This window comes from Acrocarpospora phusangensis, from assembly GCF_016862995.1.
Taxonomy (GTDB): Bacteria; Actinomycetota; Actinomycetes; order Streptosporangiales; family Streptosporangiaceae; genus Acrocarpospora; species Acrocarpospora phusangensis.
The window spans coordinates 1-43,427 of the sequence record NZ_BOOA01000066.1 but is presented as its reverse complement, the minus strand read 5'-3'; the positions used below and the strand labels follow the sequence as shown (position 1 = coordinate 43,427).

Here is a 43,427-nt window from a genome sequence, read left to right as displayed (position 1 = left end):
CGGTCCCGGGCCTCTCCGCCGGAGACCGCCGGACTGCCGTTGGGCCTTTCCGCTGGAGACCGCCGGGCCGCCGGACGCTGGGCACCCGTCCCTAGACTCCGGACTCCAGTTTGGTGACGCGGTTGCGGAACATGGTGATGACCTCCGAGCGGGCGGTGGTGGCCTCCTCGTAGGCGATCAGCTGCTGGAGATCCTCGGTGGACTTGCCGCGCATGCGGGCCCGGAGGGAGGCGATGGTCAGGTCGCCGTACCCGGGGATGGGCTCCGCGGGAGCGGTCTTCCCGGCGGGCGCGACGATCTCGGGCTCGGCCATGGGCGCGGCGGTCTTCGGCTCGGCGTCCAGCTCGACCGCGGCGACCTGCGGCTCGTCCTGAACCTTGTCCTGAACCTTGGCCGCAGCCTCCGGCGCGACCTCGGCCTCGGGCTTGGTCTCCGGCTTGGTCTCCGGCTTGGCCCTCCGCTTGGGCTTCGGCTTGGTCTCCGCGACCGGCTCGGTGACGGGCTCCGGTTTGGTCTCCGCGGCTGGCTCGGTGACGGGTTCGGGGGTCGGCGTGGGTTCGGGGGAGCCGTTGGACTCCGAGGGGCGGGGGGCGAAGATGACGGGGGCGCGGCGGGTGGGCTTGTCCTCTTCGGGGGCGGCGGGCTGGGGGGCCTCCTTCTCCCGGTCGGAGCCGGCCAGGCGCTGGACGGCGGTCCGGACGCGGTCGCCGATCAGCAGGGCGTGGCCGACGCCGCTGAGGGCGCTCTGCAGCACCGCCATCGGCAGGTCCTTGGCCTTCCCCACGATCTCCTCGCGATTGTCGTACGCGTCACGGAGGGGCTTGGTCAAAGTTCGAAGGAGAGACATCGCGGCTCCTGGAAAATGTTCATATTGGATCAATTCGACGTGAGGTCAGGATGCGGCTGACACTCCACGTAGCATGAGACCATGACGTCACAGACCCCCGCGAGCATTCCTGACCGCAGACGTGTTCTGGTGGCGAAGCCACGCGGGTACTGCGCGGGCGTGGACCGCGCCGTGGAAGCTGTGGAGAAGGCGCTCGCGCAGTACGGCGCGCCGATCTACGTCCGCAAGCAGATCGTGCACAACACCCACGTCGTGCGCGTGCTCGAGGGACGCGGCGCGATTTTCGTCGACGAGACCGAGGAGGTCCCGGAAGGGGCCATCGTGGTCTTCTCGGCGCACGGGGTGGCCCCCGCCGTGCACGACGAGGCGGCCAGACGTCAGCTGCGGACCATCGACGCCACGTGCCCGCTGGTCACGAAGGTGCACAACGAGGCCAAGCGGTTCGCGGCCCAGGACTACGACATCCTGCTGATCGGCCACGAGGGCCACGAGGAGGTCGAGGGCACCGCCGGCGAGGCGCCCGACCACGTGCAGCTCGTGGACGGTCTGGACGGTGTCGGCACGGTGACCGTACGTGATCCGAAGAAGGTCGTCTGGCTCTCCCAGACCACCCTCTCGGTGGACGAGACCACCGAGACGGTGACCCGGCTCAAGGAGCGTTTCCCCGAGCTCATCGACCCGCCCAGTGACGACATCTGCTACGCGACCTCCAACCGCCAGACCGCCGTCAAGGAGATCGCCGCCCAGTCCCAGCTGGTGATCGTGGTCGGCTCGCAGAACTCCTCCAACTCCAAGCGCCTGGTCGAGGTGGCCCTCGACTACGGCGCCGACGCGGCCTACCTCGTGGACGACGAGTCCTTCGTCGAGGACGGCTGGCTGGAGGGCGTCACCACGGTCGGCCTCACCAGCGGCGCCTCGGTCCCGGAGATCCTGGTCGAGGGCGTTCTGCGCAAGCTGGAGACCCACGGGTTCTCCGACGTGGAGGAGGTCGAGTCGGTGAAGGAGCACATGCGCTTCGCCCTTCCGCACGAACTCCGCAGGGACCTGCGCGCCTAAAAGGGGTCAGTCCTCTTTGGCGGAGCCGTAGACGCGGGGCTCGAAATACCCCTCGGGCTCCGGCGCGAACGCCGGGACGGCGTCGCGGCTCTGCCGCGGCTTCGGCACCCGCTGGAGCTGGGCCTGGCGGACGACACGAAGGTTGGCGGCCAGGCCGCGCCGCCAGGCGACGCCCAGGGTGAGCGCGGAGCCGGCCAGCAGCCAGGGCGCGGCGGCGGACAGCGTGGTGAACAGGCCCAGCGCGAGCGACTGCAGGAAACTGGCGGTGCGCAGCGCGTGCACGGTCTCGATGAAGAGCGCGGCCAGGAAGAAGACCAGCGGCGGCGTGACCACCAGCGGGAGCAGGTCGCGCGGGTTGACCAGCAGGACGGCGACCGCGCACCCGACGATGAACACGGGCCCGGGGGCGATGAGCTGGCCGAGGAGTGTGATCACGAACAGCAGTGTGACGGCGCCGCGCGCGGTCAGCCTCATGGCCGCAGACCCCCCTTCCTCACGCCTCAACTTACCGTTCTACAGCGACACAGGAGGCGCGCTTACCGGCTCTTCGTCCACCAGTTCCGGCATGGCCAGCAGCCGCGGCAGCTCCTCCACCAGCTCGGGAGCGTTCATCGGCGTGTCCACCAGCCCCAGGTCGCTGAGCTTGCGCGCGCTCACCAGCACGCGGTTCTCCAGCGATCCCGCCGTCCTGTTGTACGCGGCGACGGCCTTCGACAGCGACTTGCCGAGCGCGTCCACGTTCCGCCCGAGGCCGCCGAGGCGCTCGTACAGCTCCTTGCCGAGGTCGAAGACCGCGCGGGCGTTCTCGCTCAGGGCGGCCTGCTGCCACGCGTACTGGGCGGTGCGGAGCATGGTGATCAGGGTGGTGGGGGTGGCGATGTGCACGCGCTTGCTCATCGCGTACTCCAGGAGGGCGGGGTCGCGCTCCAGGGCCGGGGCGAGGAACGCCTCGCCGGGGATGAACAGCACCATGAACTCGGGCGCGGGGCTGAACGCCTGCCAGTAGGTCTTGGCCGCGAGCCGGTCCACGTGCTCGCGCACGTGCCGGGCGTGCGCGTCCAGCCGGGGCCCGGCCAGTTCGGGATCGTGCGTCTCGGCCGCCTCCAGGTACGCGGCGAGCGACACCTTGGAGTCCACCACGATGTTCTTGCCGCCGGCCAGCCGGACGATCATGTCCGGCCGGACCACGCCCTCGGACGTGTACGCGGTGACCTGCTCGTCGAAGTCGCAGAACCGGGCCATGCCGGCGATCTCCGCCACCCGCCGGAGCTGGAGCTCCCCCCACCGGCCGCGGGCCTCCGGGCGCTGCAGGGCCCGGACCAGCGACCGCGTCTCGGCCTGGAGCTGCTCGGAGCTGTGCCGGACGAACTCCAGCTGCTGCTGCAACTCGGCGCGGGCGCCGCGGGCGCCCAGTTCGCTCTCCCGGAGCTGGTTCTGCACCCGCGACAGCGTCTCGCGCAGCGGCGCGACCATGTTCTCCATCGCCTGCCTGCGCTGGTCGAGGTCCCCGGCGGCCTCGGCCCTGCTGGTGTTCAGCCGGTTCTCGGCCAGTTCCAGGAAGCGCAGGTTGTTGAGGTCGAGGGCGCGCGCCGAGAGGGCCTGGAACCGCTCGGTGAGCTGGTTCTCGATGTAGTCGACCTTCTCCTCGGCGGCGCGCGTCCGGGCCTCCGCCTCGGCCAGGCGGGCCGCGGACTCGGCCAGCCTGGCGGCGGCCTCCTCGGCGGCGCGCCCGGATTTTCCGCGTCCGAGCGTGTATCCGACGGCCAGCCCGGCCGCCAACCCGACGGCGAGCTGGAGTGCGAGAGCCATGACGTCCACGTGGTGGATGATCCCAGTACTTTTCCTGCCGAAGGGGGAGGCGCGCTTGCGCGGCGTGCGCTGATAACTCAGAGTTTCCTTGTGATTACGTCGGGCATACGTTTCCAGGCGCTGGGTTTGACCCTCGCCGTCCTGATCGCGGCCACCACCGTGGCCGGCGTGCTGATCGTCGGCGGGCCCGGCGAGAGCCGTCCGCCGCCCCCGCCTCCGCTCCGCTGGAGCGCCGGCGCCTGCGTGCGCGAGAGCGGCTCCACCGTCGTGCTCGACGTCTGCGCCGAAGCCCCCGGCCGGGTGCTCGCCATCGCGCCGACCTGCCCGCCCGGCACCGACCTCCGCGCCGCCCTCCACCCGACCGGTACGGCATGCCTCGCCGGCCTCCCACCCGCCACGCGTCCGGGCCCCGTACCTCCGCGACGGGGGGATTGTGTGGAACGTCCGCGACGCCGTACCAGCCTGGGGGAGATCGTCAGGGTCTCCTGTGGCTCCAACCGGGCCTGGGCGAAGGTGACCGCGTTCCACACCGCGGGCGGTGGCTGCCCGAAGGGTTCCGATCACGTACTGCGCGGCGGCCCGACCAGGATCTGCCTCACCGGCCGCTAAACTCGGATTCCGTGAGTTTGAGCATCGGGATCGTCGGCCTGCCCAATGTCGGCAAGTCCACCCTTTTCAACGCGCTGACCAAGAGCGCCAACGCCCTCGCGGCGAACTACCCGTTCGCCACCATCGAGCCCAACGTCGGGATCGTGGGCGTGCCCGACGCGCGGCTCGCCCAGCTCGCCACCATCCACGACTCGGCCAGGATCCTCCCGGCCAAGGTGGAGTTCGTGGACATCGCCGGCCTGGTCAAGGGCGCCTCGGAAGGCCAGGGCCGGGGCAACCAGTTCCTCGCCAACATCCGCGAGACCGACGCCATCTGCCAGGTCATCCGGGTCTTCAACGACCCCGACGTGACTCACGTGGACGGCGACGTGGCCCCCGAGCGGGACATCGAGACGATCAACACCGAGCTCATCCTGGCCGACCTCCAGACGATCGAGAAGGCCGTGCCGCGCCTCCAGAAGGAGGCCAGGACCAACAAGGACCGCAAGGCCGCCCTGGACGCGGCCGAGACGGCCAGCAAGATCCTCGACGGCGGCACCACGCTGTACGCGTCGGGCATGGACCTGACCGACCTGCGCGAGCTTCACCTGCTCACCGCCAAGCCGTTCCTCTACGCCTTCAACCTGGACGCCGACGAACTGGTGGACGCCGACCTGCGGGCCCGGCTGTCCGCGATCGTCGCCCCCGCCGAGGCCGTCTTCCTGGACGCCAAGATCGAGTCCGAGCTGGTGGAACTCCCCGACGACGAGGCGCTGGAACTCCTCCAGTCGGTCGGCCAGGACGAGTCCGGCCTCTCCCAGCTGGCCCGCGTCGGCTTCGAGACCCTCGGCCTGCAGACCTACCTGACCGCGGGCCCGAAGGAGACCAGGGCCTGGACCATCAAGAAGGGCGCCACCGCCCCCGAAGCCGCCGGCGTCATCCACACCGACTTCCAGCGCGGCTTCATCAAGGCCGAAGTGATCTCCTTCGACGACCTCATGGAGGCGGGCTCCGTGGCCGCCGCCCGGTCCGCCGGCAAGGCCAGGATCGAGGGCAAGGACTACATCATGCGCGACGGCGACGTGGTCGAGTTCCGCTTCAACGTCTAGGAGACAGACGAACGCCTCTCGCTCCGGAACGTCACGAGCGTGTGACTTTCTGGTAAGGCGGCCTTGCTTGGGGGATGGGCCACCATGAGCGGGTGTACAAGAAGCGCCGCAGTGGCTCCCGGTCCTCGGGTAACTCCTCCGCCTCCGCTGAGGACAAGCCCGGCGCGAAAAGCCGGCCCGGCAGCCGGGAGGCGTCTCCCGAGCGGGACGGTGAGGAGCCGACCGGTCAGCGCGTCCTCGACAAGACCAAGCGAGTCCAGCGGATCACGCTCGACTCGCCGCCGGTGGACGTGCGGCCTGTCCAGACCGTCCGCATGACCACGACCGGCATGGTGACCGGCGGACGGGGCGAGGCCCGGGAACTGGGCACGGCGCGGCTACCTGCCAGTTCGAATACGAACGTCCGGGAACTGGGCGCGGCGCGATTGCCTGCCACTACGGATTCGGGCGTCCGTGAGCTGGGTTCGGGGCGTTTGCCTGTGAGTTCGGATTCGGGTGTGGCGCGCCTGCCCGTGAGGCCGGATTCGGGTGCGCGTGAGCTGGGTGCGTCGCGGTTGCCTGTGCGTTCGGATTCAGGGGTTCGTGAGCTGGGCGTCGCGCGTGTGCCCGTGAGGCCGGATTCGGAGGTGCGGGAGCTTGGCGGGGGGCGCTTGCCGGGGGCGCGAGACCAGGAGTTGGGGCGGGCGCGGTTGCGGCCGTCGCCTTTCGCGGCGCTTGATTATGTGGCTGTGCCTCGGTTTGCCGGGCCCGAACAGGAGAGCGCCTACTTCGACGGGGTCGCGACTGAGTTGCTGGGGGAGGGACAGCCGCTGTGGGTGCGGCTTGAGGGGATCAGCGGGGAGAACCGGCGGTGGCTGGCGTGCGCGCTGTACGCGTACCAGGAGAAGGCGGGGTTGACGCCGGGGGAGAGGAACCACGCGGGGGCGGTGGAGCGGCTGATAGGCCGGGCCAGTCAGCACCGAACGAATCCCGGTGAGGCGGACGCCGTTTTCGAGCGTGAGGTGCTGGAGGTGTCGGGCCTGATGAGCGCGTTGCTGTGCGCCGGGCTGTCCACGCCGTCCAGTGATCAGCAGGACACGTTGCGCGGGTACTACCGCATGCCCGAGGTGGGGCGGCAGGTCGAGCGGCCGCTCGATGAGGGGATTCTGCGGGACGTTCTGGTGCCCGCGCTCGAAGCGGCGGTGGCGGAGCAGGCCCGCTTCTGGATTCACGCGGAGGGCGAGGAGCCCGTCTATGAGCCGATCGAACGGGTCAGGGTGGTCGCCGCGTACCTGCAGACGTGGATCGGCGAGAACGTGCCATTCGCCCGGGCGAACCCAGAAGGTCCCTACTACCAGGGCTTCCGCTACGGCGAGCGAGTGCGCAGCACCCTGGAGAAGACCGACAACCGGGAGATCAGGCTCGGCTACCTCATGAACCGCGCGGAAGTCGTCGGCATGGCCAGACCGAAGCCCGCCCAACTCGTCGGCACACCGGAACCCCAGAGCCCAGAGCCCCAAGGCTTGGAATCCACGGGCTCGGAACTGAGAGGCTTGGAATCCAGAGGCCCGGAACTCAGAGGCCCGGAACCGAGAGGCTCGGAGCTCAGAGGCTTGGAATCCGAGGGCCGGGAAGCCGAAAGCCCAGAGCCCAGAGGCCGGGAACCGCGAGGCCCGGAACCCAAGGGCCGGGGACCGGAAAGCCCGGAACCCAGGGGCCCGGACCGCAGAGGCCCGGAAGCCGGCCCGGAAATAGCCGGCACGGCGGAGACAACTCTGGAGGTCGCCGCGGAGGACGTGACACTGGAGGTTGTCACTCCGGAGGTCGTGGGGACGCCGGAGTCCGCGGACGCGCCGTTCGTCCGAGCCGGCTATGTGGGCAGCAACCCGGAACACGTCGCGGCCCTGCGGCGCATTCTGGGCGAGTGGCTCGACGCCGACACCGAGCGCGCGAACCGGATCGGCGCGCTCTATCTCCGTACGGCCTCGCACGGCACCGAGGAGGGAATGATCTCCCTCCAGCCGTTCGCCCCCACCCGGGCATGGTCGGGCGAGCTGCCTGCGGACCAGGTCAGGGCGTTCTGGCGCTGGCGCACCCTGAACACGATGGTGCACGAGTTCATGCACCGCCTCACGCACCCGGCCTTCGCCGCCAAGGCGGCCACGATCGGGCACTCGCAGATCATCGCCGAGGGCATCGTCGAGCTGGTCGCCCATCGGATCTTCCTGAGCCTCGTCCGGGAGAGTTTCAAGTCGCCCGAGGTCAGGCTGAGCCTGCTGGGCGACATCCCCGCGGACAGCAGACCGGACAAGGGGACGTTGCGCGTCGGCTACGGGACGGCCGGGGTCAGGGCCGCGCAGATCAGCGAGACCGTCGGCATGGACAACGTCCACGCCGCCTTCTTCCTCGGCCGCACCGACCTGATCGGCCTCTGACGGGCAACGGGGAGCTGCCCCCGGGCGGGGCCGATATCCTGCGCGGGGAGCGAAACCCAGGTAGGAGTCTTCGTACGGTTTGGATAGCTCTCGCTGACCGGTTGGTAATAGTACGGGTCGCTGGCCTGCAAAGACGCCGTTTCGTGGTCGTACCTGCCGGTACGGCCACTCTCTGTCTCATGCAGACTCGGTTTGGCCGGTTACTTAGATGCGCACAGCATGGGCGTGGCTTTCCTGGAACAATTGGCGGGACCGCTAGGGTGAATACTTCAACGTGGATAACCGGATCGAGAGTAAGAAGACACCGCGCCAGCCGGGGGGATCGGCGCGAGCGGAGGCGTGATGGCTCGCAGGTCAACCGTCCAGCAGGATCCTCGGATCGCTGGCGACCCCGAGTCGTACCCGTTGCCTGATCTCGACTCGGCGCCGGTGCGGCGCAGGGGATGGAGCGGCGGCGGGGGCCGCTGGCTCGTCTGGGTCGGCCGGGCGGTCCTCTGGGCGCTCATCGTCGTGATCGTGGTCAACGGGGTGCGGGCGCCGTTCGAACGGTTCACCCAGGGCCAGAACGCCGCGGCCCCGACCGCGCCCGCAGACTCCGGATATCCGGTCCAGGAGGCCGCCGGATTCGCGAGCCAATTCGCCGCGGTCTATTTGAATTTCGACGCGACCAATCCCGACCAGCGCGACGAAAGGCTTACCGCATTTCTCGCCCAGGGCGTCGAGCGCCGTTTCGGCTGGAATGGCTACGGCCGGATGTCGGCCGGCGCGATTCAATTCCAGAGCATCGACGTGGCCGACGACAACGAGAATGCCATCGTCGTGGTGAGTTTCCAGTCGGGCAGCAAACGATGGCTGCTGTCGGTGCCCGTCTACCACTCCGGCGACCGTTTCGTGGTCTCCGGGCGGCCGGCGCTGCTGCCCGCCCCCGCCGTCGCCGACCTGCCCGCGATCGCCGACCCCGACCGGGACAACGGCCTGGAGGACCAGCTCCGGCCGACCCTGGAGGGCTTCTTCAAGGCGTACGCGTCGGGCAACTCGGCGGAGCTGCGGCTCTACGCCACGGACGGCGCGACCATCGACGGGCTCGGCGGCTCGTTCACGCTGGCCCAGCTCACCGATGTGATCGTTCCGGTGGGCGGGGAGTCGAGCAGGACCGTCACGGCGGTCGTGGTGTGGGCGGTCCCGGCGGGCGCCGCCGCGGTCCAGCCGACCACCGACCCGGCGGCTGATCCGGCCGCGCAACCGGCCGGCCTGGAGCAGGCCTACCAGCTCTCCATGGAGAGGCAGGGCGAGAAGTGGCTCGTCGGGCGGATCCAGGGCGCGGGCCGGTCCGTGGGGTAACACATGGCCGACCGTGATGTCGCTGATCCACACCCCCGGGAGGGCGAAAAATGATTGTGCACACGATTCTTGAGACCGCCGCGTCGAGTCAGCTCGGCGGCGCCGAACTCATTGCGTTCACGCCGACCCCGGCGCCGAACCAGGGCATCAACACCGAGGGGCTGGCCGATTTCCTGCGCCGCTTCTTCGGGCCTTTGTTCCTGGTGATCGTCTCGGTGGTCGCGCTCTTCTTCCTCTTCACCAGGGAGATCACGCGATTCGTCCAGTTCATCATTCTGGCCATCGCGATCGGTGTGATCTTCTACGTGCCGAACATCATCGAGGTGACGGCGAAGGCCATCGCGGGGGCGCTTGGCATCCAGTGATCCTGGGCACGCTGGGAGAGGAGGAATCGGGTGGACCTGCCTACATACACCAATATTTGGCGAATTGAGAAGCGGCTCTACAAGCTGTACGACCTACGGCTGCCCACGCCGCTGCCCATCGTCTGGATCGGTGTCTTCATCGGCGTGAGCGCGCCCTGGTGGGTCTTCCTGCAGCTTGTCGGCCTGGAGTTCGACGCTCCCTGGCACGTCATCTACCTCGTTCCGCCGGGCGTCGTGACCTGGCTGTCCACCCGGCCGGTGATCGAGGGCAAACGCCTCACCGAACTGCTCCAGTCGCAGAGCCGCTACCTGTCCGAGCCGCGTACCTGGTGCCGGCTGGCGCCGGTTTCTGAACCGGACGAGGTGGTCTTCCACGGCCGCGTCTGGCGGGCGTCCCGCCGTCCGGCCTCGCGCCGCGCCCGGCAGGCCCAGCCCGTGCTGGCCAGTGCCCGCGCCGCGGCCGCCGCGAAGGTGTCGGTCAAGCTCCCGCAGCCGGCGTCCAAGTCCCCCGAGCCGCCGCGCCGCCGCGTCCCCGGAACGATCCGCCCCGCCGTGGCCGCTGCCGCCGCCGCGATCCCCGCCGACCCCACCCCGGCCGCGCCGGTCGCCGAACCGACCGTCCGCCCCTCCTGGGGTACGGCTTCCGCCAAGGCCCCGGCCATCCCGGTCTTCGTCCAGCCCGAGCCCAAACGGCCCGAGCCGAAGCAGCCCGCCGAATACACCCTGCCCGAGCCCGGACGGCCCGAGCGCGGGCAGCCCGTCGAATACGCCCGGCCCGAGCCCAGGCAGCCCGTCGAATACGCCCGGCCCGAGCCCAGGCAGCCCGTCGAATACGCCCGGCCCGAGCGCGGGCTTCCCGTCGAGCGGATCCGGCCCGAACCGAAGACCGAGCCGGGCGGGCCCAAGCCCGGACCGACGCCTGAACCAGAGCCCGAACCCCGGCCTGAGCCGACGCCTGAGCCCAAGGTCGCGCAGCCGGTCGCCGAGGCGCCCGCGCCGCCGATCGGTCCCGACGCGCTGCGCCGCCTGCGCCGCCTGGCCGCCGCCTCGACCGAGACCGAGTCGAGGAGCGGAGCCGCCACCCCGCCGCAGACGCTCACCCCGCAGAAGATGCCCCCGGTGCCCCAGCGCCCGATCCCGGAACCGGCCACCCCGCCGGACCGGGCCAGGGAGCAGCACCGCCGCGGCCAGCCGCCCCGGCCACCGGCCCCCGAGCGGCGGGAACCCGCCCGCCAGCTCTCCATCCGGGCCGTGCCCGCGCTGTCCGGCCAGCCCGCCGCCCCCGTGCCCATCCCTCGCCCCGAGGCCAAGAAGTCCGTGGAGGAGCCCAAGGTCCGCCGGGTGGAGTCGGTGAGCCGGGACCCCAGCGGCGGCTGGCGGCGGATCGCCCAGGTCGTGGTGGGCAGCGGCGGAGGCCGTACCGACGGGATCGAGAACGACGAGGCGCGGGTGCGCACGCCGATCACCGGCAGTCGCCGGGTGGTCGTGCTGGGCTGCACCGGCGGCGCCGGGCAGAGCACGACCACGCTGCTGCTCGGCCACACCCTGGCCAGGCACCGCGACGACGGCGTGCTCGCGGTGGACGCCAACACCGGCGACCACACCCTGACGGCCAGGATCAGGCCCGAGTCGCCGGAGACGCTCAGCTCCTTCCTGGCCGTGCTCGACCAGGTGGGCACGCATGTCGGCGCGTACACCAGCCGGTGCGAGTCGGGTCTGGACGTGCTGGCCGCCGACACCGACGAGGGCGCGGAGCAGCGCATCTCGGACCGGGCGGCCTTCTCCGACCAGCGGATCGCGCGGGCCATGCGGCTGCTGGACCAGCAGTACCGGGTGATCCTGATGGACCCGGCGGCGGCGCTGGCCGCGCGGCTGCTGCCGTACGCCGACCAGCTGGTGCTGGTGGCGCCGGCCAGCGCGGACGCGCCGGACGCGGTGGCCATGACGTACGAGTGGCTGGACGGCCACGGCTGCGCGGACCTGCGGCGGCGGGCGGTCATGGTGGTCAACGGGGTGAGCCGGCGCAGCCTGGCGGACGTCGAGCGGGCCGAGGCGGTGGCGCGCGGCCGATGCCGGGCCATCGTCCGGGTGCCGTGGGAGGACGAGCTGGCCGAAACCGGGCCGGTGGATCTCGGCGATCTCCGCGCGGGCGGACGCCGGGCGTACGTGGCGCTTGCCGGAGTGGTCGCGAGCGGGCTGACCACAGCGAGAGGGGAGAGCATCGTTGGCTAGGGCGTCCCGGGCGCGGAGCCGTCTGGCGGTGCGGTATTTCGACGACCGCGTGCTCCTCACCGATTCGGCCGCGTGGGCCTACTTCCGGCTGCCGACGGTCAGCTACGAGTTCATCACGCCCGAGGAGCGCGAGGCGCTGGCCAACAACGTGACGATCGCGCTGGCCGCCATCCGGATGCAGGACGCCGAGGTGCACCTGCGGGTCGCGCACCGCACGTACCCGGCGGCCGAGTGGGCGATGGCCCTCAACGCCACCTCGGACGAGGGCGCGGGCTGGCGCGACTACCTGGAGGAGATGTACCGGCACGTCTGGGCGAAGGACTTCTGGTCCAAGGAGGTCTACCTGGGAGTGCGGCTGGGCCCGCGCGGGGCCCAGCTCGGCACCGGCGTGCTGGCCCAGCTGTTCGGCTTCTACCAGCGTTCGGAGAAGTCCCTCGGGCTTGAGGACGACCACGTGCCCGAGCGCGAGGTCGCGAAGTGGACCGAGTCGGCGGAACGGCTCGGCCGCGCCCTCGCCTCCAGCGCCCTGTACGCCAGGCACGCCACCTCGGTCGAGATCGCCTGGCTGTTCCAGCACGCCGCCTCCGGAGCGCTCGGCGACCCCCCGCCGTCGGCCAGCCCGCGCAGGCGCTGGGGCCGCGGCGAGATCGAGGCCCTGGTCGAGGGCCAGATCCACAACGGCAGGTCGCTGCTGCGGATCGAGCAGCCGAGCGGCGACTCCTACACCGCGCACCTGTCCTTCGCGCGTTTCCCCGACCTGATGCCCTTCCCCGACGGCGAGCCGTGGATGCACTTCGGCGACCAGCTGCCCTTCCCGGTGGAGATCTCCAGCCGGATGCGGCTGATCCCGCCGGTCCGGGCCAGCAAGGACGTGGCCCGCAAGCTGGCGCACGCCCGCGACATGGACATCCACATCCGGGAGGCGGGCGCGGAGGCTCCGCTGGCGCTGGCCGAGCAGATCGACGCCGCCCGCATGCTGGAGCACGGCATCACCAAGGAACGCCTGCCCTTCGTGTACGGCTGGCACCGGATGAGCGTCAGCGCCCCCACCGAGGAGATGTGCGTCCAGCGGGTCGAGGCGGTCATCGAGCACTACCGCGACCTGGGCATCGACGTGGTCAACTCGACCGGCGACCAGTTCTCGCTGTTCTGCGAGGCGCTGCCGGGGGAGAAGGTCAGGGTCAACGCGTACGCGCAGCGGCAGCCGCTGCGGACGATCGCGGGCGGGATGGCGCACGCCACCGTGGACCTGGGCGACCGGGTGGACGACGGCAAGGCCGGATGGCTCGGGCCGTACATCGGGGAGACGCTGGGGCGGGCGCGCAGCATCGTGCACTTCGACCCGCTGGTGGCGGCGACCAGGAACCGGCCGACGGCGATCGCGATCACCGGCGAGCCGGGCGGTGGCAAGACCACGCTGGCGCTGCTGCTGATCTACCAGATGGCGCTGCGCGGCGTCACGGTGGCCGTGATCGACCCGAAGGGCGACGCGTCGTCGCTGGTGGAGCTGCTGCACCAGCGGGGGCGGCGGGCCAGGACGATCCCGCTCATGTCGGCCGCGCCGGGCCTGCTGGACCCGTTCTCGTTCGGCGACGACCTGGCGGCCAAGAAGACGATGGCCACCGAGACGCTGCGGCTGCTGCTGCCGCGCATGTCGGAGGAGCGCGAGTCGGCCATGATCCAGGCGGTCGCGGCGGTCGCCGGCCAGCCGGACCCCTCGCTCGGCAAGGTGGTGGACCACCTGGAGCGGACCGAGGACGCGGCCTCCAAGAACCTGGGCGCGGTGCTGCGCTCGATGTCGGACATGCACCTGGCGCGGCTCTGCTTCGACCGTTCCGGCGGCGAGCAGATCGACACCGAGGGCTGGACCACGGTGTTCACGCTGGGCGGCCTGACCCTGCCGGACGTGGCGACCGGCCGCGACGACTACTCCTACGAGCAGCGGCTGTCGGTGGCGCTGCTCTACCTGGTCTCGCAGTTCGCGCGGCGGCTGATGAACGGCCTGGACCGCCGTACGCCGAAGGTGATCTTCCTGGACGAGGCGTGGGCGATCACCTCGACGCCCGAGGGCGCGAAGCTGGTGCCCGAGGTGTCCCGGATGGGCCGTTCCCGCAACACGGCCCTCGTCCTGGTCTCACAGAACGCGGGCGACCTGCTGAACGAGCAGGTCACCAACTGTCTCTCCTCCGTGTTCGCGTTCCGCTCGACCGAGCGGGTGGAGGTCGAGCACGTGCTGGAGCTGCTGGGTGTCGACGCGTCGGACGAGCACAAGGGTGTGCTGCGCTCGCTCGGCAACGGCGAGTGCATCTTCCGCGACCTGGACGGCCGGGCCGGCCGGATCGGCGTGGACCTGATCTCGCCGGAGTTGCTGCGCTGGCTTGATACGAATCCGACACACGACAAACCCAGCGAGAGCATGCATGATCTGCAAGGGGGATCCAGCCGGTCGGGGGTCGCGCAGGAGGTGCGGTCGTGAGGTTTGTCCGCCGGTTAGCGCTGGTGCTGGTGGCCGTGGTCACCGTTCTCAGTCTTCCGTTGGTCTTCGCATCCAGTACGGCCAGCGCCGACGGGATCTGTGACCTGTCCTCGTCGCTGGCCCCGGAGATGGTCGGCGGCGGCGTCGACGGCCTGGTCAAGCCGCCTCCGCCCGACACCGGGGACACCGGCGCGGCGGCGGGCGCGGGCGTCGGCGCGGGCGCCCCGGTCGAGGTCGCCCCCGACCCCGAGCTCACCAACTACGCCAGGTACGGCATGGCAGGCCAGTTCTGGCACACCTACGACCTGGGCTGCTCCGACGTGGCGGCCGTGCTCGGCAACGCCTGGGCCAGCACGATCTTCTCCTGGGCCAAGGCGGTCGACCGGCTCACCATCACCACGTACGAGGCGGCGGCCACCGAAGGCCCGCTGCTGCCCATCAAGAACGTGGTCGACGACATGGTGGTCAACCTGGCCGACGCCATGTACTGGCCGTTCCTGCGGCCCATCGTGATCATCGCCGCCATCTGGCTGGCCTGGTACGGCCTGCTCCGCAAACGCGCCACGACCACCACCGAGGGCGTCATCTGGATGGTCCTGGCGGTCACGGTGGCCACCTGGTTCTTCAGCCGCCCGCAGGACCTGACCGGCGTCGGCAAGACCATCACCGACAAGACCGGCGAGATCGTCAACTCGGCCTTCTCCGGCCTGCCCGGCGCGGGCGGCGCGTCCTGCCTGCCGCCGAAGGGCGCCGAGAACGCCCGCCCCGAGGGCGGCGGTTACGGCCAGCCCGGCACGCCCGGCGTGGCCCAGAACGCGGACGCGCTCTGGTCGACGCTGGTCTGCAAGCCGTGGCTGATGGGCGAGTTCGGCACCGCCGACGCGAACGCCCCGATCGTGGCGACCTTCGCGCCGAAGCTGCTGGACATCCAGGCCATCGACGTGGCCGAGCAGCAGGGCGCCCAGACACCCGGCAGCGACATCCACCAGAAGCGCTTCGAGGAGGAGGTCGCCAAGCCCCTGGAGGGCACCCCGGCGTTCTTCCTGTTCCAGGGCAAGGACTGGACGAGCCGCCTGGGCGTGGCCATCGGCGCGTTCATCGCCGCCATGGTGGCCGGCGTACTGATCTTCCTGGTCTCGGTCTCGCTGCTGGTCCTCAAGATCGGCTTCCTGCTGCTGCTCATCCTCGGCCCGGTGTTCCTGCTGATCGGCGTGCACCCCGGCGCCGGCCGGATCATCGCGATGCGCTGGGTGGAGATGCTCGTCGGCACTCTGCTCAGGCAGGCGGTGCTGGCCCTCGTGCTGGGCGTCCTGGTGTACGGCTACGCGCTGATCATCTCGACGCCGCTGCCGTGGGGCATGCAGATCATGTTCATGGCGCTGCTGACACTGGCCGTGTTCTTCTACCGGCGACCGTTCCAGCACCTGTTCGCCTCGATGAGCGGGCACACGTTCACCACCCGCATGCTGGGCGAGGCGGCCAGTTCGCCGATCCTGCAGCGCTCCAGCGTGGTGCTGCCGCCGGTGGCGTCGGCCAGGATCGGGCGGTGGGGGCTGCGCAAGGCGGAGCCCATCGTCGGGGCCGCGTCCATGGCGGCCGGAGCCGGGGCCGGAGCGGCCGCCGCGTCGACGGTGGCGCAGGGCCGGGTGCGCGGCGAGGAGAAGGCGGCCGGGGCCACCGGGGTCCGGGCGACCGGCCAGCCCGCGCCGCTGGAGACGGATCCGCGCAAGAAGGGCGGCGCCGTGCCGGCGCCGCGTCCGGGTAGCGCGCCGCCGCTCAACCTGCGTCCGCCCGCCGGCGGCAGACCGGGGACGACCGGTCCGCGACGGCCGGGCGGGCCCGTGCCGTCCTCGACCGGCAGCGTGCCCAGCTCGGGTGGTTCGTCCGGAGGCTCCTCCTCCGGCGGGTGGTTCGGCGGCCGGTCCGGCGGCTGGGCCTCCCGGCCGTCCGCGGCCTCCCGCGGCGGAAGCCGCTCGTCCGGCCTGTTCGGCGGCGGCGGTTCCGGCGGCGGGTCCGGCGGTGGTTCGTCGCGCGGGTCCTCCCGGGGCTCGTCGGGCGGCGGATTCTTCGGCGGCGGCAGCCTGTTCGGTGGCGGCGGAGGTGGCGGGGGCGGCCGGCGGTCGTCCCGGTCGGAGACCCCGCGTGCCGAGCGGCGGTCCGAACCCAGTAGGTCCGCGCACACTGAGACCCCCAGATCCCAGCCGCCTCGCTCCGAGGCCCCCCGGCAGTCGCGCTCCGAAGCGCCGCCGCTGTGGCTGCCGAGCCGGGCCAAGAGCGCCCGCGGCGGCGACAACGCGCCGTTCTGGTTGAGGCCCCCCGACCGCGACAAGGACTGATCATGGAGGGAACGGACGGCCGGAGGCGACTCGTCTTCGTGGCCGTGGTCGTCGTGCTCGCCGCCATCGGCGTCTATCTGACGATGCTCGGCGGCGGGGACACGCGTACCGAGCATGAGGCGGCTCCCACCGGCCGGAGCGCGCCGACGGGCGTCACCGTCCCGGCCGTGCCGAGCCAGGTGGCCAGCACGCCTTCCGGCGAGTTCGACGTGTACGCGTACCTGCCGTTGAGCCGGGACGAGCTGGCCGCCGCCGCGGACCTGGCCCGGCGGTTCGTCGGCGCGTACGGGACCTACACGCACGCCGATCCGGTGGCGCGGGTGGACCGGGTGCGGCGGTTCGCGACCGTGGAGTTCGGCGAGCAGCTCACCCGCAGCCTGACCGCGCCCGCGCTGACCCAGCACGACACCGCCGAGCAGATCGTCTCGGACGGCTCGGCCAAGGTGATCTCGATCAGGGACATGGCCCTGGGCTCGGTCGTGTTCGTGGTCGACTCCATCCAGCACATCACCAGCACGGCCGGCGCGCGCGACCAGACCGACTCGTACGCGGTGACCGTCATGAAGCTCGGCACGGACTGGCGGGTCTACGACATGCAGCCCGCCGACGCCGGGCAGGACGGGGACACGTCGCCGTGAACACGAGCCGGCTCTCGTGGAAATGGGTGGCCGCGCTCCTGGCCGTGGTCGTGCCGCTGGGCTTGTTCGGCTCGATCGTGCTGATGACGCCGTTACCCGGGGGCATGTTCGGCGGCGGCGGAGCCGAGTGCGCGGTCGACGTGGGCGACCTGTCCGCCACCGCGAAGGAGGACATTCCCCCGGAGTACCTGGCCCTCTACAAGAAGCACGGCGAGGCGATCGGCGTGCAGTGGAACGTGCTGGCGGCCGTCGGCAAGCGCGAGACCGACCACGGGCGCTCCACCCTGCCGGGCGTGCGGTCCGGCACCAACGAGGCGGGCGCGGCCGGGCCGATGCAGTTCCTGATCAGCACCTGGGGCGGCAAGGCGCGCATCGAGATCCCGTCCGAGTTCAACGGCTACGCCTCCGACGGCGACGGCGACGGCATCGCGGACGTGTACAACCCCGCGGACGCCATCCTGGGCGCGGCCAAGATGCTCAAACGCAACGGCGCCCCCGACGACCTGCGCAAGGCCATCTTCGTCTACAACCGCGCCACCTGGTACGTGGACCAGGTGCTGGAGATCGCCGAACGGTACGCGGCCTCCGGCGAGATCGGCCTGCCGCCGGAGAACAACCCGGACTGCGCCTTCGAGGTGCAGGCGCCGAGCGAGATCGTGGCGGAGATCCTGGACTACGCGCTGGCGCAGCGGGGCAAGCCGTACCGGTGGGGTGGGACCGGGCCGGACGCGTACGACTGTTCGGGGATCATCTACATGGCCTACCGGAACGCGGGGCTGTCGATCCCGCGGACGACCTTCGGGCAGTGGCCGTTCGGGGAGAAGATCGACGCGGGTGACGAGCAGGCGGGCGACCTGGTGTTCTTCAACTCGGGACCGGGGACGTCGGTCAACAATCCCGGGCATGTCGGGATGGTCGTCTCGCCCGGGAAGATGATCGAGGCGCGGTGCACGCTGTGCGGGCCGATCAAGGTCACCACGTACAAGGACCGGTCCGGGATCGTCGGATACACCCGGCCGCTGGCCAACGCGGACGTGATGGAGCAGCTCAAACGGCTGCCGCTGGCCGCCGGGCAACCCAGTCTTGGCCGTACGGTAATCGGGAGTCAATCGCGTTGGTCCGGTGTGGGAGTGCGGGCGCGCGTACCCTAGACAGGCATGGAGAAGATCGTTGTCGGCGCTGCGATCGTCGAGGGCGGGCGGCTGCTGGCCGCTCAGCGGGCCGAACCGGCGGAGCTCATGGGCGGGTGGGAGCTTCCGGGCGGGAAGGTCGATCCGGGGGAGAGCGAACATGACGCCTTGGTCCGGGAGTGCGACGAGGAACTGGGCGTCAAGATCGCTGTTGGCCGGCGGGTCGGTGGGGACTGGCCGCTGAGCGGGGGTTATGTGCTGCGGGTGTGGCTGGCCGCGCTCGCGGCGGGGACACCCGAGGCGCGGGAGCATCTGGCGTTGCGGTGGCTTGAGCCGGGGGACTTCTATTCGGTGGCGTGGCTGCCCGCGGATCTGCCGATCGTGAAGGCCGTGCAAGATCTGCTCAAGGAAGGATTGAGTCCCGACCTGGTGTGACATAACGCTTACGAAGCGTGCATCGGGGGAGCTCGGGTGATGAATCGGTGGCGGCGGGGATATGTCGTGTCCGTGGTGGGGGCCGGGGCCGTCATTCTCGGCGGTCCGGCGGTAGCCGCCCTCGCCGACCAGCCCGCACCTGACCGGAGCACCGACCAGACCTCGGGCTCGTCCGCGAACGGCCACGGAACCGGCGTGAGCGTGGCTCCAGGGATGGCTGGTTACGGTGGGGATCTGAGTGCCGTCAGTGGCCCAGGGCCGGCCGGGGGCGTGAGCGGGGTGCCCGGGGCGAGCCCGTGGGCGTCCCCGGGCGGGACGGTCGACTGCGGGCCGCTGCTCGCCGGAGGCGCGAACAGCCCGGTCCGCCCGACACCCACACCGGTGCCGATCCCGTCCGTCTCCGTGCCCGCCTCACCGGGCCCTGTCCCGATTCCCCCACGCCTCAACCCGGCCTGTACGCCTTCGCCCACCGCCGGCCCTTTCGTCGTGCCCGCCACCGAACCCTCAGGCATCCCCTCCCTCCTGTCGAGTGGCTCCAGGCAGCTGTTCCCGATACCCAGCCCCATGGCCAACCCGGCACCCAGCGGAGCATGGCTGCCGCCCCTGGCCTGCCGCGTCGTGTGCCAGCGGGGAGGGTGGGACCGGTTGGGCGCGGATCGGGAGGACTTCCCGGTGCCGCGGATGTCCGGGGACCTCCTGCCCCAAAGCCAGATGCGGGAGCCGGGGCGGCGTGAGGCGATGGACGCTGTCGGCACGCTCGCCGGGGACGGCGGGGACGGCGGGGACGGCGGGGACGGCGGGGACGGCGGGGACGGCGGGGATGGCGGGGATGGCGGGGATGGCGGGGAGGCGTCGCGGACGCCTGACGCCGCCCTTCTGACGCACGGCGATCCGGATGGGCAGGGCGGTCCAGTCGGGCACGGCGGTCCGGATGGGCAGGGCGGTCCGGATGGGCAGGGCGGTCCCGTCGGGCAGGGCGATCCGGACGCGCAGGGCGGTCCGGACGCGCGGGGCGGTCCCGTCGGTCCGGACGGTCCGGAAAGGCGTAGCGTGCTGAGCGCACCGAACAGTCTGGACGGGCGCGGGTCGCCGCAGGGGTGGGAGGGCGGGCACCGGTGGATGGTGAGGCCGGGCACGCGGGCCACGTCCGAAGGCTGGCAGGCGACTGACGTCGCAGTTGGGGGGGCCGCGCCGCAGAGTCGCCTCCTACCGGGTCTCCAGGCCGCACCGCAAAGGTGGCAGGCGCCTGCCGCCCAAGCCGCGCCGGAGGGCTCCCCGACGCCCGGGGAGCCGCCGGTCCTTCATGGAGCGCAGGAGGCGCCGGAGGCCGGGATCGCCGGTCAGGCGACGCCGGGCGTGGCGGGCGTGGCGGGCGTGGCGAGTCCACAACAGGATGCCGCCGGTGCCGCACTGAATCCGCAACAGGGTGTGGCTGGTGGGGCGGTGGGTGCGCAGCAGGGGTCGGCTGGTGGGGCGGTGGGTGCGCAGCAGGGGTCGGCTGGTGGGGCGGTGCGTGCGCGGCAGGGTGTGGCTGGTGGGGCGGTGACGCAGCAGCGGGCGGCGGTTGCGATGCCGTCGGCTGAGGTGCCCGCGCTGCCGGACGCTGCCGCGTCGCCGTCGGCCGCGCTGCCGGAGGCGGCTGCCGCGTTGCCGTCGGCCTCGGCCGCGCTGCCGGAGGCGGCTGCCGCGTTGCCGTCGGCCGCGCCCGCGGTGCCGGAGGCGGTCGCGTTGCCGTCGGTGGAGGTGCCGACGTTGCCGGAGGCGACGCCGGGGGTCACGCCTGTGCCGCTGCCGATGGATCTGGGTGGGGCGAGCATTCCGTTGCTGGCGCCGTCGCCGCCGTCGCTCAGCCCTCCCGCGCTGGTCAATCCGAGGAACATTGCGCTAACGGAGGCCCCCGACCGGATGGAGTCGATCAAGGGGCTGCCGCTCACGTTGGCCACGGTGGGCGGGCTTCTGGTCATCCTGGGACTCCAGATTCGGCTGTCCCGGAGGCGTCAGGAGCAAGACCCCGAATAAGACTCACCGTCCGAAACATGTTTTGCCAGTCCTTTGCCCTACTAGTATTTCCATGACCGGGAAAGTCAGGCAGAGACGGCGAAAACGGCGGAGGACACGGTGGTCGGACGCGCACGCAGACGGGTCGCGTCCGTAGTCGCCGCCACGCTGGCCTCGGCCGGGCTCCTGGTGATGATCGCCGCGGCGTCCGCGTCGGGCGCGGCCAACCCGGTCGACCCCTGCCGGGAGGGCGACCTCTGCGAGACCGTCACGGTCACCGTGGAGCCCACGGGCGACGTCAGCGTCACCGTCACCCAGACGGTCACCCCGACGCCCACCGGCGCGTCGCCCACGACGCAGTCCCAGTCGCAGCCGCCCGCTCAGCCCAGCACCACGCCGCCGCCGATCCCGACCGTGCAGCAGCAGCTGCCGAGCAGCGATCCGGTCATCCCGGAGGAGACGCCCGAGGTTCCCGAGCCGGCCGTCTCGCTCCCGACCGCCGGCGAGACCCCCGCCCCGCAGGTGACTCCCGGCCCGGCCTTCACCGAGCCCGACCCGGAGGTGGTGGCGATCGAGATCCGCAACGCCACCCCCGAGTTCGACCAGACCGGCCTCAGCCGCAAACTGGCCGCTCCGGCGGCGCTGCTGGTGCTGCTCGCCCTGCTCGGCTGGCTGGTCTTCGAGGGACGGCTGCGCAGGCTGGCCCACGCGGCGGCCCTGCGCCGGGGCGCGGCCATGCAGCCACCCATGCAGCCCATGTACCCGATGCAGCCCCCCATGCAGCCGATGCACCCGATGCCCGGCCAGATGATGCCGTACCCGGGATACCCGGTGCAGCCGTACCAGCCGCCGGTGGTCAGTTATGTGCCGGTGCCGTACCCGATGCCGTATCCGCAGCAGCCGTACGGGCCGGTGCCGGAGGCGCAGCAGTCGTATCCGCCGCCCGCGCAGGCGCCCGATTACCCGCAGGGGTACGTGATCGAGCGGACCATCGAGGAGCCATTGCCCGGTCAGCCGGGTGGGACGGCGGTCTTCCCCGCGCAGGAAGGGCAGGGCGGCGAGGAGGACCCGCGCCGCCGCAGGCCGTACTGAAGCGCCGTACCAGACGGAAACGAAGAGCGCCGACCGGGTGGCCCGGCCGGCGCTCTGCCGTCAGCGGCGGAAGATCTTGTTTCCGAGCCAGACCAGCGGGTCGTACTTGCGGTCGACCACGCGCTCCTTCATCGGGATCAGCGCGTTGTCGGTGATCTTGATGTGCTCGGGGCAGACCTCGGTGCAGCACTTGGTGATGTTGCAGTAGCCGAGCCCGTGCTCCTCCTGCGCGGCGTCCTTGCGGTCGGCCACGTCGTAAGGGTGCATGTCCAGCTCCGCGATCCGCATCAGGAAGCGCGGCCCGGCGAAGTTGGTCTTGTTCTCCTCGTGGTCACGGATGACGTGGCACACGTTGTTGCACATGAAGCATTCGATGCACTTGCGGAACTCCTGGGACCGCTCGACGTCGATCTGCTGCATGCGGTACTCGCCGGGACGCACGTCGGCCGGCGGCGTGAAGGACGGGATCTCCCGTGCCTTCTGGTAGTTGAACGAGACGTCGCAGACCAGGTCCTTGATGACGGGGAACGTCCGCATCGGGGTGACCGTGATCGTCTCGGACTCCTCGAAGGTGGACATCCGGGTCATACAGCCGAGCCGCGGCTTGCCGTTGATCTCCATCGAGCAGGACCCGCACTTGCCGGCCTTGCAGTTCCAGCGGACCGCCAGGTCGGGCGCCTGGGTGGCCTGCAGGCGGTGGATGACGTCGAGGACCACCTCGCCCTCGTTCACCTCGACGGTGAAGTCCTCCAGCTTGCCGTCGCCGCCCTCGCCCCGCCAGACGCGGAACTTCGCCTTGTACCCCATCACGACTCTCTCTTCTGTGCTGCCAGCGCGGCGTCGTACTCCGCCAGTTCTTCCCCGGTGAGGTATTTGGCGAGTTCGCCGCGGTCGAACAGCGTGAGCAGGTCCGCGCGCATGCCCGGCTGCTCCTGCTCCACCACGGTCACCTCGGAGCCGTCCGCCGGCGCGGAGCAGACCAGCAGCTTGCGCCGCCAGTCGGCGGACATGACCGGGTAGTCGTCGCGGGTGTGCCCGCCGCGGCTCTCCTCGCGGAGCAGCGCCGCCTTGGCCACGCACTCGCTGACCAGCAGCATGTTGCGCAGGTCGATGGCGAGGTGCCAGCCCGGGTTGTAGATCTTGCCGCCGGTGGAGGCGGTGTTCTTGGCCCGCTCCTTGAGCTTCTCCACCACGTCCAGGGCCTCGCTGATCTCGCCCGACTTGCGGATGATGCCGACCAGCTCGTTCATGGTCCGCTGGAGCTCGTGGTGCACCTCGTACGGATTCTCGCCGCTGGCCCGCTCCAGGGGCGCCAGGGCCTCCGCCATTGCCTCCTCGACTCCGCTCACCACCGGGCGCCTGGCCAGGCCGTCCACGTACGCGGCGGCGCCCGCGCCGGCCCGGCGGCCGAACACCAGCAGGTCGGAGAGGGAGTTGCCGCCCAGGCGGTTGGAGCCGTGCATGCCGCCCGACACCTCGCCCGCCGCGAACAGGCCGGGCACCGAGGCGGCCCCGGTGTCGGCGTCCACCTCGACTCCGCCCATGATGTAGTGGCAGGTCGGGCCGACCTGCATCGGCTCCTTGGTGATGTCGACGTCGGCCAGCTCCTTGAACTGGTGGTGCATCGACGGCAGCCGCTTGATGATCTCAGTGGCCGGGAGCCGGGAGGACACGTCCAGGAAGACGCCGCCCTGCGGGGAGCCGCGCCCGGCCTTCACCTCGGCGTTGATGGCGCGCGCCACCTCGTCGCGCGGCAGCAGCTCGGGGGGACGGCGGTTGTTGGCCTGGTCGGTGTACCAGCGGTCGCCCTCCTCCTCGGTCGTGGCGTACTTGTCCTTGAACACGTCCGGCACGTAGTTGAACATGAAGCGCTCGCCGAGCGAGTTGCGCAGCACGCCGCCGTCGCCGCGGACCGACTCGGTCACCAGGATGCCGCGCACCGAGGGCGGCCAGACCATGCCGGTCGGGTGGAACTGGATGAACTCCATGTTGATGAGGTTCGCCCCGGCCAGCAGGGCCAGCGCGTGCCCGTCCCCGGTGTACTCCCAGGAGTTGGACGTCACCACGTACGACTTGCCGATGCCGCCGGTGGCCAGCACCACGGTCGGGGTGTCGAAGAGGATGAACTTGCCGGTCTCCCGCCAGTATCCGAACGCGCCGGAGATGGCGTCGCCGTCCTTGAGCAGCCGGGTCACGGTGCACTCGGCGAAGACCTTGATGTAGGCCTCGTAGTCGCCGTGCAGCTCGTAGTCCTCCTGCTGGAGCGCCACCACCCGCTGCTGCAGGGTGCGGATCAGCTCCAGGCCGGTCCGGTCGCCCACGTGCGCGAGGCGCGGGTACTCGTGCCCGCCGAAGTTCCGCTGGCTGATCTTGCCGTCCCTGGTGCGGTCGAACAGCGCGCCCCAGGCCTCCAGCTCCCAGACCCGGTCCGGCGCCTCCTTGGCGTGCAGCTCGGCCATCCGCCAGTTGTTGAGGAACTTGCCGCCGCGCATGGTGTCGCGGAAGTGCACCATCCAGTTGTCGTCCGGGTTCACGTTGCCCATGGCCGCCGCCGCGCCGCCTTCGGCCATGACGGTGTGGGCCTTGCCGAACAGGGACTTGCAGACGATCGCCGTGCGCTTGCCCTGCTGTCGTGCCTCGATCGCCGCCCGGAGCCCGGCTCCGCCGGCTCCGATGACGACGACGTCGTATTCGTGACGCTCCACGTTGAGAATCCTTAAGCGAACGGGAAGGTGATTACGCCCTTGGCGACCAGCCGGACGTAGAAGTCGGCGATCATGACGGAGAACATCGACGCCCAGGCGAGCGGCTGGTGCTTGGCGTTGAGCTTGGAGATGAACGTCCAGGCCCGGTAGCGCAGCGGGTGCTTGGAGAAGTGGTTCAGCCGCCCGGCGGTGATGTGCCGGCAGGAGTGGCAGGAGAGCGTGTACGCGACGATGAGCGCCGCGTTGACCAGCAGGATCCAGGTGCCGAGCCCGGCCGGCTTGTGGACCAGCGCGAGGATGGCGTCATAGGTGAGGACCGCGCCGATCACGATCGCGCCGTAGAAGAAGTACCGGTGCACGTTCTGGATGATCAGCGGCAGCCGGGTCTCCCCGGTGTACTTCTTGTGCGGCTCGGCGACGGCGCAGGCGGGCGGGGACAGCCAGAAGGACCGGTAGTAGGACTTCCGGTAGTAGTAGCACGTCACCCGGAACCCGGCCGGCAGTCCGAGGATCAGCAGTCCGGGGGGCAGGCCGTACCAGTCGCCGAAGGGAGCAAGGCCCAGGAATCGGGCGCCCTCGGGACAGGACGTCGCCAGGCACGGCGACGAGAATGGCGCTATATAGGGTTCGACGAAGTAGCTCGCGTCGAAAATCGCCCAGAAACCGTAGATGAGAAACGCCGAGAGTCCGGCGAACGTCAATGCCGGGGCAAGCCACCATCGATCGGTGCGAAGGGTTCGCACTTTGAGCTGAGCGCGTTGTTTCCTGGCCGGGCTCTCGGCCGTTGTCTGGGTCATCGGGGACCTCTCCACCGCGTACGGACGCCGTATTGGTGGGGGCTACGTTACGACCACGCAAACATCATGTGTGAAGCGGGTCACTCAGTTGCCTTTGTGATTCCTGTCACGTGCCCCGGTACGAGTTCCCCGGAAGCTTGACGACAGTCACGAAGAAGTCATCAATCTGCCGGACCACGCGGATGAACTGGTCGAAATCCACGGGCTTGGACACGTACGCATTGGCGTGCAGCCGATAGCTGCGGAGGATGTCCTCCTCCGCCTCGGAGGTGGTGAGCACCACGACCGGGATCGACCGCAGCTCCGGGTCGTCCTTGATCTCTTCAAGCACCTCCCGGCCGTCCTTGCGCGGCAGGTTCAGGTCCAGCAGCACCAGATCGGGCCGAGGAACGTCAGTGTAGTCGCCCTCCCGGCGCAGGAACGCCAGCGCCTGCTCGCCGTCGTTGACCACGTGCAGCTTGTTGCGGACCTTGTTGTGCTCGAACGCCTCCTGGGTCAGCAGCACGTCACCCGGGTCGTCCTCGACCAGCAGCACGTCGATCCAGCGAAGATCATTCATCGGTGGCCTCCAAAGTCCAGCGGAATACGGTCCCCGGCGTGTCCGGCTCCTTCTCCAGCCAGATCCGGCCGCCGTGGTACTCGACGATCTTCCGGCAGAGCGCCAGGCCGATGCCGGTGCCGGGGTAGACGTCGCGCGGGTGCAGGCGCTGGAAGATCAGGAAGATCCGGTCGGCGTACTTCTGGTCGACGCCGATGCCGTTGTCGGCGCAGCAGAACTCCCACATGTCGCCGTCCCTGCGCACGCCGATGTGGATCATCGGCGGGGCCTCGGAGCGGAACTTGACGGCGTTGCCGATCAGGTTCTGGAAGAGCTGGGTGAGCAGCAGGCGGTTGCCGTTGACCATCGGCAGCTCGTCGTGGGTGACGGTGGCGCCGGTGTCCTCGATGGGGGCGGCCAGGTTGCCGACCGCGGTGGCGAAGATCTCCTCGGTGGAGACCGGCTCGCGTTCGTTGCTCACCCGGCCCACCCGGGAGAAGTCCAGCAGGTCGTTGATGAGCAGCTGCATGCGCTTGGCGCCGTCCACGGCGAACTTGATGTACTGCTTGGCCCGGTCGTCCAGCTGGTCGCCGTACCGCTGCTCCAGCATCTGGGTGAAGCTGGCCACCTTGCGGAGCGGCTCCTGCAGGTCGTGGCTGGCCACGTACGCGAACTGCTCCAGCTCGCCGTTGGAACGCCGCAGTTCGGCCGCCTGATCCTCCAGGGCGCGCTGGGCGCGGGAGGTGTTGCGCCATTCGGCGATGATGCGGCGGCGCATGGCGTCGGCGTGGCCGGACAGCTCGGCCATCTCGGCGGGGTGGGTGACCCGGAGTTCGTGGTCGAAGTCGCCCTGGGAGACCAGCCTGACCTGTTCGGCCAGGCGGGCCACCGGCTTGAGCACGACGTACCGGACGAGCAGGGTGAACAGGATCACGGACAGCACGAGCAGCGCGGCGAGCGCGCCGAGCGCCCGGTAGAAGGTGTCCCAGCCTTCCTCCAGGCGGTGGCTGCCGGCCCGGTGCAGCTCCTCAAGGTGCTTCTGCTGGTCGGCGAGAGCGTTGCGGACCGCCCCGAATCTGACGCTGTTGACCTCGGCCAGCTGGGCGGCCGTGTTGCGGCCCTGGGTGGGCACGTTGCGGACGATGGCGTCGGCGTAGTCCCGCCGCCAGGCCTCGATGGCGGTCCGCACCCGGGTCAGGTCGAGGCCGAGGGACGGTTCCTGCGGGATGAGCGCCTTGATCGCGTTCTCGGCCGCCGTCTCGGCGGTCCTGGCCCTGGCGTACTCGGCGCGGAAGGACTCCTCGTTGGTACGGCCGTAGCCGCGGATGGCGCTCTCCTCGGTGGTCACCGCCGTGGACAGCTCCAGGGTGTGCAGGACCAGCGGGTCGATCACGTCGATGATGTAGACGCGGGAGTCGCGGGTCTCGGTCAGCGTGGAGAGCGTCGCCAGGATGGCCGCCGTGAAGGCCAGCAGCAGCGCGGCGCCGACCAGCAGGAACCACCGGCCCGCCCGGAGCCGGCCGAATCCGCTGGGCGGTCGGGGCGGGGGCAGTGGTTCGATTCTGGTCACGTCATCTCCTGGACAGGACCACGGCGGCCAGGTCGTCGGTCAGGTCGTTCTTGTGCAGTTCCTTCACCCGGGCGATCAGCCGGTCCAGGTCGACGCCGCCCTGCTCGCGGATGAGGCCGATCAGGCCGTCGGTGCCGAGCAGGTCCCTGCCGCCGCCGACGGTGGCCTCGATCAGCCCGTCGGTGTAGATCAGCAGCGACCAGTCCGGGCCGAGCGTGAGGTCCACCGGCGTCCACCGCATCTCCGGGAAGATGCCGAGCGGCGGCCCCGAGGGCGTGTCGGTGACCACGTTCACCTCACCGGCACGGATCAGCACGGGGGGCGGGTGACCGACCACGTAGAACCGGGCGCTGGACAGGTCGGGCGCGATGGTGGCGCTGCAGAGCGTGGTGAAGATCTCCGGCGAGTTGCGCTCGTGGCGGAGCACGGTGTCCATGGTGGCGAGCAGGCGGTTGCCGTCCAGGCCCGCGATGGTCAGCGTGCGCCAGGCGATGCGCAGCGCCGCCCCCAGCGCGGCCTCGTCGGGGCCGTGCCCGCAGACGTCGCCGACCAGCACGTGCACGGCGCCGTCGGGGGTCTGCACGGTGTCCCAGAAGTCGCCGGCCAGCAGCCCGGCCTGGCGGGAGCCCGGCAGGTAGCAGGTGTCGTGGGCGAGTGCCTCGGTGCGCAGCATGGGCACCGGCAGCAGGCCGTGCTCCAGCCGGGCGGCCTCGGCGCTGAGCAGGCGTTCCTTGACGAGTTCGCGCTGGGCCTGCTCGCCGCGCTTGCGCTCGATGGCGTAGCGGATGGCGCGGGCCAGCAGCGGGCCGTCCACGTCCTGCTTGAGCAGGTAGTCCTGGGCTCCGGCGGAGACCGCGTCCACGCCGACGTGGACGTCGTTGAGGCCGGTCAGCACGATCACGGCCGTGTCCGGGGCCATCCGCAGGACGTACTCGAGCGCCTCCAGGCCGGTCGCGTCGGGCAGCGACAGATCCACGAGCACGCACGAGACCTCGGCGGTTAAGCGCTCCCGCCCCTCGGCCAGGCTGCGCGCCCAGATGATCTTCGGCGGTTTGCGCGCAGTAGCCAGCGACTCCTCGACAAGGAACTTGTCCTCGGGATCGTCTTCGATCAGGAGGAGCGTCAGGAGGTCCGGCAGACCATGCGAGAGTGTCGGCACCAACGCCTCTTTCGGGAGGGGCCTCCCAAATATAGCGAGATCAGGTCACCGCTTCGACGCCATCGGGAAGGGTGCCCTCCCGGGTGGCCTCGGTCAGGAAGGACAGCAGGGTGGCCCGGAACGCCTGCGCCGCCCGGGTCGGGGCCACGTCCTTGCGGTGCGCGAGCGCGACGGTCCGCATCAGGCCGGGCAGCAGCGGGGTGCCGGCCAGGTTGGGCCTGCCGTCCAGCACCATCGACGGCACCACGGCCACGCCGAGCCCGGCCTCCACGAAGCGCAGCACCGCGTCCATCTCGCCGCCCTCCACCGCGAACCTGGGCTCGAAGCCGGCCTGGCGGCAGGCCGCCAGGGTCGCCTCCCGCAGGTCGTAGCCGCGCCGGAACATCACCAGCGGCCGCCGCCGCAGATCCTCGATCCGCAGGTACGGCTTGCGCCCCGCCAGATGCGCCGGCGCCGCCACCACCAGGGTCTCCCGCAGGATCTCCTCGGTCACCAGGGCCGGATCGTCGCTCTGCAGCGGCAGGATGATCAGCGCCAGGTCCAGCTGCCCCCGGGCCAGCGCCCGGACCAGGTCCCGCGAGCCGCCCTCCTCGACCTGGATCTCCACGCCCGGGTAGTCCTCGTGGAACCGGGCCAGCGCGTCCGCCAGCAGCCCGGCGCAGAGTGACGGCGTCGCCCCCAGCCGGACCCGGCCGCGCCGCAGCCCGGCCAGTTCGGCCACCTCGCGTCGCGCGGTCTCGGCGTCGGCCAGCATGCGGCGCGCCAGCGGCAGCAGCGCCTCCCCGGCCGCGGTCAGCGTCACGTTCCCCCTGGCCCGGCTGAACAGCGGCGCGCCCAGCTCGGCCTCCAGCGCCTTGATCTGCTTGCTCAGCGAGGGCTGGGCCACCCGCATACGTTCGGCGGCCTGGGTGAAATGCCGGGTCTCGGCCACCGCCACGAACGACGCGAGCTGCTGAAGCTGCACGTTTCCCAAGGGTACGGGTGTGAGATTGCTCGCATTGGCACGGGTCGCCGGATCCGCCACCGGCGGCGGGCCAGACCTCATAGCCACCGGCTATCGAAACCAGATCCTTGATGACTTGGACGTCACCCAGGTGGCGTTCCTACCGTCCGGAGTGTGACCGCCATCATCGAACGGGGAGCCGCGACCTCCCCCATCGAGCCCGTCGAGCCGCCCGCCTCGACATCCGCGCCGTCGCCCCGGCGGCCGCGCAAGCCCGGGTTCTTCGCCACCTCCACCGGTCAGAAGGCCGTCATGGCGGTGACCGGGGCGATCCTGGTGACCTTCCTGATCGCGCACATGGCCGGCAACCTCAAGGCCTTCGCCGGCGCCGAGTCGTTCAACGGGTACGCGCTCTGGCTGCGCGAGGTGGGCTACCCGCTGCTGCCCAAACGCGGCCTGCTCACCCTGGCCGAGATCGGGCTGGTGGTCGCGATCGCGCTGCACATCTGGTCGGCCGTGGCGCTCTACCGCCGCGCCGCCGCGGCCCGCCCGGTCCGGTACGCGGCCCGCCGCCGCTCCCAGGCCGGCGGGTACGTCGTGCACATCATGCGCTGGGGCGGCCTCACCATCGCCCTCTTCGTCGTCTACCACCTGCTGGACCTGACCTTCGGCGTGGTCAACCCCGCCGGCGGCGCGGCCACGCCGTACGCCCGGATGATCGAGGGGTTCGCGCCGGGCCGCTGGTACGTGACGCTCTTCTACGTCGTCGCCGTGGTCATGGTGGGGCTGCACCTGCGGCACGGCCTGTGGAGCGCCTTCCAGACGCTCGGCCTGGCCCGCTGGCGTCCCCAGCTGAAGCTGTCCGCGACGCTGCTGTCGGTGGCGCTGGTGCTGGGCTTCCTCTGCGTGCCCTTCGCGATCATGATCGGAGCTGTGCAGTGAACTACCGCGAGGGCGAGCCCATTCGCGACACCAAAGCCCCAGAAGGGCCGATCGAGGAGCGCTGGGAGAAGCGCAAGTTCGCGGCCCGGCTGGTCAACCCGGCCAACAAGCGCAAGCTCAGCGTGATCGTGGTCGGCACCGGGCTGGCCGGCGGGTCGGCCGCGGCCACCCTCGGCGAGCTGGGCTACCAGGTCACCTCGTTCTGCTACCAGGACTCGCCCCGGCGGGCGCACTCCATCGCGGCGCAGGGCGGCATCAACGCGGCCAAGAACTACCGCGGCGACGGCGACTCGGTCTACCGGCTGTTCTACGACACGGTGAAGGGCGGCGACTTCCGGGCCAGGGAGTCCAACGTGTACCGCCTGGCGCAGGTCAGCGTGAACATCATCGACCAGGCGGTGGCCCAGGGCGTGCCGTTCGCCCGCGAGTACGGCGGCCTGCTGGACACCCGCTCGTTCGGCGGGGCCCAGGTGTCCCGTACCTTCTACGCGCGGGGGCAGACGGGGCAGCAGCTGCTGCTCGGCGCGTACCAGGCGCTGGAGCGGCAGATCGCGGCCGGGACGGTCACCATGCACGCCCGGCACGAGATGCTGGAGCTCATCGTGAGCGACGGCCGGGCCCGCGGCGTCGTGGTCCGCGACATGGTCACCGGCGAGATCGAGAGCCACCTGGCGGACGCGGTGGTGCTGGCCACCGGCGGCTACGGCAACGTGTTCTTCCTGTCCACCAACGCCAAGGGCTGCAACACCACCGCGATCTGGCGCGCTCACCGCAAGGGCGCCATGTTCGCCAACCCCTGCTACACGCAGATCCACCCGACCTGCATTCCGGTCTCCGGCGAGTACCAGTCCAAGCTCACTCTGATGTCGGAGTCGCTGCGCAACGACGGCCGCGTCTGGGTGCCCCAGGAGGCCGGCGACACCCGGCGCCCCGCCGACATCCCGGAGGACGAGCGCGACTACTACCTGGAGCGCATCTACCCGGCCTTCGGCAACCTGGTGCCCCGGGACATCGCCTCCCGCGCCGCCAAGAACGTCTGCGACGAGGGCCGCGGCGTGGGCCCCGGCGGCCTCGGCGTCTACCTGGACTTCGCCGACGCCATCGCCCGCCTCGGCCGCGCCGCCGTCGAGGAGAAGTACGGCAACCTCTTCGAGATGTACGAGCGCATCACCGGCGAGGACCCGTACGCCCAGCCGATGCGCATCTACCCCGCCGTGCACTACACGATGGGCGGCCTGTGGGTGGACTACGACCTGCAGTCCACCATCCCCGGCCTGTTCGTCGTCGGCGAGGCCAACTTCTCCGACCACGGCGCCAACCGGCTCGGTGCGTCCGCGCTGATGCAGGGCCTGGCCGACGGCTACTTCGTGCTGCCCGCCACCATCGGCGACTACCTCGCCGGGTCCAGGGACTTCGGCCCGGTGGACGAGGTGAGCGTGGCCGAGGCCGAGATCGCGGTACGGGACCGCATCGAGCGGCTGCTGGCCGTGGACGGCGAGCGCACCGCCGACTCCTTCCACCGCGAGCTGGGCAAGCTCATGTGGGACTACTGCGGCATGGAGCGCACCGAGGCGTCCCTGACCAAGGCGCTGGAGCGCATCCCCGAGCTGCGTGCCGAGTTCTGGCGCAACGTGAAGGTGTCGGGCGTCAACGAGGAGCTCAACCAGGCGCTGGAGCGCGCCGGGCGGGTGGCCGACTTCTTCGACCTGGCCGAGCTGATGTGCCTGGACGCGCTGCACCGCACCGAGTCCTGCGGCGGCCACTTCCGGGCCGAGTCCCAGGACGCCGACGGCGAGGCCCTGCGCGACGACGAGAACTTCGCCTACGTCGCGGCCTGGGAGCACACCCCGGAGGGCCCGGTCCTGCACCGGGAGCACCTGGACTACGAGTACGTCACCATGAGCCAGCGGAGCTACAAGTGAACCTCACCCTGAAGATCTGGCGTCAGCCCAACCCAGACGAACCAGGCAAAATGGTGAAATATCACGTCAAAGATATCTCGCCGGACATGTCGTTCCTGGAGATGCTGGACGTGCTCAACGAGGGGCTGATCCTGGCCGGGGACGACCCGGTCGCGTTCGACCACGACTGCCGCGAGGGCATCTGCGGCATGTGCGGCATGGTGATCAACGGCGTCGCGCACGGCGAGCAGAAGGCCACCACGACCTGCCAGCTGCACATGCGCCACTTCACGGACGGCGCCACGGTCACCGTCGAGCCGTGGCGGGCCGCGCCGTTCCCGGTGATCAAGGACCTGGTGGTGGACCGGTCGGCGTTCGACCGCATCATCCAGGCCGGGGGGTTCGTGTCGGTGCCGGCGGGGGCGGCGCCGGACGCGCATGCCGTACCGGTGCCGAAGGGAGACGCGGACGACGCGTTCGACGCGGCGACCTGCATCGGGTGCGGGGCCTGCGTGGCGGCCTGCCCGAACGGGTCGGCGTCGCTGTTCACCGCCGCCAAGATCACTCACCTGGGGTCGCTGCCGCAGGGCCAGCCCGAGCGCGCGTCCCGGGCCAAGGCCATGGTCGAGCAGATGGACCTGGAGGGGTTCGGCGGGTGCACCAACACCGGGGAGTGCACGGCGGTCTGCCCGAAGGGCATCTCGCTGGACACTATCGCCCGGATGAACGCCGACTTCCTCAAGGCCTCGCGTTAAGGGCCGGTCCGGGGTTAAGGGCCGGTCTGGGGGACGCGCAGGGTCCGGGCGATGGCGTCCGGATCCAGGCCGTGGTCGACGATGATGCGCATGGCCAGGCCGCTGTTCTCGCGGATCAGGCCGAGCAGCAGGTGGATGGTGTTGATCTCCTTGCTCTTCAGGGCCAGGGCCTCCCGCAGGGAGAGTTCCAGGGCCTTCTTGGCCTTGGGCGTCCAGGTCAGGTGCCGCCCGCTGACCAGCGCGCCGCCCTTGGTGCGGAACGGCGCGCGGTCGAGCGAGCCGGGGCCGAAGCTGGCCTCGATCTTCTCCCGGACCGCGTCCAGGTCGATGCCGAGCGTCCCCAGCAGGTCGGCGTCCAGTTCCTCGCCGTGGCAGGGCCTGCGGACGACGGCCTCGATGGCGGCCTCGGCGCCCGCGTGGTCGAGGCCGCGCAGGGCCAGGGCGGCCGGGTCCCGCGGGTCGGCCAGCAGGCCGAGCAGGATGTGCTCGGTGCCGGTGTGCTGGTGGGCGAGGCGACGGGCCTCGTCCCTGGCGTGTTTGACCACCTGGCGGGCCTCGTCGGTGAATCGCTCGAACATCACTTCTCCCGTCTCAACAGGCCGCGGCCCCCGGCGTACTTCTTGTGCACGGCCTGCCTGCTCACGTCCAGGAGCACCGCGATGTCCTGCCAGGACCAGCCTTGGTCCCGGGCGTTCTCCACCTGGAGCGCCTCCAGGCGGTCGACCAGGGTCCGCAGGGCGCGTACGGCCCGCAGGCCCACGGCCGGGTCCCTGCTGCTGGCGTCGGTGGCCAGCTGCGCTGTTTCATTCATGTATGTCAATGTAGGTTGACATGTCGGTGGATGTCAACCCTGGTTGACGTCGTAAGATCTTTTCTGTCGCGCCCGGCGACCGGAAAATCATTTGCCGATTGACCTGCGAACTTGCGAGTCTTTAGAGGTCATGCGCGCATTACCAGTAGCCGATCCCGGCACACCAGACACCCGCAGCCCGGTCCGGTACCTGTGGTGGATCGCCGTTTCCCAGTGGCGTCCCCTGACCGTCGGCATCGCGTACGCGATCCTGTGGTGGCTCGGGCAGGCGATGGTGCCGTACACGATCGGCGCGGCCGTCAACGCCTTCACGGCCAAGGACGCCGGCGCCCTGGTGTGGTGGTCGGGCGCGCTGTTCGGGCTGGGCTGTGTGCAGGCGCTGGCGGGTGTGATGCGCCACCGGTTCGCGGTGGTCAACTGGCTGAGCGCGGCCTACCGCACGGTGCAGCTCACCGGCCGCCAGGCCACCCGGCTGGGCGCGACCCTGCCCAAACGGCTGTCCACCGGCGAGGTGGTCAGCGTCGGCAACTCCGACATCGCCTCCATCGGCAACGCCGTGGACATCATGCTGCGCGGCAGCGGCGCGGTCGTCGCCATCGCCGCGGTGACCGTGATCCTGCTGTCCAGCTCGCTCCCGCTCGGCCTGATGGTGCTCATCGGCGTGCCCGTGATGGCCGTCGCGGTCGGCCCGCTGCTGAAACCCCTGCACCACCGCCAGCAGCGCCAGCGCGACCTGTACGGCGACATGGCCACCCGCTCCGCGGACATCGTGGTCGGCCTGCGCGTGCTGCGCGGCATCGGCGGCGAGCAGGTCTTCGCCGACCGGTACCGGGAGGAGTCCCAGCAGACCCGCAGGGCCGGCGTCCGGGTCGCCTCGATGGAGTCGCTGCTGGAGGGCCTGCAGATCCTGCTGCCCGGCGTGCTGGTGGCGGCCGTCACCTGGCTCGGCGCGCACTTCGCCCTGGACGGCCGGATCTCCGGCGGCGAACTGGTGTCCTTCTACGGGTACGCGGTCTTCCTGATCGCCCCGCTGCGCACCCTGACCGAGGCCGCAGACAAGCTGACCAAGGGCCACGTGGCCGCCCGCCGGGTCTGCCGCATCCTCAACCTGGACCCCGAGATCACCGGCGGCACGCTGCCGGTCCCGGACGGGCCGCTGGCCGACCGGGAGTCCGGCGTGGTCGTCCGGCCCGGCCTGCTGATCGCGCTGGCCGCCGACGACCCCGAGGACGCCGTCGCCATCGCCGACCGGCTGGGCCACTACCGGGAGGACGAGCCCGGCGCGGTGACGCTGGACGGCGTGCCCGTGGCCGACCTGGACTTCGCCGGGTTCCGGTCGCGGGTCCTGGTCGCCGACAACGCGGCCAAGCTGTTCTCCGGGCCGCTCCGTACCGAACTGGACGTGACCGGCGGCGCGGCGGACGAGGACATCGCCCGCGCCCTGCACGCCGCCTGCGCCGAGGACATCGTGGCGGCCCTGCCCGAAGGCCTGGACACCGAGATAGCCGAGGCGGGCCGGGAGTTCTCCGGCGGCCAGCAGCAGCGGCTCCGGCTGGTCCGGGCCCTGCTGGCCGACCCGGAGATCCTGATCCTGGTCGAGCCCACCAGCGCGGTGGACGCGCACACCGAGGCCCGCATCGCCGAACGGCTCGGCAAGGCCAGGGCGGGACGCGCCACCCTGGTCTGCACCACCAGCCCGCTCGTCCTGGACCGGGCCGACCTGGTGCTCTACGTGGCCGACGGCAGGCTCAGGTCGGAGGGAAGCCACCGCGAGCTGCTCGCGGCCGACTCCGGCTACCGATCGACCGTCACCCGGGGGGAAGACTGATGGCGCGCCAGATCCTGCCCGTCGCGGACCGGGCGCAGGTGCGCGCCTACGCGCGGCGGCTGACCCTGAAGTACCCCAGGCAGCTGGGCGGGGCGCTCGGCCTGCACGTGCTGGCCGCGATCGCCGGCCTGGCCGGCCCGATCTTCCTGGGCGACCTGGTCGAGGCGGTCGCCGAGGGCACCACGATCGACGTGGACACGCTGGTCCTGGCCTTCGCCGGCTTCGTGCTGGCCCAGGCCGTGCTGACCAGGTTCGCCGTGTACGCCTCCTCGGCCCTGGGCGAGCGGGTCCTGGCCGAGCTCCGCGAGGAGTTCGTGGACCGGGTGCTCGCGCTGCCGCTGTCCACCGTGGAGCGGGCCGGCTCCGGCGACCTCATCACCCGGACCTCCCGGGACGTGGACGCGCTCTCCCGTACGGTCAGGCAGGCCGTGCCGGAGACGCTGATCGCGGTCGTCACCGGCGTCTTCATGCTGGGCGGCCTGCTGATCGTGGCGCCGCTGCTGTCGCTGCCGTCGCTGGTGGCCGTGCCGCTGCTGTGGATCTCCACCCGCTGGTACCTGAAGCGCGCCAGGGACGGCTACCTCCGCGAGAACGCCGCCTACGCCGACATGACGGAGGGCCTGGCCGAGACCGTGGAGGGCGCCCGCACGGTGGAGGCGCTGGGCCTGCGCGAGCGCCGCCGGGTCAGGACCGACACCGACATCGCCCGCTCGTTCGCGGCCGAGCGGTACACCCTGGGCCTGCGCATGGTCTGGTTCCCCGCCGTGGAGCTGGGCTACGTGATCCCGGTGGTCTCCACCGCCCTGGTCGGCGGCCTGTTCTACATCCAGGGCTGGGCCACCATCGCCCAGGTCACCACCGCCATCCTCTACGTCCAGCAGCTCATCGACCCGCTCGACCGCCTGCTCTCCTGGATCGACGAACTCCAGGTCGGCGGCGCCTCGATGGCGCGGCTGCTCGGCGTGGCCAACGTCCGCGACGACCGGGTCGTCACCGGCGTCCGGGCCGAGGGCGAGGAACTGCGCGCCACCGACGTGCGGTACGCCTACCGCGACGGCCACGACGTGCTGCACGGCATCGACCTGACCCTGCGTCCCGGTGAGCGGCTGGCCATGGTCGGCCCGTCCGGCGCGGGCAAGTCCACGCTGGGCCGCCTGCTGGCCGGCATCCACGGTCCCCGTACCGGCGAGGTGACGGTGGGCGGCGCGCCGCTGGTGGACCTGCCGCTGGACGAGCTGCGCGGCCACGTCGCCCTGGTCACCCAGGAGCACCACGTGTTCCGGGGCACCCTGCGGGACAACGTGCTGATCGCCCGCCCGGACGCCACCGACGCCGAGGTGCGCCGTGCCCTGGAGGCGGTGGACGCCTGGGAGTGGGTGGACGCGATGGGCCTGGACACCATGGTCGGCTCCGGCGGCGCGACGGTCTCCCCGGCGCACGCCCAGCAGCTGGCGCTGGCCCGGCTGGTCCTGGCCGACCCGCACACGCTGGTGCTGGACGAGGCCACCTCGCTGATCGACCCGCGCGCGGCCCGCAACCTGGAGCGGTCACTGGCCGCCGTGCTGGACGGCCGGACCGTGGTCGCCATCGCGCACCGGCTCTACACCGCCCACGACGCCGACCGGGTGGCCGTGGTCGAGGACGGTGTGATCAGCGAGCTGGGCTCCCACCACGAGCTGGTGGCCGCGAAGGGAGCCTACGCCGCGCTCTGGGACAGCTGGCACGGGAAGTCCCGCTAGTCAGCTCTCCAGGGCCTTCTTCAGGAAGTCCAGCTGCAGGTGGAGCAGGTTCTCGGCGACGACCTCCTGCGGGGTCATGTGGGTGACCCCGGACAGCGGCAGCACGCTGTGCGGGCGTCCCGCGGCCAGCAGCGCGGAGGACAGGCGCAGCGTGTGCGCCGCCACCACGTTGTCGTCCGCCAGGCCGTGGATGATCATCAGCGGGCGTTCCAGCTTCTCCGCGTCGGCGAGCAGGGACGAACGCTCGTAGTGGCCCTCCGCCGGGTCGCCCAGGTAGCGCTCGGTGTAGCCGGTGTCGTACAGGCGCCAGTCGGTGACCGGCGCGCCCGCGACGGCGGCGTGGAAGACGTCGGGGCGGCGGATCACCGCGAGCGCGGCCAGCCAGCCGCCGAAGGACCAGCCGCGGATGGCCACCCTGGTCAGGTCCAGGTCGGGGTGGGGCATCGACTGGAGGGCGTCCACCTGATCGTCCAGGGTGACGGTGAAGTCGTGCAGGACCTCCCGCTCCCAGGCGGGACCGCGTCCCGGGGTGCCGCGCCCGTCCGTGACCAGGACGGCGAAGCCCTGCTCGGCCCACCACTGGGACTCCAGGTAGGGCCGGTGGGCGGCGATGACCCGCTGCCCGTGCGGACCGCCGTACGGGTCCATCAGGACGGGGAGCTTGGCGGAGCCCTCCACGTGCCAGGAGGGCAGCAGGACGGCCGTGGACAGGCCGCGGGAGCCCGCCCTGACCAGGGAGACGCGCAGGTCCAGGCCGGGGCGTTCGGCCACCGAGCGGATCGGCAGAGCCGTGCCGTCCTCGCGCAGCACCCGGACCGAGGTGCCCTCCGTGCTGAGGGTCTGGCCGGCCACGACGGTGACGCCCGAGGCGCGGCGGCCGGTGTAGGCGCCGGCCTCGGTGACGACCGGCGTGAGCGTGCCCCGCGCGTACGTCCAGAGCATGACCTCGGTGGGTTCGCCGCTGGCCTGGAAGAGCACGGTCTCGCCGTCCACGTCGAGGACCTCGCGGACGTGGAGCGAGGGCGGGGTGACCGGCTGGTCGCCGATCACCAGGCGTCGGCCGCCGTCGGCGTCGGCCACCCAGACCAGGGAGCCGTCGGGGAGGTGCCCGGGCACACCGCCGATGGCCTCCACCCAGGCAGGATCGGTGTCCTCGCGGACCACCGTGCTCGCGCCGGTGGCCGGGTCGACCTGGAGCAGGAGCATGCTGCGCTGGTCGCGGGAGAGCGTCACCAGGCACAGGCCGTGCGCGTCCCAGGTCACGTTGATGAGGTATTCCTGCGCGAACGGGACCTCGACCCGGGAGCCGTCCAGGTCGTACCGGAAGAGGGTCACTTCGGCGTTGGGGGTGCCGGCGGCCGGGTAGGCCACGACGTTGGGCTCGCGGTCGGGGTTGGCGGGGTCGGCGATGTGCCAGCGCCTCACGGGGGCCTCGTCCACCCGGGCCACCAGCAGCGCGTCCCCGGCGGGGGACCACCAGTAGCCGCGCATGCGCCCGAGCTCCTCGGCCGCGATGAACTCGGCCAGGCCGTAGGTGACGTCCTCCTCGGCGGCCACCTCGACGTCCTCGCCGGTGTCCACGTGCTGGACGCGGAGCGCGCCGGCGGTCACGTACGCCACCCGCGCGCCGTCGGGCGACAGCCGGGGGTCGATGATCGAACCGGGGGTGGCCAGCGCGCGCACCGCGCCCGCCTCCCACAGGAACAGCGCGCCGGACAGGGCGAACACGACGCGGCGCGCGGTGGCGTCGGCCGCGTAGGCGACCACGCCGCCGGCCGACTCGCGGGCCCGCTCACGCCGGGCGCGTTCCTCCGGCGGCAGGTTCTCCTCGGCCCCGCCGAGCGTCAGCGGGTCCACCAGCAGGCGCTCCTCACCCGAGGCCAGGTCGAGCTCCCACAGGCAGGTGACCGGGTCCACGCCCGTCTTGCCGCGCAGGAACAGCACACGGTCCGGGGCGATCGTGAAGCCGCGCGGCACGCCGAGCGTGAAGCGCCGGGTGCGGGCGTGCAGTCTGGGGAAGCTCTCACTCATAGTTCCACATAGTGCCAGTTAGGCTCGGGCCATGACTGACCGGCGGCTGCTCCTGGTGCACGCGCACCCCGACGACGAGACCATCGGCACCGGCGCGACCATGGCGAGATACGCGGCCGAGGGCGCGCACGTGGCCCTGGTCACCTGCACCCTGGGCGAGGAGGGTGAGATCATCCCGCCCGGGCTGGCCCACCTGGCCGCCGACCGTGACGACGCGCTGGGCCCGTACCGGATCGGCGAGCTGGCGGCGGCCTGCGCGGCCCTCGGCGTGACCGACCACCGGTTCCTCGGCGGGGCCGGGCGCTGGCGGGACTCCGGGATGATGGGCGTGGCGAGCAACCGCGATCCGCGCTGCTTCTGGAAGGCCGATCTCGACGAGGCCGCGTCCGCGCTGGTGGAGGTCATCCGCGAGGTACGGCCCCAGGTCATGGTCACCTACGACCGGTACGGTTTCTACGGGCACCCCGATCACATCAAGGCGAACCGGGTGGCCTGGCGGGCCTTCGAGATGGTCCGGGGCACGCCGCTGGAGGTCGCGAAGTTCTACCACACGGCCATGGCCACGTCGGTGATGAAACGGGCGTCCGAGAGCGTGCCCGAGGCGGAGATCGGCTTCCTGACCGTGAAGTCCGTCGAGGACCTGCCGTTCGGGGCGGCCGACGGGGAGATCACCACGGAGATCGACGCCCGGCCGTACCTGGAGGCCAAGCTGGCCGGGCTGCGGGCGCACGCCACCCAGGTGTCGGTGCGGGCGCCCTGGTACGCGCTGTCCAACGACATCGGGCAGGAGGCGTACGGGGTCGAGCACTTCATCCTGTGGAGTGGGGCGCCGGGGCCTGCGGGGGCGGGCGCGCCGGTCGAGGCGGGAGGCCTCGGTGAGCCGTACGGGCGGGAGGACTGTCTGTTCGCGGGGATCGGCTAATGTCAGGCGCATGATGGGCGCTGTCGCCCCGGAGGTGACCGAGAAACCGGTGATCACGGCTGGTTTCCAGGCGGCGGTCACCGGGGCCGCGTATGGGACGTTGATCGTGCTCGGGGCCGTGCTCGGGGTTCTGGGTGGATTCAGTCATTCGTGGTACGTGTTCGACGTGCCCGTGGCGGCGATCGGATGGGTGTTGCTGCTGCTGGCGGTGCCGTACGGGATGGGCCGGTTGATGGGGACGCGGCTGGCGGCGCTGGTGCCGTCCGTGGGGTGGCTGGCGGTCTCGCTGGGACTGGCCGGGCAGCGACCGGAGGGCGACCTGACCATCGCGGCAGACGTCTCGGGATATGTCTATCTATATGGCTGTACGGTCGCCTTGGTAGTGGCAGTCCTTTTGGTCCCGTCCACGGGGGTCTCCTGGTTACTGCGGCAAAATGTCCGAATAAAGTGACCCATGTGGACGTAGATAGGGATCTTTACCGGAAGGTTGTCGGCCGGTACGCCACCGGGATCGCCATCGTCACCACCGTGGACGCGGGTGTGGACCACGCGATGACGGTCAACTCGTTCGCGTCGGTCTCCCTGGATCCGCTGCTCGCGCTGTTCTGCGCGGAGAAGATCGCCCGTTTTCATGACTCGGTGCTGAAGGCGGGGGTCTGGGGGGTCTCGGTGCTGGCCGAGGACGCCGAGGAGGTCTCCCGCTTCTTCGCCCACCGCGGCCGGCCCTTGGAGGGGCAGCTGGCCGACCGTCCGCATCATCGCGGCTATCTCGGGGTTCCCTTGCTGGACGATGCGGTGGCGACGCTCGAATGCCGTACCACGGGGGTGCACGACGGCGGGGATCACACGATCATCGTGGGCGCGGTCGAGCACGTGGGCACGCCCCGGGACGGGGAGCCCCTGCTCTACCACGAAGGCCGCTATCGCCGGTTCTGATGCCGGGCCTGGCCTGATCGTAGAATGCGGTCATGGTGCGGGTCGTGCGGCCGGGGACCTGGTATCGGGTCCGCCGGGTCGTCAACTGGGTGAACCTCTCCACTCCGGCCGGGCTGCTCATCGCGCGCATCGGCGGCGCAACCACCAGAAAAGGCGAATTCGGCCTGGTGTACGCCCATGGCTATCGCATACCTTTTCCGATCGCCAGTGCGTTCACCGTGGGAAACGTGGTTCTGACCAAATATCCGGATGGATTTCTTCACGGCAGGCTTCTGGCGCATGAGTCGCGTCATGCCTCGCAATATGTGGCCTGTATCGGGCTGCCGATGCTGATCCTCTATCCGCTGTCGCTGGTCGTCTCGGTCGCCGTCTGCGGGGATATCGCGGCCTGGAACGTGTTCGAGCGGCTGGCCAATCTGGAGGACGGGGGTTATCGGCGGTGTCCGCCCCGATGGAGGAGGGCATCTCCGCATTAAGGATGGTTTGTCACATACATCGGTCGGTGGAGGCATATTTCCGGTCCAGTGGGGATCATCACAGGGGAGTGGTCGTTAACCGACGGGAGAGCACCCATGTCGTACACCATCCGGCCGGAAGCCCTCCCGCACGTTGGCCGCCCGCCCGTACGCCGCTGGCCCAACGGCTTCGCCGACCGCTTGACCGCTCCGCTCGCCAGCTTTCTCGAAGTGGTCACCGTGGTCCAGCACGGAGGATTCCGTACGGACATCGGGGATGTTGACCTGATTCCGGTCTATCGGTCGAAGCTTCCCCGTCCGACCGGAACCGAGGCTTTGATCACTTGGGTCGGGCATGCCACCTTCGTTCTGCAGCTCGGCGGGCTGACCGTGCTCACCGATCCCGTCTGGGCGCGCAAGATCCCCGGCATCCGGCCGCGCCTCACCCCGCCCGGCGTCGCCTGGTCCGACCTGCCGCCCATCGACGCCGTCGTGATCAGCCACAACCACTACGACCACCTCGACGCGCCCACCATCCGCCGCCTGCCCAAAGACACCGCGATCTTCGTTCCCGCCAACCTCGCCCGCTGGTTCACCCGCCGCGGCTTCCGCAACGTCGCCGAACTCGACTGGTGGGAGTCCGCCAGCCTCGGCGACGTCACCTTCAGCTTCGTGCCCGCTCACCACTGGAGCCGGCGCGCCCTCTGGGACACCTGCAAAACCCTCTGGGGCGGCTGGATCCTCACCTCCCGCCACCACCGCGTCTACTTCGCCGGCGACTCCGGCTACGGCCACCGCTTCAAAGAGATCGGCATCCGATATCCCGACATCGACGTCGCCCTCATGCCCGTCGGCGCCTACTCCCCCCGCTGGTTCATGAAGAACTTCCACGTCGACCCCGACCAGGCCGTGCAAGCCTTCCTCGACGTGGGCGCCCGCCACATGGCCACCATGCACTGGGGCACCTTCGTCCTCTCCGGCGAACCCCTCCTCGCCCCCCTCGAAGAAACCCGCCAATCCTGGACCATCCACAACCTGGACCCCACCACCCTCTGGGACCTCTCCATAGGCGAAACCCGCACCCTTCCGACATAACCCGAAATGCGGCCGGGCGGAGCCCGGAGGGGTCGGGGGTCGGGCGGAGCCCGGAGGGGGGGTCGGGCGGAGCCCGGAGGGTGTGGGGGTCGGGCGGAGCCCGGAGAGGGTGGGGGTCGGGCGGAGCCCGACGCCAGGCTTCTCGCCGTTATCCGGCGCCGTTTACGCAGGCGACGCTTCTCGCCGCGCCGGCGCCAAAAGCGGCTGGGCCTATTTGCTAGAGATCTTTATGGATTGATCCGCACTGGCCGCTGGATAGAAGGCGGCGAAGCCGAGTCTGGGCGGGCGGAACCCGGAGGGGGTGGGCCCGGGCGGAGCCTGGGTGGGGCCTGGGTGGGGCCGGGCGGAGCCCGGAGGGGGTGGGGGTCGGGCGGAGCCCGGGAGAAAGGGTGGGTGGGTGGGACGACCCACCGGCAACAACGGATGGGGCAATT

37 protein-coding genes are annotated in these 43,427 nt (G+C 70.9%); 24 read left to right on the top strand and 13 right to left on the bottom strand.

Translation table 11 applies throughout. The features are described 5' to 3' along the window. Nucleotides 1-91: 91 nt before the first annotated feature. Nucleotides 92-829: a DUF8129 domain-containing protein gene (locus Aph01nite_RS30845; RefSeq protein WP_204044553.1), complete on the bottom strand. Its 738-nt coding sequence runs from the start codon at nucleotides 827-829 to the stop codon at nucleotides 92-94. A 99-nt stretch (nucleotides 830-928) separates the two neighbouring features. Between Aph01nite_RS30845 and Aph01nite_RS30840 the strand changes: the two genes are divergently transcribed. Continuing rightward, nucleotides 929-1,903 carry a 4-hydroxy-3-methylbut-2-enyl diphosphate reductase gene (locus tag Aph01nite_RS30840; protein ID WP_204044552.1) on the top strand — a complete coding sequence of 325 codons (975 nt, stop codon included), beginning with the start codon at nucleotides 929-931 and terminating at the stop codon, nucleotides 1,901-1,903. 6 nt (nucleotides 1,904-1,909) lie between these two features. Here Aph01nite_RS30840 and Aph01nite_RS30835 read toward each other — a convergent pair whose 3' ends face one another. Continuing rightward, nucleotides 1,910-2,377, bottom strand: coding sequence for a DUF6542 domain-containing protein (locus Aph01nite_RS30835; RefSeq protein WP_204044551.1), 468 nt, complete (start codon nucleotides 2,375-2,377; stop codon nucleotides 1,910-1,912). Between the two features lie 39 nt (nucleotides 2,378-2,416). Further along, nucleotides 2,417-3,712, bottom strand: coding sequence for a DNA recombination protein RmuC (locus tag Aph01nite_RS30830; protein WP_373872347.1), 1,296 nt, complete (start codon nucleotides 3,710-3,712; stop codon nucleotides 2,417-2,419). Between the two features lie 126 nt (nucleotides 3,713-3,838). Here Aph01nite_RS30830 and Aph01nite_RS30825 point away from each other — a divergent pair, with 126 nt between their 5' ends. The 13 genes from Aph01nite_RS30825 to Aph01nite_RS30765 all read left to right on the top strand — a co-directional run bounded on the left by Aph01nite_RS30825 (nucleotide 3,839) and on the right by Aph01nite_RS30765 (nucleotide 21,866). After that, complete coding sequence (locus Aph01nite_RS30825) at nucleotides 3,839-4,321, top strand: hypothetical protein (protein WP_204044549.1); 483 nt, start codon at nucleotides 3,839-3,841, stop codon at nucleotides 4,319-4,321. Nucleotides 4,322-4,332: 11 nt separating this feature from the next. After that, entirely contained in the window at nucleotides 4,333-5,409 is a 1,077-nt protein-coding gene (gene ychF, locus Aph01nite_RS30820) for a redox-regulated ATPase YchF (RefSeq protein ID WP_204044548.1), read from the top strand. Nucleotides 5,410-6,137: 728 nt separating this feature from the next. Next, nucleotides 6,138-7,823 carry a hypothetical protein gene (locus tag Aph01nite_RS30815; RefSeq protein WP_204044547.1) on the top strand — a complete coding sequence of 562 codons (1,686 nt, stop codon included), beginning with the start codon at nucleotides 6,138-6,140 and terminating at the stop codon, nucleotides 7,821-7,823. A gap of 342 nt (nucleotides 7,824-8,165) precedes the next feature. Next, nucleotides 8,166-9,164, top strand: a complete 999-nt coding sequence (locus tag Aph01nite_RS30810; RefSeq protein ID WP_204044546.1) for a conjugal transfer protein — start codon at nucleotides 8,166-8,168, stop codon at nucleotides 9,162-9,164. A gap of 50 nt (nucleotides 9,165-9,214) precedes the next feature. Beyond that, on the top strand, nucleotides 9,215-9,529 hold the full coding sequence (locus Aph01nite_RS30805; protein WP_239162111.1) for a hypothetical protein: 315 nt from the start codon (nucleotides 9,215-9,217) through the stop codon (nucleotides 9,527-9,529). 30 nt (nucleotides 9,530-9,559) lie between these two features. Further along, complete coding sequence (locus tag Aph01nite_RS42290) at nucleotides 9,560-11,761, top strand: TcpE family conjugal transfer membrane protein (RefSeq protein WP_204044545.1); 2,202 nt, start codon at nucleotides 9,560-9,562, stop codon at nucleotides 11,759-11,761. Further along, on the top strand, nucleotides 11,754-14,237 hold the full coding sequence (locus Aph01nite_RS30795; protein WP_204044544.1) for an ATP-binding protein: 2,484 nt from the start codon (nucleotides 11,754-11,756) through the stop codon (nucleotides 14,235-14,237). The genes Aph01nite_RS42290 and Aph01nite_RS30795 overlap by 8 nt, the downstream gene beginning before the upstream one ends. Next, nucleotides 14,234-16,573, top strand: coding sequence for a type IV secretion system protein (locus Aph01nite_RS30790; protein ID WP_239162110.1), 2,340 nt, complete (start codon nucleotides 14,234-14,236; stop codon nucleotides 16,571-16,573). Before Aph01nite_RS30795 ends, Aph01nite_RS30790 begins: the two co-directional genes overlap by 4 nt. A gap of 2 nt (nucleotides 16,574-16,575) precedes the next feature. Next, nucleotides 16,576-17,211 carry a hypothetical protein gene (locus tag Aph01nite_RS30785; RefSeq protein ID WP_204044543.1) on the top strand — a complete coding sequence of 212 codons (636 nt, stop codon included), beginning with the start codon at nucleotides 16,576-16,578 and terminating at the stop codon, nucleotides 17,209-17,211. Continuing rightward, on the top strand, nucleotides 17,208-18,362 hold the full coding sequence (locus tag Aph01nite_RS30780) for a C40 family peptidase (RefSeq protein WP_239162109.1): 1,155 nt from the start codon (nucleotides 17,208-17,210) through the stop codon (nucleotides 18,360-18,362). Before Aph01nite_RS30785 ends, Aph01nite_RS30780 begins: the two co-directional genes overlap by 4 nt. A gap of 6 nt (nucleotides 18,363-18,368) precedes the next feature. Next, nucleotides 18,369-18,776, top strand: a complete 408-nt coding sequence (locus Aph01nite_RS30775) for a (deoxy)nucleoside triphosphate pyrophosphohydrolase (RefSeq protein ID WP_204044542.1) — start codon at nucleotides 18,369-18,371, stop codon at nucleotides 18,774-18,776. A 39-nt stretch (nucleotides 18,777-18,815) separates the two neighbouring features. After that, nucleotides 18,816-20,795, top strand: coding sequence for a hypothetical protein (locus Aph01nite_RS30770; RefSeq protein WP_204044541.1), 1,980 nt, complete (start codon nucleotides 18,816-18,818; stop codon nucleotides 20,793-20,795). 99 nt (nucleotides 20,796-20,894) lie between these two features. Further along, entirely contained in the window at nucleotides 20,895-21,866 is a 972-nt protein-coding gene (locus Aph01nite_RS30765; protein ID WP_204044540.1) for a hypothetical protein, read from the top strand. 60 nt (nucleotides 21,867-21,926) lie between these two features. On the opposite strand, the gene Aph01nite_RS30760 is transcribed toward Aph01nite_RS30765, so the two are convergent. From Aph01nite_RS30760 to Aph01nite_RS30730, 7 genes are all read right to left on the bottom strand, one after another. After that, nucleotides 21,927-22,673: a succinate dehydrogenase/fumarate reductase iron-sulfur subunit gene (locus Aph01nite_RS30760; RefSeq protein ID WP_204044539.1), complete on the bottom strand. Its 747-nt coding sequence runs from the start codon at nucleotides 22,671-22,673 to the stop codon at nucleotides 21,927-21,929. Continuing rightward, nucleotides 22,673-24,580: a fumarate reductase/succinate dehydrogenase flavoprotein subunit gene (locus tag Aph01nite_RS30755; protein WP_204044554.1), complete on the bottom strand. Its 1,908-nt coding sequence runs from the start codon at nucleotides 24,578-24,580 to the stop codon at nucleotides 22,673-22,675. Before Aph01nite_RS30755 ends, Aph01nite_RS30760 begins: the two co-directional genes overlap by 1 nt. 2 nt (nucleotides 24,581-24,582) lie before the next feature. Beyond that, nucleotides 24,583-25,368 (bottom strand): succinate dehydrogenase subunit SdhC, encoded by a 786-nt coding sequence (gene sdhC / locus Aph01nite_RS30750; RefSeq protein WP_204044538.1) that lies wholly within the window; start codon nucleotides 25,366-25,368, stop codon nucleotides 24,583-24,585. A 106-nt stretch (nucleotides 25,369-25,474) separates the two neighbouring features. Further along, a complete protein-coding gene (locus tag Aph01nite_RS30745; protein WP_204044537.1) occupies nucleotides 25,475-25,927 on the bottom strand; it encodes a response regulator in 453 nt (150 codons plus the stop codon). Continuing rightward, on the bottom strand, nucleotides 25,920-27,476 hold the full coding sequence (locus tag Aph01nite_RS30740; protein WP_204044536.1) for a sensor histidine kinase: 1,557 nt from the start codon (nucleotides 27,474-27,476) through the stop codon (nucleotides 25,920-25,922). Before Aph01nite_RS30740 ends, Aph01nite_RS30745 begins: the two co-directional genes overlap by 8 nt. 1 nt (nucleotide 27,477) lies before the next feature. Continuing rightward, a complete protein-coding gene (locus Aph01nite_RS30735) occupies nucleotides 27,478-28,635 on the bottom strand; it encodes a PP2C family protein-serine/threonine phosphatase (protein ID WP_239162108.1) in 1,158 nt (385 codons plus the stop codon). A gap of 40 nt (nucleotides 28,636-28,675) precedes the next feature. Continuing rightward, entirely contained in the window at nucleotides 28,676-29,599 is a 924-nt protein-coding gene (locus Aph01nite_RS30730) for a LysR family transcriptional regulator (protein ID WP_204044534.1), read from the bottom strand. Nucleotides 29,600-29,752: 153 nt separating this feature from the next. Here Aph01nite_RS30730 and Aph01nite_RS30725 point away from each other — a divergent pair, with 153 nt between their 5' ends. Genes Aph01nite_RS30725 through Aph01nite_RS30715 form a run of 3 tightly spaced genes read left to right on the top strand, consistent with a single transcriptional unit; the run spans nucleotide 29,753 to nucleotide 33,176 of the window. Next, a complete protein-coding gene (locus Aph01nite_RS30725; RefSeq protein WP_204044533.1) occupies nucleotides 29,753-30,520 on the top strand; it encodes a succinate dehydrogenase cytochrome b subunit in 768 nt (255 codons plus the stop codon). Further along, nucleotides 30,517-32,442: a fumarate reductase/succinate dehydrogenase flavoprotein subunit gene (locus tag Aph01nite_RS30720; protein ID WP_204044532.1), complete on the top strand. Its 1,926-nt coding sequence runs from the start codon at nucleotides 30,517-30,519 to the stop codon at nucleotides 32,440-32,442. Before Aph01nite_RS30725 ends, Aph01nite_RS30720 begins: the two co-directional genes overlap by 4 nt. Then, on the top strand, nucleotides 32,439-33,176 hold the full coding sequence (locus Aph01nite_RS30715) for a succinate dehydrogenase/fumarate reductase iron-sulfur subunit (protein WP_204044531.1): 738 nt from the start codon (nucleotides 32,439-32,441) through the stop codon (nucleotides 33,174-33,176). Before Aph01nite_RS30720 ends, Aph01nite_RS30715 begins: the two co-directional genes overlap by 4 nt. A gap of 14 nt (nucleotides 33,177-33,190) precedes the next feature. On the opposite strand, the gene Aph01nite_RS30710 is transcribed toward Aph01nite_RS30715, so the two are convergent. Beyond that, nucleotides 33,191-33,754: a Clp protease N-terminal domain-containing protein gene (locus tag Aph01nite_RS30710; protein ID WP_204044530.1), complete on the bottom strand. Its 564-nt coding sequence runs from the start codon at nucleotides 33,752-33,754 to the stop codon at nucleotides 33,191-33,193. Beyond that, nucleotides 33,754-33,987 (bottom strand): RNA polymerase subunit sigma-70, encoded by a 234-nt coding sequence (locus tag Aph01nite_RS30705; RefSeq protein ID WP_204044529.1) that lies wholly within the window; start codon nucleotides 33,985-33,987, stop codon nucleotides 33,754-33,756. The genes Aph01nite_RS30710 and Aph01nite_RS30705 overlap by 1 nt, the downstream gene beginning before the upstream one ends. Nucleotides 33,988-34,117: 130 nt before the next feature. On the opposite strand from Aph01nite_RS30705, the gene Aph01nite_RS30700 reads away from it, so the two are divergent. Both Aph01nite_RS30700 and Aph01nite_RS30695 read left to right on the top strand, forming a co-directional pair. Further along, nucleotides 34,118-35,815 carry an ABC transporter ATP-binding protein gene (locus Aph01nite_RS30700; protein ID WP_204044528.1) on the top strand — a complete coding sequence of 566 codons (1,698 nt, stop codon included), beginning with the start codon at nucleotides 34,118-34,120 and terminating at the stop codon, nucleotides 35,813-35,815. Then, nucleotides 35,815-37,554, top strand: coding sequence for an ABC transporter ATP-binding protein (locus Aph01nite_RS30695; RefSeq protein ID WP_204044527.1), 1,740 nt, complete (start codon nucleotides 35,815-35,817; stop codon nucleotides 37,552-37,554). The genes Aph01nite_RS30700 and Aph01nite_RS30695 overlap by 1 nt, the downstream gene beginning before the upstream one ends. On the opposite strand, the gene Aph01nite_RS30690 is transcribed toward Aph01nite_RS30695, so the two are convergent. Beyond that, nucleotides 37,555-39,585, bottom strand: a complete 2,031-nt coding sequence (locus tag Aph01nite_RS30690) for a S9 family peptidase (RefSeq protein WP_204044526.1) — start codon at nucleotides 39,583-39,585, stop codon at nucleotides 37,555-37,557. Nucleotides 39,586-39,616: 31 nt separating this feature from the next. Between Aph01nite_RS30690 and mshB the strand changes: the two genes are divergently transcribed. The 5 genes from mshB (at nucleotide 39,617) to Aph01nite_RS30670 (ending at nucleotide 42,993) form a co-directional block, all read left to right on the top strand. Beyond that, nucleotides 39,617-40,507, top strand: a complete 891-nt coding sequence (gene mshB, locus Aph01nite_RS30685; protein WP_204044525.1) for an N-acetyl-1-D-myo-inositol-2-amino-2-deoxy-alpha-D-glucopyranoside deacetylase — start codon at nucleotides 39,617-39,619, stop codon at nucleotides 40,505-40,507. Nucleotides 40,508-40,517: 10 nt separating this feature from the next. Continuing rightward, the gene (locus tag Aph01nite_RS41745) at nucleotides 40,518-40,958 is read left to right on the top strand and encodes a DUF6113 family protein (RefSeq protein ID WP_239162107.1); all 441 of its coding nucleotides are present in this window, start codon (nucleotides 40,518-40,520) and stop codon (nucleotides 40,956-40,958) included. Between the two features lie 5 nt (nucleotides 40,959-40,963). Beyond that, nucleotides 40,964-41,443, top strand: coding sequence for a flavin reductase family protein (locus Aph01nite_RS41740; protein ID WP_239162106.1), 480 nt, complete (start codon nucleotides 40,964-40,966; stop codon nucleotides 41,441-41,443). Nucleotides 41,444-41,475: 32 nt separating this feature from the next. Continuing rightward, on the top strand, nucleotides 41,476-41,919 hold the full coding sequence (locus Aph01nite_RS30675; protein WP_204044523.1) for a hypothetical protein: 444 nt from the start codon (nucleotides 41,476-41,478) through the stop codon (nucleotides 41,917-41,919). Between the two features lie 96 nt (nucleotides 41,920-42,015). After that, nucleotides 42,016-42,993 carry an MBL fold metallo-hydrolase gene (locus Aph01nite_RS30670; protein ID WP_204044522.1) on the top strand — a complete coding sequence of 326 codons (978 nt, stop codon included), beginning with the start codon at nucleotides 42,016-42,018 and terminating at the stop codon, nucleotides 42,991-42,993. The last annotated feature ends 434 nt before the right edge of the window (nucleotides 42,994-43,427 follow it).

What these genes read in the sequence shown, in the direction of transcription:
- Aph01nite_RS30785 (WP_204044543.1), top strand. Translation starts at nt 16,576, where the DNA reads ATGGAGGGAACGGACGGCCGGAGGCGACTCGTCTTCGTGGCCGTGGTC.
- Aph01nite_RS30695 (WP_204044527.1), top strand. Translation starts at nt 35,815, where the DNA reads ATGGCGCGCCAGATCCTGCCCGTCGCGGACCGGGCGCAGGTGCGCGCC.
- Aph01nite_RS30810 (WP_204044546.1), top strand. Translation starts at nt 8,166, where the DNA reads ATGGCTCGCAGGTCAACCGTCCAGCAGGATCCTCGGATCGCTGGCGAC.
- Aph01nite_RS41745 (WP_239162107.1), top strand. Translation starts at nt 40,518, where the DNA reads ATGATGGGCGCTGTCGCCCCGGAGGTGACCGAGAAACCGGTGATCACG.
- Aph01nite_RS30710 (WP_204044530.1), bottom strand. Translation starts at nt 33,754, where the DNA reads ATGTTCGAGCGATTCACCGACGAGGCCCGCCAGGTGGTCAAACACGCC.
- Aph01nite_RS30705 (WP_204044529.1), bottom strand. Translation starts at nt 33,987, where the DNA reads ATGAATGAAACAGCGCAGCTGGCCACCGACGCCAGCAGCAGGGACCCG.
- Aph01nite_RS30840 (WP_204044552.1), top strand. Translation starts at nt 929, where the DNA reads ATGACGTCACAGACCCCCGCGAGCATTCCTGACCGCAGACGTGTTCTG.
- Aph01nite_RS30805 (WP_239162111.1), top strand. Translation starts at nt 9,215, where the DNA reads ATGATTGTGCACACGATTCTTGAGACCGCCGCGTCGAGTCAGCTCGGC.
- mshB (WP_204044525.1), top strand. Translation starts at nt 39,617, where the DNA reads ATGACTGACCGGCGGCTGCTCCTGGTGCACGCGCACCCCGACGACGAG.
- Aph01nite_RS30700 (WP_204044528.1), top strand. Translation starts at nt 34,118, where the DNA reads ATGCGCGCATTACCAGTAGCCGATCCCGGCACACCAGACACCCGCAGC.
- Aph01nite_RS30835 (WP_204044551.1), bottom strand. Translation starts at nt 2,377, where the DNA reads ATGAGGCTGACCGCGCGCGGCGCCGTCACACTGCTGTTCGTGATCACA.
- Aph01nite_RS30675 (WP_204044523.1), top strand. Translation starts at nt 41,476, where the DNA reads ATGGTGCGGGTCGTGCGGCCGGGGACCTGGTATCGGGTCCGCCGGGTC.
- Aph01nite_RS30775 (WP_204044542.1), top strand. Translation starts at nt 18,369, where the DNA reads ATGGAGAAGATCGTTGTCGGCGCTGCGATCGTCGAGGGCGGGCGGCTG.
- sdhC (WP_204044538.1), bottom strand. Translation starts at nt 25,368, where the DNA reads ATGACCCAGACAACGGCCGAGAGCCCGGCCAGGAAACAACGCGCTCAG.
- Aph01nite_RS30745 (WP_204044537.1), bottom strand. Translation starts at nt 25,927, where the DNA reads ATGAATGATCTTCGCTGGATCGACGTGCTGCTGGTCGAGGACGACCCG.
- Aph01nite_RS30830 (WP_373872347.1), bottom strand. Translation starts at nt 3,712, where the DNA reads ATGGCTCTCGCACTCCAGCTCGCCGTCGGGTTGGCGGCCGGGCTGGCC.
- Aph01nite_RS30690 (WP_204044526.1), bottom strand. Translation starts at nt 39,585, where the DNA reads ATGAGTGAGAGCTTCCCCAGACTGCACGCCCGCACCCGGCGCTTCACG.
- Aph01nite_RS30760 (WP_204044539.1), bottom strand. Translation starts at nt 22,673, where the DNA reads ATGGGGTACAAGGCGAAGTTCCGCGTCTGGCGGGGCGAGGGCGGCGAC.
- Aph01nite_RS30770 (WP_204044541.1), top strand. Translation starts at nt 18,816, where the DNA reads ATGAATCGGTGGCGGCGGGGATATGTCGTGTCCGTGGTGGGGGCCGGG.
- Aph01nite_RS30670 (WP_204044522.1), top strand. Translation starts at nt 42,016, where the DNA reads ATGTCGTACACCATCCGGCCGGAAGCCCTCCCGCACGTTGGCCGCCCG.